Raw genomic sequence first — 57671 nt, forward strand, 5'->3', positions numbered from 1 at the left:
TCGGCAGGTGGACGGGAAAATATGAGCTGAAAGGCAGTTTCAGCAGGTTCGTTAAAGATCCGCAGTGCTGTACTAGAAGATCCCAGTGCCCGGCGCTTTATATCTTTATACACTCGCAGGCTAAATTTACATAGGTCTGCGATACAGCGTAAGCAGCCCTAAGTGTTCAAAGGTCTGCTGTTTCCAGCTCATCATAAAGTCCAATTTCAGCCATATCGGTCAGTACTCAAACATGGAAGCCGCTGTAACAGCCGGGCGGACGTCGGGGTTTTTCCGTTGTGAGCAATTAAGCCGGTACGATTAGTGTCGAACAGATCGATTACATGAAGCAATAACTTGATCTCTCAGCCAGGCCAACGTCAGTCTATCGACGGCGGCGATGATGCCAGCTCCAGTTTATCCATGCATGGGGTAGACTGTTCCAATCCGCAAAGTGCTTGTCGAGTACCGCCGCTGGCGGCTGGCTAACCACCAAGCCATTTTCTATGGCTCAGAACGTTCCATCCCGCAATTCAGTGCGAATCATCTTGTCCACCATTTCCTTGCCAAAAGCTTCGCGCAAGGAATCGATCCACGCTGTCACCCCAGGCATTTTCCCCTGAGGTGGCCAGATGAAGAAGTGCTTGATGGCCGAGTTTCATGAATCGTGTTCATCTAGCCTCCTTTACTGGGACAAGCAGAACGGTGCCAGCTCTGGTTGATCTTCGTTCAACATATTCCTTGGGGAGTTGTTCGTCGACATTCTTGTTGGGAAACGCCTCTTCAATCATGGACTGCAGAATGAAATATTGTCCATCGATCTCTGCCAATGAATGAAGTTTTCCAATTTCAACTGCTCTCTGTACCAATCGCTGAAACACTTCGAACGAAGTCTTTTTTAAACTTTCTTCTGGCAAGCCTGACAGAGCGCCAATCTTAGTTTCAGCTTTATCTCGTTTGCGCACATACATGGCTGCTGTGTCGTTTCCTGTACCAAGCGACTCAGCAAGTGTTCGGGCACCGCGCTTTTTGCCCTTTTCGGGTGTCAATTGCTGGAGGAATTGGGAAGGTTCGGCCGACTGGCGCAGCTGAGCCAGACTGCCGTTGTTCTTTTCTTCCTGCTTTTGCTTTTTATAATTGGAGATCACATCTTTCGGAACATCCTGAATAACAGTGCCGCGGTCATGACTTTCCGGAATTCCCAAGGGTTGTTCGTTGGGCTTTTCCAAGGCAGGCTTTGAGCAATCTTGGACAGCCCCCTCACATACAGCTTCCTCTTCGGCAGGTTCGGGCAACGCACAGGTCAAGTCGGTGATCTGTGCGCCGGTTGCAGGCGCAGCACACGCAACAATCGATGCAATAGTCTTTGGTATAGGCAAAATCGTCTCATCGATATTCAGTCCCTCTTTCACGGCTTCGATGACTGTCTTCCCGAACGCTTGCTCTACCATCTCCATCAGCTTTGACGGTTCAATAATCTCTGCCAGGTGCGCAAAATAGGGTCGCTCGATTTTTGCGACGGTCGCCAGGGCTGGCAGATCTACGAGCGACAGCAGCTCCGTGTGTTTTACCGTAGGACGGATGATGATCGTCTCGCGCCAACCGGCGATGATAGTGTTGTCCTCGCTATGGTAGAAGCGCACGAAAAACAGCGGCTGAAATGTTTTGAAATCGACCCCGTTATGGAGCGTGGAAAGCAGACCTTTCTCGGTCAAAATCGACAAAATCCGATTGAGCAGGATAAAACGACCTCTCCCAGCCTCGATTGAGACTCCCAACTTGCGGCACATTGCTGCAAGCAGCGGCGCTTCCCGCAAGTAGACCAGGTTGGCATGCTTCTGGCCGATCTTGAAGACCTTGTCCGTGTCGCTATCGCCCCTTCCATCGATGCGACCTTTCTCCGTGATGCACGACACAAAAGCTGCATAGATCTCCTCTGCTTCGCTTTCAGTAATGGTGTCTTCATTAACAGACGCGGCACTGATGCCGCTTTCTCGCTGGCCGGTGGTCTTGTCGGCAAGGATGAGGAACCCCATCAGTGCCGTCTTGCGGTCGTCAACGGACAGTCCATTCTTATCGACCGGGAAGTCGCTCGGATGATGGTAGTGGGCAATAACAGTGGTCAGTGCCTCCGTATCTCTGGGCGGTAGCTCCCAGAATTCACTAATGCGGGCTAGTATCCTGGCGCCAAGCGCGTCATGCTTGATGCCGGGGTCATCCTGCATCGCTCCTGTTTCATTGGTCAGCACCGTGCCATCCGCCTGCAGTTTGTAGGCTTCGATCTTGCCTAGGTCATGCGCCAGCGCCAGAACCGGAATGATCGGGTCAAGCGGATCGAACACGTAATTTGCGTTGCGCTTGGCAATGATCAGCTTGGGTGACTTTCCCGGGCGCCTGATGTAGACGCCCTCATAGGACCAGCCTGGAGCAAGTTCAAGCGCCGTATCCGCCACGGCCATGCAGTGCTGGGCAAGCGTTCTCCCGCCATGGCCACCCTTTCGATGGCTTGCCGGGTGGGTCTTGTGCGCCGACAGGGTTTGCCAGATTGCCATGAACAGGGTGACATATTCCGGATGGGCGACCTTGTTCGCCTCAATCCACTGTTTGACCCGCTCGCTTTCAATGGGGAGGCATTCCTTAGCCTTTGCACGCTTGGCCGGCGGCGCCAGAATGGGTACCGGTCCGATCGAGGACGTCACGCCATTGAAGCTGCCGCCTTGTAGTCGCATTTGCGCAAGCGACCGCTCAAGGAGAATCAGCCCGGCCGTAATGACCACCCCCATGACGCAACCCACCACAGTGACGAAAGCCCCGTGGATCATGTTCGGAACGTTTTCCCAGAAAAAGACCGGGTCCGTGAACAGGGTGTAGAGATTCATGGGGATCCATATCGACAAAAACACGATGAAGGTCGCTTTGACGATGGGGTTTCTGGCGTTCATAGAAAGGCTCCTGCTGCTTGCGGCACGGTGGTTGGTTTAGCTTGTTTGGCAACGGGCTTGCCGTCCTTGTCTTCCATGGTGGTCCTGTAGCCGTCGGCATACCCGGTATTGGGCCTTGCTCGGCTCCAGCACCTTCATGGCGAATTGGGTGGGGATGGTGGGTAGGGAAGACAAGTCGCGCCCTGTCGTTGCCGCCTCTGGCGCAAACAGTTCGACCAAGTGGCCCACTGCGCAGGAGACGATGGCGGTGTCGCTCTCCAGCAAGTTCTGCACCTTGGTAAAGCCGCCAAGCGCGGCAGCAATGTCTTTGGCAACTGACGGGTTTTCCGCCACGATCAGCATCTTGCTCATGGTCTGAATACCTCTTCCTGTACATAAAAAACAAGCCAAGACGTTTGCATGATCTTGGCCTCAACTCTGATGCCCCGCGATACCTAGTGCCGGGTGCCAGAATTGGACCGTAGCCGTTCGACGCGGCCATGTTCGTCGGCGCACTGGTTGTCGCAGAAAAGCTTGCCGCTCTCGACATCGGCTTCGCAGCGACTGTTGTGGCAGATTCCCGTGGGGGCTAGGTGCCGGACCGCGAGACTTGCCTGGGCCGCTTTGACGGCACGCTCGATGAAGGCTTTGCTGACGGCGTCGGAATCGTCACAAACGTCGGCCATTGTGTTAGTCCCTCTGGGGTGATGTCGTTCAAAGCATCAGCCAGAATGGCTGCGGCGTCAACGCCGGCCGGAACGTTAGCTTGCGCAGGCGCTTCGCGGCGCGGCGCCTTGCGGGTACCCATTTGCAGCATTTCGGCGACCCAGAAAGGGGCGATCTTGATCAGGCCCGAATCCGGCGTTACGGGACCGGGGAAATCCTTTGCTTCAATGTAGGGCAGCTTGGACACCGGTGCGATGCCGGACTCCGGATCAGGTGCACCGAGCGCCTTTACATCGAGACGATATTCACCCTGGACCTTGATGGGCAGGCCGCGGGTGAGCGTGTTGGCCAGGGGCTCCAGGTTACGGCCGTACCAGTGGATCGGGATGCTCTTGTGGGGATCTTCGGTCTGGCGCAGCAGCGCCACCAGCCGGTCGTTCATCGGTTTGCCTTCGGCATTGACGCGATTGCGCTCGAGCGACTTGGCCTGCACGAAGCCGGCCAGCTGGACGGTGTTGGTCGCATTCTTGTTGAGTTTCAGCACGCGCCAATCGACGCTGTTCATGCGCTCTTCCTTTGCGGGCATATCGCCGGCGACCTTCCCAACGGCCTCGATGGCAGCTGGTAGGCCGGAATCCTTCGCCGCCGCATGCACCTTGACCGACCACTTTCGCATGACATCTTCGGTAAAACGCTTGTCATTGTGCATGAGATTGGGTGACTCGAAGCGAATACTCTTGCCCCGCACGATACGCACGTCGCTTTCGCGGGCGCCGATGAAGTGGCAGTAAGCCATGACCAGATCCCACTCTTTCAGGTCGCGCGGCAGCGGCGCCTCGCGAGGGTCGAACTCGACGGGCAGCATGTGGTTTTCGCTGGCGGTTTGTTGGATGAAGCACTTACCCTCGCCTGGCAGGCGCAGCACGCCCACGATCCATCCTGAATTAAGCATGCCGTTTGGGTAGGAATACGAATCGGCATTGCGCTTGGCGTCCATTGGAAGCACGGGAACTCCTAAAATAAGTCAATGAAACCTTGAACGGGGGCTGTGATGAGACAAGCAGCCCACTGCACAGCTCATATCGAAAGCGTAATGTTGTCCTTTGTAAATGATTATACAGAACACAGATGTGTAATACCAAGAGAAATCAAAATTGATTCTTTGCTCCGGATGGAAAAGATCGCAGGCGCAGCAATACACACTAGACACACTGGAATTCTAGGCAGACTAAGCCTACGCTGTTCCATTCAAGCGCATTTCAGGAAGCCCTTGCGTCTCTGACGCCGGGGCTTTTTGCTATGCCGCGCAAATTCCCACCCCATTCATTTCCTTAAACATGTAAGCCTGTCTGCGCACTGCGATCCTGAACCTTATACAAAGGCGTTCTGTATTCACGGATACCCGATCAATGCGAATTTTCGCTGGTGTTGTCTCTCTCCTAAGGATGCATCATGAAATGAGCGCTTCCCTTCCAACCTGTCCTTGGCGACATCGTATTCTGCAAATTCCCTGAAGCACTTGAAGCAACCTGCCCTCGCCCGAAGATCCGGCCGGCACTGGTGGTGGACGTGTCCAGGGATAGAAAACGCGTGTACGTCGCCTATGGCACGTCACAGAAGACCGAGCAGCTCTATCCTGGTGAATTCCAGGTGGATCATGCAGCGTCGATGGAAATGGCTGGCCTGTGTAAGCCGACCAAGTTTGTCCTGTGCCGCAAGCACTGGCTGGCGCTGAATGCGGAATGGTTTGTTGTTCCTCGCAAGCGTCGGTTTGGTCAATGTCCGAAGTTGGGCAAATTGTCGGAGTCGCTGGCTCCGCACATGGCTCACGCAGTCGAAACCATGAGGCCCATGTCCTATTTCAGCCGTTGCACAGTCTGTTCATGCAAGTCATTGAAAGGCTCGTTTCGTCCCCTATCGCGGAACTCCACCAGCAGTTCGACCACTTTATCGAAATTCTGCCGGTCTAGGGTGTAGAGCAGTTCTGAAATCTGATCAACGCCGGCGGCGCCCTGCTCGCGGTTGTGGTACACGCCGTGCGCGGCCATTGACGCGGGATTGGGCGCGATTTCCAGATGCCGGCAGACGCGCTCGAGCAACTGCACATGGCGGGTCCGAATGGTGCTGACGATATCCTTGTCGCCCTTGCCGTGGCCAGTAACGTGCGCGTCGAAAAAACGCAGGATGTGGTCCGGGGTGACGGTAGACAAGTTGACCTGTTCGCCGGCCATCCATTTGACGAACTTGGCAAACATGGTGATCAGGTTCTTGCGTGTGCAATCTCGCAAGGGACGCTTTTCCTTGTTGACGTCAGTAGGCGGTCGACGGCCATGGTCGACGTAGGCCTCGGATTTGACCAACTCGGCAAAGGCCTCGCTCCGCTCATGGCGCCAGCCATCGGGGTGATCGTATAAACCGAGCGTTTTCATATCCATCTGAGGACTCTTCTGCAAGCAGGGCGGCGCAGCCGCCTTGCATTTATGACTTCTGTCTTGTTCGGTGGGATGCCGACTGGAGGGGAGAATAATTACTGGTCAAGCATACAGTAATTCAGGCTCAGGAGACAAGAACGCAACAATCTATCCATCACCGCGTCAAAGCCTTAACCCCGCCGATCGACCCATCCACTTCGAAATACCTCTCATAAATTTTGACCGTCCGTAAAACTCCCTTTCCCCCATCTCTCCCCGATGCGGCCGCGCCCTAGAGAAAAAAAAGAAAAAAGAAAAAAAGGGATTCATCGGACGGTGGCCACTAAATCGAGCGCAAATACGCAACCAAAGTAAAGCGCCGGTAGGTAAGCGGAGCCGATATCCACGCCTCAGGGATAGGATCGAGACGACCGATCAAAAGGAGAAAGTGAATTCAGAGCGCCGCGGCGTCCGGTCCATGGTCAACGGACAGCTTGCCGACGGCACAGGTCGCAGGGGTGGCGCTTGCGCCAGAAAGAAAAGAAAGAGAAGAAAATAAAGGGGGGTTAGAGGAGACGGAGCGGTCGGTGGAGTCGGCTGGGAGGTAGCCGAAGCCAGAATAGAGAGGCTGGACAGGGATGGATTGATTGTTGCATTTTATGCTGACTGGTCAGGACTTACCTGATCCGTCACTCGTCGACGCGGCTCTGATTGCATTCATGCCGCGCCGAGTAGTGCTTGCAAAATGGGGAAACCATCGATCACGAGGTCGCTTATTTGCCTTTTGCGGGCGGCGGCGGTGACTTTGGTAAGAGATTGCCGCGGCCTCCGTCAGATGGCTTTCCAGTTTTGCTCGGACCGTTCGGCACCGGTCCACCGTCGGCTGAACTGACTCACCACCTGGCACAGGAAGAGCAAGCCAGTAAAAATCATCCCAACGGCACGTTACCCAAAACGGTACTGGCGCCCGGCGGCGAACTACAACTCGATGTGCCGCGCGACCGGCTATCGAGCTTTGAACCCACGCTGGTAGCCAAGTACCAGCGGCGCATGCCTGGCTTTGACGATCATGTCATCAGCATATACGCCCGTGGCATGACGGTACGGGAGATCCAGGGCCACCTGCTGGAGTTGTATGGCTCGGCGGTCTCGCCGGACCTGATTTCCACCATCACCGACGAAGTGATCGAGGAAGTCGCGCAATGGCAAAGCGGCCGCTGGAGCCGATGTATCTGATCGTGTACTTCAATGCATTGCGCCTGAAGATCCGCGATGAAGGAACGGTCAAGAACAAGGCGGTATACCTGGCACTGGGCGTGCGCGCCAATGGGCGCAAGGAAGTACTGGGATTGTGGATTGAACAAACTGAGGGCGCCAAGTTCTGGCTCAAGGTGTTCAACCGACTTGAAGAACCGGGTTTGCACGACATCCACATTGCGGTGGGCGACGGTCTGCGCGGCTTCCCGGAAGCGATCGAGGCAGTCTATCCGCAGGCCCAGATCCAAACCTGCATTGTGCATCTGATCCGCAACTCGACGACGTTGGCCGCATGGAAAGACCGTAAGGAACTGGCAGCGGCGCTCAAGCCGATCTACCAAGTGGCCAATGCGGATATGGCCGCTGCGGCGCTGGACGCATTTGCTGCCGGGTCATGGGAAGCCAATTCCCGACCGTGGCGGTGATGTAGCAACGCCAATGGCAACAAGTCATTCCATTCTTTGTGTATCCGCCTGTGGTTAGAAAGATCATCTATACGACCAATGCCATCGAAAGCTTGCATATGCGCCTGCGCAAGATCGTCAAGAACCAAGGCCACTTCCCCAGCCACGAGGCCGCTACGAAGCTGCTGTTTCTGGCCTTGCGCAACATTGAAAAAGACTGGAAGATGCCACCGTAGACATGGAAGCAAGCGGCCAATCCACTCGCGATGATATTCGGCGAGCGCTTCACCAACGCTGTCAACTAAACCGGCCTCGTACACAAAAAACTGATCGTCTCCCCAGGACGGACAAGAGCCGGGCCGGCCCGCATCTTTATCCCCTCGATTGCCTGTCCTCGCATCCGGAACAAGCAAAGCCGACCCCGAGCCAGCCGCCGCCGCTGCCCTACCCTGGAGCAAGGGCTTATGACACAGGTCAGCTTGTTGAGCGGATGGGGAAACGCAGTTGATTTAGGAGCAAGGAATAAGATGGACAACGGTAGGCCGTCAATAGAAGGAACTGGATCGGAGCCTGGCCAGGTCAAGTCCGGTTCTGACGCTCGACCAGGTCGCAAAGCCATCACCGGCCGGAAGTTCGCCCGCGTGCGCAAGTAGGTAAGGCAGCCAAGTGACCAAGAAGAAAAAGAAGCTCCGAACGCTGGCCAGCACTGGCGCCACATGGACAAGTCAGTCATCTACGCATCCGGCACAAGCAACTTTCCCGACAGGCAGTACTGGGATGCCAACGCCTACTTCCCCAGGCAAAGAAAGACGGGTGATGCAGATCGATTAGCCCAATGAGGCAAGCTCCACTCCGCAGGAGCGGAACAGTCCAGGACCTTCTGACACGGGTCAGGTTGGCCAAGCCCGCCGGGAGCCTAACCAGTCAGTCTCGGGCGCCAGCCAGTCATGACCATTTTGATACAGGTCAGGATGACTGCCAGGTCTATGAGGCAGACCCGGCCGGGAGATTGTGAAAGGGAAAGAGAAAAGAGAGGACTCAGTGGAAGTCAGTCGTCCTCAGGAAGCATTTCGAGCAAGACAGCAGAGGAACGACCGGGCTCGGAGTCGGGACTATCTGTTCGGTTCTCCAAGGCTTGGAGAAGCCCGTCTAGATTCGCGTTCATGGCCACCAGTTCTACCTGATTGGATGTGCTTAGCGCTTCAGTCATCTTGAAGTTCTGAATCTTGCCCAATGCCCTGGCGCGAAGCACGAGGAGTGTTTTGCTCATCCGCATGAGGTCCTTGACCACTGGTGAGTCCGCTCGCCATTCATGTGACGTTTTCACGACCAGGACTAGCGACTCCAACTTGACGCGTTCAGCCCGCCACAAACCGGTCCTTCCATAAATCCATTTCACCACAGAAGGAACAAGTTTTCCGCGTTTTTTCCACCACTGAATGCGCAGTTTTCCGCTCTTCCAAGGCTGTAGTTTACCTAGTGCTTCATCGATTTTGGCGAGTTGGATATCGATCTGGATGACGAGTTCAACGAGGGTGTTTGCGGTGGCCTCGACTTCGAGAACGAGAGCCATGATTTCATCAAGGTTGCGGGGGGGTCGGAACGCCATAGTTTAAGTAAGGGTTAGGAGGGGATCGGAACTATGCAAAGATTCCCGTAGATTATGATTATTTATGTTGTGAATTGTCAATTTTAGTTAGGTATCGTATCATTCGTTCGGTGATGAGGAGGTGCCACACGGCGTGTGACACACGGCGCGAGGCACACGGGACACGGCATGTCGCACACGGGACACGGCACGGAGCCAGTAATTAGTAGTGTGCACTGGCTCTTCTCCAATACCTGCAGTGGAGTCCGAACCCTCACCTCTTATCTCAACTTCTTACATAGGAAATATCAATGCACGGTCAAACCATCATCGGACTCGACGTTGGCCGAAGCGCCGTCAAGGCAAGGGCCTTTGCCAAAGGGCAGGAATTTGAGCTGACCTTCCCATCGCTGGTCTGCCACGCGATCATGTTAAGTGACGAAAATTCGATTCGTACTGCAGAACCCGAGACGATCGTTGTGGAAGGTAGAAGCTACTTCACTGGTGATACTGCACGTCTTCAGGGAGGCGTTACTTCATCCGCAGGACTTTCACACGACTGGACTGAAACCCAAGCCTATCAGGCGCTCGTCCTATCGACCTTGAAGCGCCTTGCTCGCATAGGGGTAACGGGACTCGAATCCCCTTATATCCTGGTAGGCACGCCTGCTGCTCTCTATGGCAAGCAACGTGAGCGGCTTGAGGAACTCACCCGAAAAGCAGCACCTAATGCCGATGTAAAAGCGTTGTCGCAACCAATGGGCGCATTTCTATCGTTTTTTCTGAACAAAAAGGGATACCCGATTTCAGAAAATATGATTGATGAAATCGGTCGTAAGAAGTCCTGGGCCGTCATCGACGTAGGGCATTTCACGACCGATTTCTTGTTGATGAAGGAAGGCGTCCATATCGATCGCAAGTCTGAATCTTGCGAAGGCATATTTCTGGCAGCGGAGCAACTCGGCCGTATTTTGTCGGCCAAAGGTATAGACGCCTCCCCGGTTGCTTGTGAAGACGCGCTGAGAACGAAAAAAATACGGCATTTTGGTGTGAAGTCAATTGCCGACGAGGTAGCTGAAGCAGCCGAAGTTGTGGTCAGCAAGATTATGACCAAGACAAACGATCTGCTTGCGGCTGAGGCGGCAACTGTCGACGGGATTCTGCTTGCCGGAGGCGGTGCCCCAATTATTTACGACAGCCTGCTTAAGCAATGGCCTCACATCATGCTTCTGCCTGAGCCACGAATGGCAGTTGCGGAAGGGTTTTGCAGATATGGGAAAGGTCAACTTCTCAAACGTGCGGCAGCCATCACGGTTAAGGAAAAGGTGGTGGCAAATGGCTAGACCTATCCTGATATCGGATTCAAGTACAACGTTAATGCAGGTGAACGCCTTGACATTATTTCAAATTAGCCGACTGCGTTCAGTTGCAAGCGACGTGCTGTCTGTGCAATGCGCTGTCAGTAATTCAAACAGTTGAGGAGCAGCCAATGGCTCGGTACATCAAACAATACGATCCAAATGAGACACACAGGCGGATCGGAATCGAAGTTCAGGAAGAACGCTGCCCGGGCCTGCTGGAATTCCTGGCAAGCCTACCTATGGGTGTAGAAACCCCCGCCATTAGGGCGGTCTTTTACCAATGGTACTTGGAGCATGTCCAAAATGACACGCTTGGTGAGGCGCTGGAAAAGGCGATCAGTGGACCCGGCGGCGTGGCTCAAAGCCGCCGTCGGACAGAAATGGCGCGCACAGGGCGCGTTCCTGCACGCAAGCGAGTCACTTCTCCGCCCAAATCCACTCGACGCTCAGCGATTCCTGTTGCTACAGTAGACGATAATGAGAACCCAACTGCTACTCCGAAAAATCCACCCCAGGCAGCTTCTCCGCGGAGCGAGTCCAACAACGAAGTACCATCGGAGGTGGCTATCAATCTGCCAGCGGTTGTGGAACAGGATAAACAGGAAGCCCCTCCAGTCGCGTCGACCCTTAAGCCTGCATGGGCGCCATTTACCTCAACCGTACCGGAGCAGGTGCATGAATCGTCGCCCTCCCATATGCAGATGCCAGCGCAAGCAGGCAATATGGTTGCTGCAGTATCCAACGCTCGTCAGGCTGAAAACGATAACGCTCCTGTAGATATTTCCAAACTATCAACAATAGAATTCGATGGGCTGATGAATCTCGATACGATGTTCAACATAGGTTAGTTCACGGAGAAACATCTCCCAGTGCTTGTTGCAACCTCAAGAGACGAATCACGCGACAGGCTTTTTCCTGTGCGGTGGCCTTGTCTCAACCGGCAAGATCAAATAACCAGTACTACTCTGCCATGTGAAGACGTAGAATTTCTGAATATGGCTGCTGTCTGGAAGGATATTCATGGATACCGTGATTCCTGTCGGACGGACTGGCATGAGGATTTTCAGCAATGGCTTAAACCATTCTTAGCGGTTTTTTAGCGTTCCGAGCGACATTGCTGGGCGCCGCTCTATTTGCAGGGACTTTTGGGTCTCGGGGCCCGCAAGAGTGTTGAGCCAATGACCGAACATGCGTGCCCTGGGCAAACGCAGCAACTCCACCACTTTGTGTCGACCTCGCCTTGGTCCACCGCCCCTTTGGAACGGGTGCTGCGTTAGCCGGCTGACGCTCTCTGGTGGGCGGCAAGGACGCCGTGCTGATCGTGGACGACACGGCGCTGCCCAAGCAGGGCAAACACTCGGTCGGGGTCAAGCGCCAGCACTGCGGCGTGCTGGGCAAGCAGGCGAACTGCCACGTATTGGGCTCGCTCACTTTGGCGCAAACGCAGGTGCCAGTACCAAAAAGGAGGTGCCAGTACCAATTGCCTTGCGGCTGTACTTGCCTAAAGACTGGGCGCAGGACAAAGCGCGTCGTGCAGAATCCAAGGTACCCGAGTCGATCTCGTTTGAAACCAAGGACGACATTGCACTGGCGCAGATCGATAGTGCCTTGGCGGACAGTGTGCGCTTTGGCATGGTCCTGGCCGATGCTGGCTATGGCAGTTCCGCAGAATTTCGTGCCGGGCTGACGCAACGAGGGCTACGTTGGGCAGTAGGTGTGCAGCCGACATAGAAGGTCTATCCGGCTGATGTAGAACTTAGTATGCAGGCTACAAATCCTGGAGCTGGGGGGCGTGCCAAATATCCACAACCTTCGACACCAAGCGTGTCGGTGGTGCATATGATTGACATGTTGGATTCCAAGGCGCTACGGCGCTGTTCGTGGCGCTGCGGCACCAAAGACATGCTCAGCGCGCGGTTTGCCTGCGTGCGGGTGTGCGTTGCTGAAGGTACCTTGGTATCACATGGGCAGCATCTTCCTGGGCAAGCTGCATAGTTGGTGTGCGAAGCGCGCTCCAGCGGCAAGTGCAAATATTAATTCACCAATCATCCGCCTAATACGCCGCGCAGGACGCTGGTACGCGCCATCAAGGCCCGGTGGGCATGCGAACAGGCGCATCAGCAACTCAAGGATGAACTAGGCCTGGACCAATACGAGGGCCGATCCTGGCTGGGACTACATCATCACGCGTTATTGACGATGATTGCGTTCACCTATTTGCAGCACAGACGTCTAACCAGTGCATTACAGGCGGGGGAAAAAACCGGCACCAATACACCAGGCCCGCAGCCAGAGGAACGAGAAAATATCTGGTTTGGCAAGAGGAAACGGAAACATATTTCTCGCTTAACTGTTGCAAAATTGAAATATGTTACGAAATGTAATTTACTTTACTGGTAGAAATGTTGAAAATCATTCATCTTTTTAACAATTTCACCTGCCATTACTCCGCCATGAAAATTGCCATCCTCGATTTAGATATTGCCCAAGCAAAGTCTATGTGCGAGATTCTCACGCGGGGGCGTTACCAGTGCCACGCATTTACGAGCCTGCCGGAGTTTTTAAAGCAGTTCTTTATCGATGCCTATCATCTATTGGTCGTGAGCCTGCACAATGCCGAGGACAAACGCAGAATCGTGCAAGAGGTCCGAACAAAGATTGCCGCGCCACTCCCTATCCTCGGTATTACCGGCACTCATGATGAAGACCAGATCCTTGGCATGCTGGCCGCCGGCGCTGACGATTACTTGTTGCGACCTTTGCGGCGCGGGGAACTGGCCACACGAGTATCGGTACTGCTCCGTCAGGCCTATCCAGCTCAGATAGAGGGAGAAAAGCACACCTTCGGCTCGTACGCCTTTGAATCCCGCTTCGACCGCGTCACCATCTCAGGTAAGCCCGTAGAGATGACGAAAAAGGAGTTTGAACTGGCGCTGCTCTTTTTCCGTAGCCTTGGCCAGCCGATTTCGCGCAGCACGATCATTGATTCAGTCTGGAAGGGCATATCGCCAGAACTGTCCCGCACCGTCGACACGCATATATCGCGCGTTCGCGCCAAGCTCAAGCTGAACCCGGAGCACGGTTACCGTCTGTCGCCCGTCTACGGTTTTGGATACCGTTTGGACGAGTTGAAGGGGCGTGATGCGCCCTGAGTTTGCCTGGGCCTGATGTGGCAGAAACACCTGCCGTTCCTATTCGTTTTAGTGATAACGGGTAATACGAACCACAATTGGAAAGGTGCCGTGTCGAGGCCTATATTGGTCTCATCGAAACGTTTTTACCTAAAGGGAAAAACCATGAGCACCGCCGTATTGACCTCCTCCAGCGTCTCCGTTCCTTCGTTCTCCGGTACGAAAGCAGCAGCCAAGCTGGGTCTGTCTCTGCGCGACTGGCTGGGCGTAATCGGCAATGCCCTGGCAATGGCCAAGGCTGTGCCTGCAACTGGCCGCGTCAGTGCCAAGCAAATGGCCCGTGTCCGTGTAATGGCTGAATTCATATAAGTCAACACCGCTGCGCCGGGAGGCGCTTTCAGTGTGAAAATCAGAACGCCAGCTTGTCGCTGGCGTTTTTGTTTTTGGGTCAGCCGATCTCTACATTTGGCTCTAACACGTTAGGTGCGATGGCGTGAACCATCTTGGATTTGACTTGCCAGATATAGCGAAACCATCCATTTTTAGGAAATGAACAGATGCAAAATGCTTTCTTGGACCAGCCGATATTGAGCAGCGCTGAAATTGCCGCCTTCTTGCGTAAAAGCGGGCTGGATTTCGACCTGTGGCCGCAATCGGTCTTGCCCGAGGAAATGCTAAAAGCGCTCGACGCCGGCACGGACGAGGATATAGAAATGCTGACCGCCCACAGCGCCACCACTTCGCCATCGTCTGACGAACACCGTGCCAAGCTTGGCCAGTACCGCGCCGAACTGATTGCGGAAAACCATGCGGCGCGGGCGGTTTTAAGAACGTCGTGGGGCCTGCTGGTGGGCGAAAAGGTTGCTGCAGACATGGCGCCGGACTTGCCGTTTTCCCGGTACAGCGTCGAGGTGCAGTGTGACAAGGGCTGGAACAACCCTAACCTTGGTACTTACTGCGACGCCTGCATGGAAATGCTCGATGACAGTCTGCAGGCATTCCTGAAGCAGAACCGGTCCGTGGATATTGAGATGGGCGACGCGGACGTCGACGGCATACTGGAGTTATCAGTTTTTGTTACCCCGACGGATGACAAAAACGCGGAACAAGTCGCTGTTGATGGGCTGGCACGCTACCTCATTCAGATTCTCGAGGACGGAACGCTGGACCGGATCATTACGGCCGGCGGCCCCGCTACACGCGGCTCAGTGCAATCCTGATGCCCTCGCTGAGATTGCCCTTCCCCAGCTTCACGGCGCGCGCCACGCTGGCGGCATCGAGATAGACATTTTTGCGCCCGCCTCTGTCAAGTTCTGCAGGGCGGCCGACCTGGCCAGTACCAGCCGGCCAGGGTATCTGGTCTAAAGCCTCATGCCAGTTGTTCTCGCCACCCTCTGGCGCGTCGAATTGGTGGATGGCTAGGAAATCACGCTCTAGACGTTTGCTGATGTTTTTCGGTTTATTCGCGACCGCTGGCGCCAGCCAGGCGCTCACCTACACTGCTCAGTTAAGCTGTCCGAATGAAAGCCCGCCGGTGGCATCGCCAGGCACTGGGTTTGCCATTGTCGACTTTGATGCGACCGCCCACACCTCGCGGGTCAATGAAACGTTTTCCGGACTGCTAGGAAATACGACTGCATCGCACATTCACTGTTGTCTAGCAACGCCTTGTACGGGTAACGCCGGTGTTGCGACGCAGGTGCCCACCTTTGTTGGATTTCAGCTAGGTGTAACGGCCGGAGCGCATGACAATACATTCAACACATTAGTACCTGCAACCTGGAATCAGGCATTTATCACGGCCAATGGAGGTACTGCTGCTGGCGCAGAGGCCGCGTTAGCTGCTGGCTTGGGAGCTAGAACAGCTTATATTAATATTCATAAAAATCTATTTCCAGCCGGCGAGATTCGGGGTTTTCTGACCCAGGCGACGAGTGGCCAGGTCCCGGAACCGGGCAGCATGGCGTTGGTGGCGATTGCCTTTGGGGCGCTGGCAACCAGTCGTTGAAAGAAGTATTCCTAAGCCTTCGTAAGTAAATGTGCTACTCACATGCATTGGGTGAGGCCGAACAGGAGAATGGTTCGCGCCACGATGAACCATCTCCAAGTGGAAAGGCCAATGCCATAGATGGCCGCACATGTTTTGCCAAGCCCCATTTAAGGATAGTAACGGTGTGAAGGTCATGGCGATAGATTTGCCCTTGAATTAGGGCTGTTGCCATCCTTGCTGATGCAATATGCTGGATGGCGGGTCAATCCGTTGCCTGTATCTGGCGGCGCGTTAAAAATAACAGGTTGTGGGGAACGCCCTATCTTGTCAGTGCGTCATGGTTGCCTGTGCAATCGGTAGAATCAAGTATCGGTCCTGTTTTACTGGGCGGCCTCGGTCAGGAAGCACAACACTAATCTTGCAAGGTGTTGTACCTCCTACCTGAGGCCGTCCCGGTACATTTGCCTACAAGACCGGCCGACTCTCGGAAAAAACACACAAAGAGAGGTAGGCAAATGACTTTCTTTTGCGGCTATTGCGCCGCCCGTGGCTGCAGCCGGTCGGCTGACGCGACCGGAAAGGGAAATCCGAGAACGGTAGATTCGCTGCGAACCTGATTTTGCGCCTGGCATTTATGCGTGCAGGCGGTTGCAGGCGGAGCGACCTCGGTGGCATCCTGGCCCATTACCTGTCCCATCCGGCCGCCGCTGGCAACCCACCACTGCGACACGCCGCCACAATGCAGCACTTTCGCATAGGTTCCGGTGCGCGTAAGGATATTGTTGGTGCAGAGTGGCTCGGCGACGCGGTCGGCGAATTGCGGGCTGTCCCGTCCGACAAACTTCCGCGAGTAATCGTTACCGAAGTTGATTCGCGGGCCTACCTTGATATAAGTTTCCTTATAAGGAACCAGATCGCCTTCGCGGTCGCGGAAATTGCGGTTGTCAAAGTAGAAGGCGCTTTGCGCTAGCACGTGCGTAAACATGGTCTTCGTTTCATCCGCACGCGCCACTTCCATCTGGAACAAGCCGCCATTGGCGCAATCCTTCGCCTGAATGCGCATGGTGACGCCCGGCCCAGAGCGGGTAAGCACAATGTCGGCCGAGCTGCTGAGCGAAACCGAGACGTCCTCTGTCAGTACGAGCCCACGATGGTCCGGCATCTTACTCTCGAAGACCTGGGTCGCCACGCCGCCGGTGATATCCAGCGCATTAGACGCGCCGGTCAGGATGTAATTGCGTATGCCAAACGTGGGCCCATCGACATCGAACTGCACATACTTGCCCTGCACGCGAAACACAGTGCCAACCAGGTTTGCCGACACCGTCGCACTTTGCGATCCGCTCTTCCCCAATACTTGGAAGCCGCCGCCTTCACACCCGCTGGAGTCCGCAGCAAAACTAGTTTGGGCCAGGGTGGTCATGACCAGCGCGGCTGCGCCTATAAGACTGCCTAATTTCATATTCATCTTTGTTAATCCCGATTGGTTATCATCCGCCGAGCGCCGTGCCTGCTTAGCGACACATTTGCCGGAAAGAACTATATTCAATAGGAAACATAAGTGCCACGGCTGATGGGTGGGACTTTGTTCCGTCTTTAGGCTCGAGTTCTTCAGACTTTAGTCGGATACCCGCGTGAATATTGAGATAGAAGGCTTGCCGGTGGTACCCTGCAGAAACAAAACAGGAGGAACAGTGTTTAGATTCAAACAGGCGAGCCTTTCGCAACAGTTCTTGCTACTGTGCTTTCCCATCCTGCTCGGCGGCATGGTCATCATCGGCTCGCTGATTGGCCAGCAAGTAGAAGAAAGCGTCGTTCACCGGATGGGCGGCGTCACCGGCATGTATGTCGACAGCATGATCGCCCCTCACGTGCAAAGCCTGATCACCTCGTCCACTTTGCCGCCCACCAACCGTAAGGCGCTCGACGAACTGCTCAACAAGACATCGCTGGGCCAACGCATTGTCGCCTTCAAGATTTGGCGCCCGGACGGCACTATCCTCTACAGCGCGGACGCGTCAATGATCGGCAAGCAATTTCCGATTGAGGAAGGGTTGAGCGAGGCGCTGGCTGGCAATGTCCATGCGGAGATCAGCCCCCTTGCCTTTGCGGAAAATGCCAGTGAGGCTGCGCGATTTGCGCGGCTGGTCGAAACCTATACCCCTATCCATGCGCTAGGCAAGGGAACGGTGATCGCTGCCGCCGAGTTTTATCAGCCAGTCGACGAGGTAATGCACGAGTCCTTTATCGCCAAGCGCCAGAGCTGGCTGGTGGTCGCCCCAGTGATCGCAATCATGTACATGCTGCTGTTCCTGCTCGTTCGCCGCGGTAGCCATACAATCGAACAACAGCAGGCTGATTTAAATGACAAGGTAAAGCAGCTAACCGACCTCGCCGCCCAGAACGAGCTGCTGCACAAGCGCGTATGGCGTGCGGCAGCCGGCGCCACCGAACTCAACGAGAGCTACCTTAAGCGCATCTCGGCCGATTTGCATGACGGCCCCGGTCAGGATCTTAGCTTTGCCCTGATGCGGTTTGGGTCGATCGCCGAAGAGCGCAGCCGCTGCAGTTGCGCTGCCACTGGTCAATCGCGTGCCGTGGACACCCAGTCAATCAATGCGGCGATCGACTCGGCGCTGAAGGATTTGCGCGCGATCTGCGCCGGCTTGCGCTTGCCAGAGATCAGCGCGCTGAGCATTATCGACATCGCCAAGCGCGCGATCGGCGATTACGAAGGCAAAACCGGCATCGAGGTCGCGCTTGACGCCGATAATGTACAACGGGCAGCGCCGGTACCCGTACGAATTGCGCTCTTCCGCATCCTGCAGGAGGCGCTCGCCAACGGGTACCGGCATGCCGCAGGCAAAGGGCAACGAGTCAGGATTTCCCAGGAGGCCGAGCGAGTGCTGATCGAGGTCAGTGATGACGGCCCAGGGTTCGATTCTGCTGCCGCAGCATATAAGGGGCGGCTCGGCTTGATCGGCATGCGGGATCGGGTGGAAATGCTTGGTGGGTCGTTCGACCTACAGAGTGGACTCAATCGAGGCACCGCTGTCCGGGTCAGCCTACCCCTTACCGTACCGGAGGTTTAACATGAATGAAAAGTTACGTGTACTGGTGGTTGATGACCATCCCTTGTTCAGGCAGGGCGTTGTGAGCTCCTTAAACGCAGAACCCGACATGGCTGTCATCGGTGAAACGGCATCGGGAGAACAGGCATTGGCCATGGCACAGGACATGCTGCCGGACGTCATGCTGCTCGACATTAGCCTGCCCGGCTGGGATGGCTTGATGACGGCGGAAAAAGTCACCGCCGCTTGCCCGGCGACGGTGGTTCTCATGCTGACGATGTGGGATGACAAGGACAAGCTCCTTGCCGCCCTGAAGGCCGGCGCGCGCGGCTATGTACTCAAGGGCACATCCGCCAGCGAGCTAGCCCAAATCGTTCGCAATGCCGCCAACGGCGAGGTCTATGTCTCTCCATCCCTGGCAGCCGACATGCTGGTGTCCCTGACAAGCGAAAAGCCCAGTGACCCGCTGCAGGAACTAACGGTGCGCGAGCGCCAGATTTTGACTGGCATCAGCGCCGGTCAGACCAACCGCGAAATCGCCGAGACGCTGTTCTTGTCAGAAAAGACGATCAAGCATTATGTCTCGAATATCTTTCAGAAACTTCAAGTGCGAAGCCGGGTGGAAGCAGCCCTGTTTGCTGCGCAACATAAAGGATTGGGCAATCGCTAAATGAAACTCCATAGAGAGGTGGCCCCACTTATTGCCGGGTCAGCGGCAAGGCGTGGCTACGGTCAATCATTTCTTTGCGCTCACCAATCCCGCTTTGGTGAGCGCGCTCCCTAAAAATCGAATTCCAGCGCCTGCTGCCCTATCTTCGCATTCAGCACTTTCACGTCCGGCTCGTTCTCGTTGCTGTTAGCCGTGCTGTCGAATACGTCAGCAGCTCGCTCCAGCAGTCGCCGTTTCCATTCCGTCACCTGGGTCTGATGCACCTGGCAGTGCTCTACAAGTTCGGTGGGCGTCTTATCGCGACGCAGTGCTGCTACTGCCATCTTGGCCTTGAAGCTGCCTGAGTGATTCCGTCTTGTTCTCTTCGTCATGCTCTTGCTCCCGTATTCAGTCCCACGACTGAGATTGTGAAGCAAGGCCTCCACTTATCCAACCGTCCGAATTTCCGGAGTCGCCTCTGCCATCGTACGGCGCCATGCCGCAATAGTCCGCGTGCTCAAGAGTGGATATGTTAAGCAATACCTTTAAAGCGGTGAATTTAACGTGTGCTCATAACAGGGATGTATTGTGCTTGAACGCTTACACGAATAGGCGTTTATGCGTAAATAATGGTAGTGTGACACCTGGCCTCGCCAGACAGGCGTAGCGCCCGCAAAAAACAAAACACAATCGAGGAGATCAGCATGCGCTACAAAAAGACTTTGTTCATTGCCGCTATCGCCATCGCATTCGGCGCTGGACTCGCAGCTTCGCCGCTGCTTCACGAAATAGTTCCAGCTGCGCATGCCCAAGGGAACGGGCTCGCCCCGCAAATGATCGACCTGCTTGCTTTGAAGCACGCCGACTTGCCTGAAACACCCAACCCCGAGATGCATAACCGGATGCTGGTCAACACGGACAATGCCACCGTCGCCCTTCAATCCGGGAATGTCGCCAAGCACCTTCACCCAAAAACTGACGAAATTCAGTATATCGTCGAGGGCAGCGGTGCAATGTGGCTGGGCAATGAAAGAAAGGAGTTCAAGCCTGGCACTTTGATCATCATCCCTAAGGGCACTGCGCATGGAGGCACTATCGTGGCAAACGGCCCGGTAAAGGCAATCGCCATCAAGATTCCGCCGCAGCCCAAAGACGATACGACCTTTCTGCAGTGATTCAGCCGGCCGGTATTGGCTTACTTTCGGGTCGGATCCAAGGATGATTATCGCGGCCGGATGCCGCCTTCGTCCAGCTTGCATGCCAAGCGTTTTCGAAAATTGGCGTAACGCCGACGAATGTGCCAATGGCAAGACCTGCAGCGCTTCGAAGCTCAATCCGCGCTGCAGGCATTCTTAAGAGCGTAATGAAAGCGCTTCCTAGTGTCCTGAATGAGAATTTGTTGAATTATGTTTGGTTTTTGGTGTGAACCGTAAAATACTTCTCAAATAGTCGTTCTGACTGGCGCAGGCCTTCTTCAGTAAGGACAACTGATTTCGCTTTGTTGACAGGGTCATCAATAAGGCCCCGCTCATGGAGCCTGTTCAGGGTGTCCCAATCAAAGCCTTTCCATGCCCGTTTGCGATCATGCAAAGTCAAGTAAAGAAGTGCCAGCACGGCGTCATCAATTGCATCGGTATTGATATTCATGCTCATAATAATTTTCAAGAAATATCTTGAATTCTGATGCAAAATCGTTTGAGGCTTGCGAGAACTTGGTCGGCTGATTTGCACCAAACAAAGAATCGAGGATTGACATTATAACCATCCAGATAGCGACGGATTGCGTCTTCAAGTTGGCGTGTCGGGCGGCCCAAGCCGCTGAAGGGGTCCTTGCGACGTTGGTAGAGATCGATTCCCTAATACTTACACAGACCATCTGGGCCCTTGTGATAGTAGCGGTAGTAATCCTGGTTATTGGCCTGTTTGGACTGGCTGGGCGCCTAGGGGCTCCATAGCATAAGACAGGTTCGTCTAAGCACTGCATCCGCCTTTGATCTTAACAATCTCAATACGCCGCTTGGTTCGGGAACAGCACGCCAAATGACTGGAATCCATGTGACCGACCGGCCGCGCGACAACGCGGCGCTGCCGCTATTGGCCGCTGCTGTCTATACCGAGGAACACCGGCTACCGCAAGGAAGAGGAAGACTGCACTTATCACCTAATGCTCAAGCACAAGCGCGGCTAAAGCGAAGCCTGAGCGGGCAGCACCCGCTAGCGCGGTTCAGCGTAGTTTGCCGGCCGCAGCGCCCTTAAGCTCAAGCGCACAGGCTGCTCGGCACCAGCTGCTCGATCTTGGCAATGTCGATCGCGCTAACCGGCGGGCAGATGGTACTCGCCTGCGGCAAACACTCACCAGCAGCGCCACTTCGACAGCCAGTAGCAATGGCTGCCTGCGATATGGCGATACGCTGCTCGGCCTCGACTAAGGTGAAGTCGGCTTTGGGCGGATAAGGTAGGTTGATCGGGTTGTCTCGGACGGAACGACTCATAGAATACCTGTGCAGTGTAAGGAATAATCAATCGCTAAAACATTATAACGAGTAATTTCCATGATGCAACAACAGCCGGATCGCCAAAGCAATTTTTTAGAGGCTTTCAATGACTTGCGTGTCTTGGCAGATAAATGTGTCAATGCGAGGCTGCGGAAGGTGAATCTGTTACCGCGCGACCCGTCCAGTCTGCGTGGTCGTCAGCCTAGAATGGGCACGTACCAAAGGTCATGCTACCTTCGTGGATTGTTAGCAGTTCAGCGGCTTGCGCGTCATCGCCGTGCGCGCTTTTTGGTCTAGTAGCCGCCATACGCCATAGTGACTGCGAAGGCAGCAGCAAGATGTAGCAGATGCCGCAATTGGCGCACCGGTACAGGGTGTCCAGCAGATACGCGTTGAGACGATATGGCGCCGTGCCGCCACCATAGTAAATGCCATCTCCAGCACCCCGCCGTGTACCGGGCAGCGCCCTATCCTTCGTAAATGCTGAACGATGCCTTGATAACCTCAGTTCGGGATAAGGGCAGGTATCAGAGAGTTGGCGCTGTGGTCGCTACGGGCAAGCGTGGCTTGTTGGGCGCAAGACAGTAAGCAACGACACCGGCTATGAGGTTGACGACGAAATTCAAGCAGGAACGGTGGCGAGTATGCTCAATCTGGCACAGGTTCTTCAGCTCATCGAAGACGGTTTCGATGAGCGAGCGCTGCCGCAATAGGGCTTGATCAAACGGTGTGAGCTCAATCGGCTTCATGTTCTTTCGCACTTTAGCGATGAGGTGCACATCCTGCTCTGCCAGCAGGTCCGATAGCCATCTGGCCAGGTATCCCTTGTCGCCAAACAGCTTGCCGAACAGGCTCTGGCACAGTCCCGCTACTGGCTTGTGGTCGTCGACATTGCCCGGGGTGAGGCGAATTGCCAGGATTTCGCCTCGATGGTTAATGACCACATGCAGCTTGAAGCCGAAGAACCAGCCGGTCGAACTCTTGCCTCGGGCAGCGAGCCCGGCAAAGACCTTGTGGCGCGGAATGCGCAGGTTGTCGCACACGGCAATTGGCGTCGAGTCCACAATGGAAATGCCTGAGCACTGGCCCTTGAGCGTGTCAAACAGGGCTGCCAGAGGAATGGCTCAGCGCGGCATGAGTTCGACGCAGCGGTGATAGCTGGGCAGATCGGGAAACTCCTGACGCAGAAATCGGCATACGTAAGCCAGATAAAACGTCTTGAACTGGCGAAACCGGAGCTGGTGAAACAACACGGCCAAAGTCATCAGCTCGGACAATTGCAGTCTCGTTTGGCGACGTCGATGTTTCTGTCCATCGTCCAGCAAACGCTGGTTCCAGGCCGGTTCAAATTTCACACAGAAGTCGTCGATCAGGCAAAACAATTCCGTTAGACTGTCCATGAGCGCCTCCTGCTTCGTGGCGATTGATCGGTGTGCAAACCCAATCTTACGAAGCGCAAGGGAGGCGCTCAATCATGTCTTGGAAGAAAATCCTTATCCCGAACTGAGGTTTGATAGCAACCAGCCAGGCATGATCTGTAATACCCAACCATGCACTGCCTGTCCTGTGCAGCGTTTCTGGAATTAGCGAAACAAACAAAACGCGCTGCGCGTTGCTAACGCTTTTTACCGCAGTAAAGAATTGCTGCCCTGAAGCCGCGCTGTCTCAGCGTAGCACTGGTAATTCGTTCATCGGGCTGAAGGTGCTAGTCAGCAGGTTGTCTCTGCATGGACACACCCCACAAGAAAAGGTGCTGCACTTCCTATTTGAGGCCGCCCAAGCATCACTTTGGACATAGAACCAGATCTATCCATACGGCCTTCAAATGACGCTTACTGTGCTGGACGCTTACCGTCTGCTGAGACGCTCTGTCGTTTTAAGCTATACGTTCTAAAAGCGTCTTTGTGCCGTGCATCAATTGGACTTGCCGATCGACTATTTTGACATGGCCTTGGAGCCTGCCATCCGCTGCTATCGATCAGAGGTTTGATAAACCGAGGCGATCATCTATCACATTACGAGTAAGGCGGCCCATAGCTGACCGCCATACATGCATTTAAACCTGCTGACCGATTTCAAAGTTTGCCAGTTTCTCTAACGCACATACCATCGCGGAGTGGTCCCACCCTTTGCCGCCGTGGGCGGCGCACGCATTGAACAGTTCCTGTGCATTTGCCGTGTTGGGCAGAGAAACACCAATGGCGCGGGCGCTTGACAGGGCTAAGTTAAGGTCTTTCTGATGCAGTTCAATACGAAAGCCAGGATCGAAAGTGCGGTTAACCATGCGCTCACCATGCACTTCCAGAATGCGCGAAGCGGCAAAGCCGCCCATCAATGCTTGGCGCACCTTGGCCGGATCGGTACCCATCTTGGCTGCAAATAGCAACGCCTCACCGACGGCTTCGATGTTAAGTGCAACGATAATCTGGTTAGCTACCTTACAGGTCTGCCCGGCACCATTTTCGCCAACCAAGGTAATGTTCTTGCCCATCAGTTCGAGCAACGGTTTTACCTTCTCGAATGCGGTTTCGGAGCCGCCTACCATGATCGTCAAGCTGGCAGCCTTTGCCCCGACTTCCCCACCCGACACTGGCGCGTCGACGTAGTCACAACCCAGGGCTTTGATACGTTGGGCGAACTGTTTAGTCTCAACCGGTGAAATTGAACTCATATCGACAACAATCTTGCCAGGGGTGAGTCCCTCGGCGACGCCATTCGGGTCGAACAGAGCGGATGCGACGTGCGGCGTATCCGGTACCATCGTGATGATGATCTCTGCGTTCTGTGCAACTTCCTTGCCAGACGTGCACGCTTTCCCACCGGCTGCTGTAAGCGCCTCTGGCACACTCGGGATGCTAAACAAGTACAGGTCGTGACCTGCCTTGATCAGGTGCTCGGCCATCGGGGTGCCCATAATGCCAAGTCCAATAAATCCAACTTTACTCATCGCTTTCTCCATATCTTGAGGTGGTAGTTAATCTGCCGAGTACTTGTCTCGAAGGCCCTGGGTTGCAGCACGAAACAGGCCTTGATCGCTGCCAACAGCAACCATAGTCACGCCCATTTCCATATAGCGGCGCGCGTCCGCTTCGACCGGGGCAAGGATACCAATTGGTTTGCCGGCCGCCTTCGCCGCAATGATGACACGCTGCATCGCCGCTTGCACTTCTGGATGGGACGGATTCCCCAGATGACCAAAACCAGCGGCTAAGTCTGATGGGCCGATGAATACCGAATCGACGCCATTCACGGCGCAGATTGCATCAATGGCATCGACCGCCTTGCGGCTCTCAATCTGCACCGAGACGACAATATTGTCGCCGACAATATTGTGATAGTCCTTTACCGTCCCGTAACGGTTACTGCGCATCGCAACTGATATGCCGCGCTTACCGTGCGGAGGATAACGGGTGGCCGATACGGCGTACGCCGCCTCGTCCGCCGATTCGACGAATGGCACCAGGAAATTGTAAAAGCCGAGATCGAGGAGACGCTTGATTTGCACCGGGTCATTGGATTGGATGCGGACGAAAGGGGCGCTTGGACTGTCTTTCAGCGCCATCAGCTGCAACATGAACGAATTTATATCGTTGGGCGAGTGTTCACCATCGAGCAGCAACCAGTCAAAACCGGCCAAACCAAGGATTTCGGTAGTAATTGGATTTGCCAGAGAAGACCAGCAGCCGATGAGCTTTTTCCCGGCGAGCAGATCCTGTTTAAATTGATTCGGAAAGGCGTTATAAGGCGTAACGTTCGTCATGATTGTCTCCATTTATCGAACAAGGCTTGGACGTTTGTTATTAAATGTCCAGCCGGGTATCAAAAACTGCATCGCTTCGGCATCATTGCGGGCACCCAATCCCATGTTGTTGTAGGCTTGATGGGCTTTTTCTACCTCAGCCATATCGATTTCAACGCCCAGACCCGGCTTACTCGGCACGTGGACTTGCCCTTGCTCGATCTTCAGGGGCTCTCGGGTCAGGCGCTGCCCGTCCTGCCAGATCCAGTGGGTATCAATTGCGGTGGTTTTACCCGGAGCAGCAGCGGCAACGTGGGTGAACATCGCCAGCGAGATGTCGAAGTGATTGTTGGAATGCGAACCCCAAGTCAGCCCGAACATGTCGCACAGTTGCGCAACTCTTACCGAACCTTGCATGGTCCAAAAATGCGGGTCTGCGAGCGGAATGTCAACGGACTGTAACTGGATTGCGTGTGCCATTTGACGCCAATCCGTGGCAATCATGTTGGTCGCGGTCTGCAAGCCAGTAGCGCGGCGGAATTCGGCCATGACTTCGCGACCAGAATAGCCGTTCTCAGCCCCACAAGGATCTTCGGCATACGCGATGATGCTATGTTTATCGCGGCACAAGCGCACCGCTTCATCCAAAGACCATGCCCCGTTAGGGTCCAACGTGATGCGGGCCTGAGGGAATCGTTCATGCAGCGCAACGATCGCTTCCATTTCACGCTCTCCCGACAATACGCCTCCCTTGAGCTTAAAGTCGTTGAAGCCGTAACGCTCCTGTGCAGCTTCAGCCAGGCGCACAACCTTTTCCGGGGTGAGTGCCTCTTCGTTACGGAGGCGAAACCAGGCATTGTCGGCCTCCCCTTCGCTTCGATAGCCCAGCGTGGTTTTCGTACGGTCACCAATATAAAACAAATAGCCAAGCATCTTGACCGCATCGCGCTGCATGCCTTCGCCCAGCAGCGCAGCAACTGGCAAGTCCATGAACTGGCCGAGCAGGTCCAGCAGCGCGGCTTCGACGGCAGTGACTGCATGAATAGTCACGCGCAAATCGAAGGTTTGAAGGCCACGGCCACCGGCATCGCGGCCGGCAAAGTTTCTGCGCAGCGTCGTGAGCACGTTTTGGTAAGCGCCAATCGATTGCCCAATTACTAGGTCGCTCGCGTCTTGCAAAGTCTGTCGTATGCCTTCGCCACCTGGGACTTCGCCGACGCCGGTATTGCCGGCGCTATCCTTCAGGATCAGTATGTTGCGTGTAAAGTACGGCCCATGCGCACCGCTCAAATTCAACAACATGCTGTCGTGCCCCGCAACCGGAACGACTCGCATTTCTGTTACAACAGGCGCACCGCGCGACATGTGTGCCGGATCTAGAGTTGACATCATTTCCCCCAAAAGAATTTTTCGATCTAATATCAGGCCATATCCAATTGGCCGCTTGCTCCGGTTTAATCAGCCTCGATCTTGCCGACCTCGATTACCTGTTTCCATCGTGTCAATTCCTGTGCTTGGAACTTCAAAAATTCTTCAGGAGAATTTGCCACGATCTCGAAACCCTGTTCTGTCAAACGTGGCTTGACATCGTCACTGTTGAGAGCCTCGACAATCGCGCCATGCAACTTCGTCTTGACGTCGGCAGGCAAGCCCTTGGGTGCGGCAATGGCCTGCCAAGAATAAACATCGACATCCTTTACGCCAGCTTCAGTCAGGGTAGGTACTTGCGGCAGCAGTGGTGAACGCTTCTCTCCAGTGATCGCCAGCGCCTTGAGCTTTCCCGACTTAATATGATTGATCACTGCGTTAATGTTTTGAAAGGATGCATCAGCATGGCCGCCAAGTAAATCGGTAATCGCGGGTGCGCCGCCCTTATAAGGCACATGCAAGCCCTGTGTGCCAGTTTTTTGCCAGAAAAGTGCTGCAGTAAGGTGGTCCGAAGACCCTGAACCCGACGAAGCAAAAGTGACTTTATCTGGGTTCTTCTTCAGATGGGCGATCAGTTCTTGAACCGTGTTAGCCGACATGCTTGACGAGGTAACCAGCACGTTTGGCGCGCGTACCGCCACAGTCAGCAGATCAAAGTCCTTCGATGGATCATAGGTGACCTTTTTTTGCAAAACCGGGTTGACCGCGTAGACGCCGATCGATGCGATCAAAATGGTATAGCCGTCCGGTCGCGCATTTTTAACTGCGCTCGCCCCAATCGCGCCGGTGGCTCCTGGCTTGTTCTCGATAATGAATGGCTGCCCCAGCTTTTGGGTGATCTTGGGCGCGATTGCGCGGGCAATTGTGTCGGTCGACCCGCCTGGCGGAAATGGCACGATCGCAGTAATCGGCTTTTCTGGATACCCGGCAGCATAAACATTTGCCAAGGTTGCGAATGTCATGGCTGCAACGGAAATTATGCGTTTCATTTTAAATCTCCTCATTCCTTAGGGACTGATGTTGTAATAAATTAAGAACATCGCTTCACGCCAGGTTGACGCGGCACTTTACCGCTTTCGCTTATAGACCAGCGAATGCGGTGTGTCTATCGAACGGGCTCGTGGGATTACAGATTATGCTTTCATGTAAAGGCACCCCAGTTGCCAGTAATTTACCGGAGTCATTCATAGAGGACCCTATCTGTAGCAAGAAGCAACAAAGCGAGCCGCTTCGTACCGATATCCCAGATCAAGCCATACCGTCCTTGGATTAAAACACTAAAATATTAGTGCGTCAACGAGCAAGGCTAATTTAATATGAAAACGATTTAGCTTGCTTAAATGAATTAAAAAGACGCAACTATGGATGTTTCCCAATAGAATGGTTTGCAACATCCGGTTTCTCAAGTGTGAGTATATGTGCGCATACAAATTATTTCGCTAGCGTATAAGAGGGAAACTTATCTGATACGCAACAGGTAACTTTTCTACATATTTCTTTTTGAAACCGGGATCGAGATACTTTGTCCGGGGCATGCAACGGCCTGCATCATATAGTTGGTGCTATATGCGGTTGACTGGCAAATCAGGCATTGCTCTGGTTATAGATGGGTAGGCCACGTCAATGCCGCGGCTGCGATTTCTGCGCCATTGGCGAACGAAGTGCCGGTTGTGCTGTTGTCAGACCATGCCCCCCGCATGAACGGGGGGCATAACGAAGATTAGTCAAAACCGGAGGTAATATAAGGCAACACGTTACCTGCGATCGTCACACTTCTCTCCTATGCGTGTTCGCCGTCGATCACGCAGGTTGCAAATTTTCAACTCGCTGTGAGAATTACTTTCGAACTTAAGCAATAAAATGTACTCCCTTGTTGGTACAACGCATCTGCCGCTTCTTCGCGCAACGCAAGTTGACCACTTCATGGAGCGCCGATTCGGCGATGGTGCTACGGATTGCCATGGCGCGCTGACCACGCTATCTGTGGTTAACAAGTATTGGGCATAGATTTCCAAGTACCATTACGTTTTGCACGGATTTCGCCATAATGGTCTGTAGAATGCGTCCTCTGGGCCGAGGTGAACTATGTCGTGGAGGCTTTTCAGTATTCCCACTACTTCGCAACCCTGCCATGCAAGATAAACCATGTCGCGGATGTGATTATGTCCTGCACCGATCGACCGCTCGGTGCTGTCAGATGAGGAAACTTTTGCGCCAATTGGTCGAGCACGCAAAATTTCATCGGGATGTGAAATCAATCGGGAGTGCGGCTCGATAACCTTTGCGCTCCTTCGATAGCCTATTCGAGTGCACTTGAGCCCTTGGGAACAATGGTCATTTCCTGGTTATGCGGCGCATTGCTTTGGAACAAGATTGATTTGCCATTACATGATTTTCATATTGGCTAGTCCTTTTTAAGAACGCTAATAAAATGATGCCACGCCGAGGAGACGACAATTAAAATTTTCAGCATCGTGGCTTGCGCAGCGACCGCGGTATTGCTGACATTGTCCATGGCTATAACGCATCCTGTATCGACCCGAGCCTGCGACGTCCGCGTCGACGAGTTTGAACGGATTACGGCTTTGCTCACAACCCTGGACCGGCAAAGCAATCTTGACGAAGAAAGGCGCATTGCCAAGCGCGCGCTTAAGGCAGTCGAGGAGCTCTCTGGCGAGGCGCGTCAATGCGGCTGTGGAAACGCCGCCGTGAGGCTTGAGGCCGCCGCGCTTCGCCTAAGACAAGGTCGTGAGACGTCCAGCTATCGTCAGCTCTCCACCCATGTTCACGGCGCAATCCGGGAGATCAACGCTGGCATTAGCCCCATGGAAATCTGTGGCGCAAACTGATGCGTTTTGCATAAGCCCTTCCCTAGCTCGAGTGGGCGTTGCTCATGTACGGCGCGCGGTCAGATTTTGTCTTGGTTTACCCTCTCGACAGTCGGCTTAACCTCGCTGCTCAGGATAGGCTCGGAGTGCCATCGCTTGATCGGCAATGCAATTGGCTCGACCTTGTTCGTGCTTTCGCCCTCCAGAAGCTGGAGTTGACTGCCCGGCACTTCGCACTAGGACTTATCAAAGACGCCAGAGCCCTTGCCATCGTCGTGCCGTCAGCGCCCATCGACCAGCATAAGACAGATCGCCGGCAGGTAAGCGCTTCTGACCTACCTGCTGGCCTTGTGACAACGGCACGACGTCGGCCGCTGTCTGTCAGACAAGGAAGTCTTCATTGACCAAGCGCGCTTAGCGTTTCTTTAATTGCAGGGTCGGGTTAACTTCCGTTATACGATAGTTGCACGAACTCTTTCCAACTAGGAACAAAAATGCAGAAAATCATGGTGGTATTGGCGGTATTGCTCGTAACCGGTTGCTCTAGCATGGGCATGGGCGGTAGTTCAAACGCCACGTCCGGCCGCTCGGATATGAATATGACCCGCTCCTCAGGCTATTCGACGGATCGTGAGCCTGTTATCAAAAGCAATGGAAACCTCAGCCTTTATCACGGCGGCTAAAATTAAAGTTGTGCAATAGAAAACCCGCTTCGGCGGGCTTTTTTATTTCAGTAAACGAAAAACGACAATATTTCTAAACGGCATGCTGTTTATGAAAAATCGACTGGTGTGACAACATGGCTATAATCGTTAAGCAAACAGCTTGGCTAACAGCGAAGTTTAGTTTCTTTTGAAAAAATTGTTTTAGCCTCTAATATCCTGCCGACTTTTGTTCATCCGGTAAGGCGATTCAAAACAAAAAGCTCTTTGTTATATGAATACTAATCCGGAACCCACGCAATCGGCCGACTCGGACCAGCATCCGCCATTTGCCAGGTACGAGGCCGATGACTGGAAAATGCTGCACCAGTTGAGTATGGGACTGCTGCAACCCGGCAGGTTGGGACAAAAACTTAATATGGTCCTTGAGACCGTCGCAGCGTTCCATAATACGACGAAGGCTGTCTTATCAGTAATGAATGTTGCCTCGTCTACTCTTACGGTAAAGGCGAGTATGGGCTTCAACGACGCCGCGGTAAGGGACTTGTCGCGGATACGGCCCGGCGAGGGTTGCTGTGGCGTCGCGTTTGCGGAACGGCACCGCGTCATCATTGAAAACTTCGCGTCCTGTGAGCAATTCAAGAGCTTCCGACCATGGGCAGAGCTCAATGGTATCGGCGGTGTTTATTCGACACCGTTTAACGATGCCGAGAACAATACGATTGGCGTGCTGACCCTTTATTTTGATCATCCACATTCGCCAACCATCCGTGAAATGGAATTGACGGATATGTGCGCCAGCAGCCTGGCTCTGATGCTGGACCGTGAGCGCACAGAAGCAGCACGGCGCCGCGAGCGGGACCACCGCGATCAAGTCTTCGGTGGCATGGCGGAAGCGCTATGTATCGTGGACCGTGATTTCACCGTGATAGAAATGAATGCGGCGGCAGTCCAGTTGAACAAGCGACCGCTGCATGAGATGCTAGGCAGGAGTCACTGGGACCTTTGGCCCGAAACCAACGATAGCGAAGTTGGCCGCCTGTACAGAAAGGCAATGGCGGCACGTGTTACGACCTTTCTGGAAAACCGCTGGGTAGATCCGGTTGGTAACGTCGGCTGGTACGAGCTCACGGCACAGCCGATTGCAGAAGGCCTAGCCCTGTACATTCGCGACATCAGCAAAAGAAAAGCCGCTGAAGAAGAGATGCGACAGAGCGAGATGCGCTACCGTATTCTGAGCGAAACGGTTTCAGACCTGGTATGGCGCGCGAACGCTCACGGCAAACCCATCGAAGATACGAGTTCATGGCGGCGTTATACCGGCGACATGACGCCGGACTTGCAATGGATTACTTCGGTGCATCCGGACGACCGGGAACGTGTTAAATCGGCTTGGCAAGGCTATTTGGCCAAGGGGGAGCCGGCAGGCGAGACTTACCGGGTGCGTCGTAAGGACGGAGAGTACCGTTACCTCCATTCTCGTGCTGTCCCGCTGCGCAACAGCCTCGGCGAAGTCGTTGAATGGATCGGTATATGCACCGACGTTACCGACGTCATTATGGAGTCGGAAAGCATGCGTTTAGCCAACGCGCGGAAAGACCAGTTCCTGGCAATTTTGAGCCACGAGCTGCGCAATCCAATCAGTGCAACACGCATGGCTGCGAGCTTGCTTGAAAAGCCAGCGGTGGAAGAGCACAGAGTCGCGCACCTAGCACAGGTCATCGGTCGCCAGGTCGGTCATATGTCCCGGTTGGTAGAAGACCTGCTGGACGTCTCCCGTGTCTCGCTTGGGTATGTGATCCTGGACAAACAGCAATTTGACCTGCGTGCCATTGCGCACGATGCCGTGGAACAGGTGCGCCCGATGTTTACGCTCAAGCACCAAATCCTGATCGAAAACTTGCCCACGCAGGAATGCGCCGTCTTCGTGGACCGCACGCGCATGGTGCAGGTCGTAGCCAATCTGTTGAGTAACGCTGCGCGTTATACGCCGGACAGGGGCAATATCTCGGTAAATATCACCGCCTTGGAAAACGCTTTCGACGTGCGAGTCACAGATAACGGGATTGGCTTTGAACAGGAAAATGTCAAAGGCCTGTTTGATTTCTACGCACAGGCGGAACGCTCGGCCGATCGCAAAAACGGCGGCCTTGGGTTAGGCCTCGCATTGGTAAAAAGTCTTGTCGAACTGCATGGCGGGAGCGTACATGCTTACAGCAATGGTAAAGACCTAGGCAGTACTTTTACGGTTAGGTTGCCAAGGCGGTAGACAACGGGCCTAGTGGAAATGTCATGAAATCCTTCCACCTCCGAGGCGGGCTAAAGTATGAGCAGCTGCAGCATGGCAATCGTCGGAATCGGGCTGGACATTGCAAAGTCGCTGTTTCAAGTCCATGGCATACATGCGCACAGCAAAGTAGTGCTGAAGAAGTCCCTGTCGAGTTTGGAGATGGTGACTTTCTTTTCCAAATTGCGATTGTGCTTGATTAGGTTGGAAGCCTATGCCGGTGCCGACTATTGGCCTAGGGAACTGTGCCGCCAAGGCCATACCGTACGACTAATGACTGCCCAATTTGTAACGCCATACTGCAAGAATGACGCCAATGATACCGAAGCGATCTGCAAGGCCGTCGGGCGGCCCAACATGCGCTTTGTGCCGGTCAAGAGGGCAAAAGCGCAAGCAATATTGACGTTGCACCGAGCACGGGACTTCCTGGTATCGGAGCGCATTGCATTGTCTAATTAAATTCGCGGACTGCTAGCTGAATTCGGTATCGTGATCGCCACTGGCATGGCGAGTTTGCGCCGGCTTATGATGAAAGTGCAAACAAGTGCATTCACCCTGCCCGCACTGGCGAACGAGAAGAGCGCCGAGCTGTACGAGCGTTTGCTAAATCTCGACGGAAAGGCAGCCGAGTATAAACGCTATATTTCTATGCTAGCTAAGCAAGCGAGGCCTCTAAGCGCCTGATGAAAACTGAAGGGGTTGGGCTGATTACAGCCATTGCGCTAGTGGCCAGCGTGAGAGATGGCAAGATGTTTCGCAATGGAAGAGAATTTGCAGCATGGTTAAACTCACGCCAAGGCAGTATTTGAACGACAGCAAAAATCGGCTGGGTGGCATTACCAAGCGTGGCGACGCTAGGTTGCGAACCTTGCTAATTCATCGCACCAGTAGTTCCGTTTGCTCAATGGTGGAAAAATTCGATCGCAAGAGTCAGTGGGTGAGCGCGTTGCAAAAGTGCTCCTGCTCCAAGGTGGCAGCAGTCGCTTTGGCAGCCAGAAATGCCAGCATCATTTGGGCCATGCTGTCTCGTGGAACGGAATACAGATTGGCTGGATAAGCAAGAGCAAAGACGGCTAACGATCACCAGAAAGTATCCCGCCAACGATTGCGAGCAAGACGGGTTGATGGAGAAAAGAATTCGGACTCACGTAGACAAGAACCTGATAACAAACTTGGTCGAAACAAGACCGAACGGTAAAGAGGCAGCCTGCGAGCAGAAGACATCAGGGCCGACATCAACGGGTGCTATAGTAGGCTGGGTAAATTTGTGCAGTCAAAACTTAGTTCAACGTCAAAACAGTGGCTGGCAAAACGGAGGATGTTCAAAAATAGTTTGTCAAAGGCACATATGAAGGTAGTTCGTCCTTCCCGCTAGGGATTTCGCCGGAGTGGCCAGTACGGGAGGCCGGGGCTTAGCGAAGCACGCATGCTAGTCGCGCGTGAGCCAGTGCAGAGGGGTCAACTGTGCTTGCATCGAGCGCAGCAGGCGGGGCCAGCGACATCGCACTGGCAAACGGACAGCTTGGGGGTGTTTTTGCACCGGGGACTGTCCCGATTGTGCAGTCGCGCTTGCTGCGCTTCCTGCCACCAGCAAAAGGCAAAGGCACAGCACACCAGCACCCAATGGCCGCGAATCGCCTGGTTACTGCAGACCATGAAGTCAGCCCAGCCAAGCTGATCTTTCAATTGGCGTACTCACACCATTTCGTCGCGCCGTAGGCAGGATCGCCAAAGGCGCCGTTGTTGCAAGCGATCGCGCCGGTGGCCGACTTGTATGCGAAAGAGCCATTCGCACCGTATCGCACCTGGTGAGTGCCGCTGAAACTGCATGTGCCACCCTCTCCTGCACACCACGTCCACACAGTCGGGGCAATCACAGGTTGTGGCGTCGTAGGCGTTGTTCCGGACGTCGACTCATACTCGCAGGTCTTGGTCAGTCCAAATGCAGGATCGCCAAAGGTACCGTTATTGCAGCCAATCGAACCGATGGCGGTCTGGTAGGCAAACGAATTGTTAGCGCCGTAGCGCACCTGTGCCGTGCCACTGAACGTGCATGTGCCGTTTTCACTTGCGCAAGCCGTCCACACAGGTAGTGCGGGGGCTGTGGTCGTAGGCGGCGTCGGGCTGGAGGTGGTCGTGCTGGATTGCGCATAAGCGCAAGTCTTGGTCAGGCCATAGGCGGGGTCACCAAACACGCCGTTGTTGCACGCCAGATAGCCAGAGCCTGACTTGTAAGCATAAGTGCCGCCCGCGCCGTAGCGTACCTGGCGCGTGCCGCTAAAGGTGCAGGTTCCTCCCTCAGTGGCACATTCAATCCAGTTCACGCTTGGCGAGGGTGACGTGACCGGCGGCGTTGTCGTGGTCGAAGTTGGATCGGGCATCTTGACCGTCGAAGTGACCGGCTCAACCTCGTAAGCGCCGATGTCGATCTGGCCGTTGACAGGCCTTGCCTCATTGCCGGCCACGTGCTTGTACTGGAAAGACGGTTTGAGGGAAAGCCCACCGGCGGAAATACCCGGCACAGAGCCAGCATCAACCATCGGCGATACGGCTGCGGGATGCAAATCGAAGTTGGCACGATCGACAAAAGCAGCCGCCACGCTACGATAGTTTGTTTTGTCGATAGCGCTGGACTGGGTATTGACGTTGCCGGTGCCGGAGAAAACATTGTTCTGCATGAGGACCGGTGTGCCAACCGAGCCGCCCACCATGATGAACGTGCCGCGTGAGCTATCGTCATTCAGGAACGTGTTGTTGACGACATAGAGGTCCTGGCCCGAATTTGTCGCGCCTTCTTCGCCATAGGCTACCAATGCGGGGTTCTGATTGTTGGCCGGCTGGTGGATCACATTGCCGATCAGGTAGGTCGTGCCGCCATTCGGAAAATCCACTTCATAGCTGGGCTGGCCGCTTGTACTGGAGAAGCGGCTGTTGACGACGGTATTGGTGTTGGCTCGGGACTTCAGGTTGTGGCCGATATTGGCATCATGGGAGTAGCTCGCCCTGAAAATCAGGCTGTTAATGTGCCCGATATACAGGTTGTGAGAATAGCCGTCCCCATACCCGTTGTAGGCGAACTCAGTGGTTTCGATGGTGACATTGGAGACCCCGTCGTTGTTGGTGAGGATGCCGTTTTCGTTATGATGCAGGTAGCTGCCACGCAACGTCAGATGCTGCCCGTCCAGCCGCAACGCCGCGCCATTGCGGTCGTTGACGCGGGCGCCGAACATTTCGACATTCTCAATGCTCGTGTTGTTGCCTGAGAGGACCCAGATGCCCTTACCCATTGCATTGCGACCGCCGCCATCGATTTTGGGCCGGCCGTTCACGCCACGAATCGTCAGGTTGCTGGGATAGATGCCGCACACGTCGCCAACGTAGGAGCCAGCTGCGTCGATTTCCACAATATCGCCGTCCCTGGCTGCCCCGAACGCTGCACAGGGAGCGCTATAGTTTTTACCTGGCCCTACTGTAATAGTCGCAGCCGACGCGGTAGCAGCGGCGAAGAGAAAAAGAAGGGCTGCAGTCGATGAGACAGTGTGCCGGTAAAAATTGGTGGTTCCTATTGCAGTCATTATTCGCGTTCCTCGCCAAGTCTTTCGTTTCCTTGAGGAAATGATAGTATGTTGACGACACGAAACGCAAGGAATAATTTCTTTTTGGAAAATTAAATAACTTGAAAATAGCTAAGTTTCGCGAAGGTCTAGGTACCGTGATCATCAGCTGCTTTGATCGCCTACTTCGCTGCTTCGAGCTTAGAGACGTCGTATTCGACCAAAATTGATCGGGTGGATTGCTTTTTCGTCACTGCTTGGAGTAGTTTCAAAGGACGGTTTGTTGCCTTCTTAGTTTTTCTTAAAGACAAGACCGCCCTCAATCTTTGCTACCGCATCATCCGGAATACTGCACAAGTCCCCCGTCAGGATCACTATTCACCATTGACAGAGGCTGCCCCAGTCATGTCTGATTACGCGAAGCAATGCTGCCAATGTTCAGCGATATCAGGCAGCAGCTGACTCAGGCGGCAGTGGATTTTTATAAACCATGCGGCATGTCAATTCCCTAGAACGGGCACGTCGAGACATTTCATGAATGGTTTGATACGCCCTGGTTTCTTTTCTAGCTGAGAGAGAAGAAGGACGAATTACCGCAGAAAACAGATGGCGTCACATGCGCATCACCGCCGCTCTAGCGTAATGCTAGTTGCCGGAAAGTCGCCTTGTAGTCGGGTAGAAGCCGGGCCTTGCAATGAGCCTCATTATTGTTGCGATCCTAGCTACCTGAATGATTGAGTCGGCTACTTGGTACCAGCGTTAAGAGCGCTAGCGTTCGACTTGTTTTTGCATCGGGCGATAGTCAAACCCAGCATTCCAGTCGGATCTGCTAACTGAACCGATTGCTTAAATCGGACATTTTGACTTTGTGACGTACTGGTGACCTAAGCATTGCATTGATACCTCAGGAACGACATCGGAGATAACTCTCCATTCTTGAAATCCGTGAGTGCACAAATCAGCAATCCATTGCCTGATGAAAGAAAAGCAATAACGACTTGACTCAGAACGATAGCGATGTCGCAGCGAATAATGATTACCTGAAACGGGTTTATTATCAATTCTCTGATCAACCGACGTCTTGAACATTTTCAACCTTGGACAGCCAATCAGTGTAACTAGCTGGTACAGCAGTGCTATCTCGTTGCAAACGTTTGGTGCAGAGACTAAGATGAAAGACGATTTGAAAAGCTTGGTACACATCCCAGCCGATTCCATCACAGTCGCGGGGATGCTTGAACTTCCTGCCAATGCTTATGGATTAGTGCTGTTTGCTCATGGAAGTGGAAGCAGTAGGCTGAGCGCACGCAACAATCATGTTGCTGCCGTTCCTAGGCAGGCCGGGCTAGGCACCCTGCTAATCGATCTGTTGACGGTGGAAGAAGACCGCCATTATCAGACAAGGTTTGATATCGATTTGCTGGCACGCCGTCTGGACAGCGCTGTTGCATGGCTGCATATCCAGGACGCAACCGCTGGATTGCCGCTGGGGTTATTTGGCGCTAGTACTGGCGCTGCCGCCGCACTTCGGGTTGCCGCCAAGCGACCAAGCGAGCTTACTGCCTTGGTGTCACGTGGCGGACGGCCAGACCTTGCAGGCAAGGACAGTCTGGCTGCGGTGCGCACGCCGTGCCTACTGATTGTTGGCGGCGACGATCACGGCGTGATCGAATTGAATCAACAGGCCTATGGCTTGCTGCACGGCGAGAAACGGCTTGCGATCGTGCCAGGTGCCACCCATCTTTTTGAAGAACCGGGCAAGCTGGATGAGGTAGCGATGCTTGCTGCTCACTGGTTTGAATACCATTTCAGGGAAGCGGGCCAAAAAGCGGCAGGCCGGGAGGCATGACAGCAATGAATCGCGCAGTACTGGGAACACAACCGAGGCAAAACCCCACGCGAGGCGTGTGCGAGAAAAGCGAGAAAACGCTGCAGCAACATTTGCATTATCCGCGCTGCGTTTTCCACCGCACTCGCAACAGCGCTCACTTTAGGGTGGCAGTGTGAACCAGCGCGCGTCTACCAGGCGAAAGTTTGCTGACCACCCCATTGCTTTGCGCAATACCTGTCCTGCTGGACGGTAAAAGGATTAGCAAATGACAATAACCTCCTGTCCCTGCCATTCAATCAAAGTGCTTGCGCTTGCGTTGCATCGGGTGCAGCCACTGGCGTCACTAGTGGAAGCACCTTCATTCGAATGTCAGCAAAGATAGCCAGACCATCATCAATCGAAAATCGCTGGGCGTGGCGCTCAAAACATTCACGCGCTTTTTGGGATTTCGCATCCTTTGCTCGGTAACCCTGATAAGTCGTGATCAAGCCATCACAGGCATGCACAATCTGATCCGCCGATCCATGGCCAATATAGGCGCCCAGCGCCTGCAAACGGTGCAGCGCGTCGGACAACCACATCAGGTCTTCACGCTGCCTGGGTCGGTCGCCGTTGTCGGACCGCAGCGCGTAAGCGCTGCATACGCCAATTGCGGCCGCTACCTTGCCGGAAAATTCAATCAGGCGCGCCAGTTCAGGCGTCAAGTTTACTGCAATCGGCTCGACCGGCGGTTCGTCACTATCGCGCTTGAAGTTCAACGCACCAGAAGCCAGCCAACCCAGCGCGCCGAGTACCCCGGCTGACAAAAATACTTTTCGTGCGTTGGACATCAGGCTATTTCCTTATCGTGTTAAACCACCTATAGCGATGCACGAGCGCATCGGCAATAGAAGGCAGTTAGGGACCCTGTTGATTTTAACGCTTGCTGCATGAGATGGATGCATTCGTTGCAAGGATTCATCTCCCGATTCTTCAATCAAAATAAGGCGGTCGCTCTTGCCTGCTCTGCCGAGTTGGCGCCTGGTTAGAAATCGACGGCGAGCAGGCCGTTTAGTGTCCCGTTAATAAGTAAAACGGTTTATTCATAATTTCCTTTGAATAACTTATTTGCGTGATACCTGAGCGCACCTTATCATGCCAGCATTGTTGCTAGAATAAAAATTAAACGCGTCGCTTCGATAATTACATCTATAAAAACCAACCGAAACGCATGACTCTAAGAGAACAGGCACAAAAAATAAAAGCTTGTTTCGCGGCTGCCGTACGGTTTTCAGATCCGAGCGAGCGGGAGACCCGTTACTCACTTGGTACAATGCTCTGCGCCCTGGCGATTCTGGTGGTGGTCTCCATTGGCATGCTATGGCTGGGAGACAAGCTCAGCGCTAAGGAGATGGTGCTGACGCGTTTCATGGCCAAGGGACAAGCAACCCTGACCGGCCAAATCCACGACGCGTCGGTAGCGCGCGATCAGATCACGGTGGTGATGTACGACCAGCAGTTTCTCACTGAATCTCCCCATGCCTAAAGGCAGGGCCTATTTTCAGAACGCCGAAAAGGTATGGCCGGACGCGGTGCGTTTCTATGGTGAGACGCAGGGCTGGGATGAAGCGAAGAAGGTTGCGGCGAATTGCAGCAGGAACTTCCGCCGCATGTCGGCGCAGTGTACGCAGGCGGCGAGCAGCCCGGCTGAATGAAATCGCCGAAGCCGAACGCAAGACCAAGCAGAAGGCGGATCAGATCGCGGAAAAGATCATGAAGAAGAAGTGACCGGGAAATGATCAAGTCAGCGCCGGGCCGCCATCTTGCGGCTCAGGCGCGGCCGGCATGCATGGCGGCCGTTACAACACCGCCTTGACCAGCATCATGCTGCCAATAGCCGGCATCCAGATCAGGAAGAAGCGGCGAAACACATCCGGCTGCATGCGATGCCGGATGCGCTGGCCCAGCATCATGCCCGCCATCGCCGGCAAGAGCGCCAGCAGCGCGCTTAAGGTGACCGACATCAGCATACGGCCGCCCATCATCCGGCCCAGCGTTAGGCCGATCGCGCAGGCGCTGAAAGCCAAGCCGAAGGCCTGGATCAGTTCTTCCTTGTCCAGCTTCAGCGAGGCCATGTAAGGGATCAGCGGAATCACTGCCAGTCCGGTGAAACCGTAGAGCAGCCCGGACAACAGGCCCCCTACCGGCGCCAGCGGTGGTGCCAGCCGCGGCGGCACATGGAACTGCGGCGCCAGCAAGCCGAAGAGGCCGTACACCGCCAGCACGGCGCCCAGTATGTCGCCCGCAAAGCTGGCATGGGCCAGCGTGGTCGAACCGAGGAACCCGCCTGCCGCCAGCGTGGCCAGCAAGGGCGCAAAGTGGCGCAGCAGCCGGCCGAAGCCGGGGCCGGCCAGAAGTTGCCAGGTGTTCTTGACCAGGATCGAAAACGTCAGCAGGGCAACCGCTTCCGGCGTGCCCATGAGCAGGCCAAGCACGCTCATTGCCACCGTTGGCAAACCCATGCCGATAATGCGCTTGACATGATGCCAATGCGCAATGGCGGCAGCCGCACCTACGATAACGACTTCTATAATATCGGCGCCTCGCCAATGCCGGAGGACCTGGGCGTGGTCGGTAGCGAACCCGAGGTGCTGCAGAAGCCGGGCCGCCCGCTGTCGGAGAGCAAGCTGTACGCCCTGCTGGGCAGCGGCGCACCCTCCCTGCTGGGCAATGGCTTCGACTTGTCAAAGTATGTACAGCCCAAGATCGACGAAGTCAGCGTGGACGGCGCCTTCAAGACGCCCGGCCTGCGCAATGTCGATTTGATCGGGCCGTACTTTCATAATGGCAGCAAGGCAACGCTGATGCAGGTGGTAGAACACTACAACGCCGGCGGCGGTGCCGTGGGCGCACTGAACGAGGCCGATCTGCATCCCGACATCCAACCGCTGAACCTTGAGGAGGAAGGGAAGAAACCCTTGTCAGCTTCCTGCTTGCGCTGACCGACAACCGGGTGCGCATGGAGAAGGCGCCTTTCGACCATTCATCGCTTTGCATACCGGCCGGGCATGTGGACGAGCCCTTGAGTAGCACCCAGTCCGGCACCATGATGAATGCCACCGATGTCACGCTGTGCATGAAGGAGGTGGGCGCAGCAGGGCGGGCGACACCGATCAGCCCATTCATGAGGCTGTCGCGTCATTTCCGTTAGCAGCCGCCGGTAACGGGCCGTGCAGGCGCAACCATGTGCCTGCACGGCAGCATCACTCAAAGGGTGTACCGCCGCATTCGGCGCAGAGCCTGTCAGCGATGGCTTGGGAAACCGTTACACCGGCTGAATCGAACCGGGCACTTGCCCCGAGGCGCGGCGTATTTCGCCCGCTTGCCTCCGTTGCCGGTTGCCGGGGACCAGTTCCCTGCCATGCCGTTTCCAACTCGCGCGAGCGGGCAGCGCTCCTGCGGATGGACCCTCATGCCGCGCACGTTAATTTTCCTGGCGATGCCTGGCTGCAAACCAGCTTCGCTTTAATACTGTCCAGTACTAAAGGAAAACCGCCAGGATTTATGTGTAATTAATAAAGTGACAGCACCGCTGAAGCCAACTCATCCATAAAACGTCCATCTCCTTACGCTGTCCGCGCATCCTCGGCATCTCGTGAATAAGCTGCCGGCACGATCATTAAAAGCCCTTGAAAAACCAACTCTGCAACCTCATCTTCGATGGAGACGAAAAGCACTGTAGGAAATTTTATTTTTATTTAGAAACAGTGCTTTATGATTTTCTTCCAATGTTTTCCCTTGTGACTTTCTGCTGAAAATTTCAGCAGAAACTACCAGAAAGGTATTGCAATTGGTCGCAGATTTGGTTAACATAGGCACTGTGTTTATATACAGCTCCTTTCACAATCACTGATCGGCAGGCACATGCCGAAATTTCCTTAATTAATTGACATGGCAGCTCTGCCTTAAGGCTGCCTGAATAGTCGTCCGTGGCTGTCGCGTCAACTCTCGCAGGTCAGGCCGTCGTCGTGTCGTTAAGCGCGGTCGGTGGCAGGTTGGCGCGTGGCGCTGCCAGTTGCTGGCGCAGCAGGTCGAGCATCAGCTCGCGCGCGTAGTCGGGTTGGGCGCGGAACAGGGTCAGCGCGGTGTCGAGGAACAGTCTTTCACGTTCATCGGCCGGCGGCGCGGGCCTGTCGTGTTCCCTGTCCATCCAGCCATGCGGCAGGTCCAACGCGGTTTCGATCGCGCGGGCCACGCTGTTGCCGATGTTCTTGCGCTGGCACTTGATGTGGCTGAGGTAGCGGTCGGACAAGCCCAGTTGCTGGGCGAACTGCTTGAGCATGCCGCGTTGCGGCTGATCGGGATGACGGGAGATGTAGTCGTTGAACAGGGCGTGGAAGTTCTTGTGCCTAATCTGGCTGCTGTTCATCGACGTTCTCCCCCGATATGGATTCTTCACGAATGGCGTGCGGCGCCCGGTCCGGGATGGTTGCCACGAATGCCGCCTAGTGTAGCCGAGGAGCCCGGATTTTTCGTTGTTGTATTGCAACCAATTTAGGCGTTTTTTGTGCTGGCACAAGAGCCGCCGAGATTCATCCGATCACTGAGGAAGGTTAAGCCTGGAGTGCCATGAAAAAGCTGAGAGTTCGTTATTCCCAACCGATCAATTCGGACACATTTGAAGTCAGCCCGCCCGCCCAGGCGCCGCAGGGCGTACTGGTGGACGCGATACTGGTGACGTCGGAAATCTGCGGCCAGACGCTGTCGGCGGCTGCCGCCAGGATACTGGCGGGCGACCTGGCGGACTTCGACGAGACTGCTATCCTGGGCGCGCTGTCGCGTTGCCGGATGGAGGTGCAGGGGCGGCTGAAGGTGTCGGACATCGTCGTGCGCATTGCTGACGGCAGGCCAGACGCCGAGGAAGCGTGGGACATGCTGCCCCGTGACGAGACGGCATCCATCGTCTGGACCGAGGAAATGGCACGGGCCTGGGGGCTGGCGCTGCCGCTGCTGGAAGCCGGCGACGTTGGCGCCGCACGCATCGTGTTCGGCGACAACTATGCCCGGGCGGTGCAGCAGTCCCGCATGCGGCGCGAGCCGGTGCGCTGGATGCCCTCTCTGGGCAGCGACGTGAAGGCACGGGAAGCGGCAGTGCTGGAAGCGGTGCGCAAGGGCCGGCTGACGGTCACCCAGGCCAGCGCCCTGCTGCCGCCCGGTGACCTGCTGCCGGTAGCGGCGAACGACGCTCCGGCACGCGCGCGCAAGCTGCATTAAGGCAAGGCTGGCAGGTTTGCCCGATACAGCGCCCGCGCCTATTGCTGAGCTACCTTTTAAGTAGCTCTTTAAGCGGAATGCAGGCGTAATCGGCCGGCACGGGAGGTGACATGGACGAGCAGGACAGTAGAGACGATGGCGGCATGCAGTGGTTCGAGGAAGTCGGCCGTCGGCAACAGATGCAGGAAACCCAAACTGAAAGGAAAAGAGTCATCATGGCTGGATTTGAAATTCATCGTGCTACAAAGCGCCGCGCCAAGCTCCGTCTGGGCATGTCCGGACCGGCCGGCAGCGGCAAGACCTACTCCGCACTGCTGATCGCCGGCGGTTTGGGTGGACGCATCGGGATGATCGACACCGAGCATGGCAGCGGCGACTTGTATGCCGACCTGCTGCCGGAAGGCTACGACGTGCTGCAGCTGACGCCGCCGTACACCCCGGCCCGCTATGTCGAGGCGATTCATGCGCTGGAAGATGCCGGCGTGCAGACCATCATCGTCGACAGCCTGACCCATGCCTGGACCGGCGAAGGCGGTTCGCTCGACCGGCAGGGCAAGATCGCCGACAAGTCGGGCAACAGCTGGCAGGCCTGGCGGCAGGTGACGCCGGAGCACAATGCGCTGGTGGAAGCTCTGCTGCAAAGCAAGTGCCACATCATCGCAACCATGCGCGCCAAGACCGAGTACGTGCAGGAAAAGGATGAGCGGACCGGCCGCCAGACCGTACGCAAGATTGGCCTCGCGCCCATCATGCGCGACGGCATCGAGTACGAGTTCACCACCTTCCTGGAACTGGACCTGCACCACATGGCCTTTGCCGGCAAGGACCGTACCCGTCTGTTCGACGGCTCGATCTTCAAGCCGGACGTGGAAACCGGGCGCAAGCTGCTGTCCTGGCTGGATGCGGGCGTGGATGCGCCGGTCAAGCGCACCGTGTCGGAAGAGCAGAAGGCCGAGATGCGCCAGGCCATTTCCGGCGCCGTTACCTTGGACGACCTGTTCAAGGCGTTTTCCGCGGCCTACCGGGTGGCGACCGCGCTCTCGGACAACGAGACCCTGGCCGACCTGACCGCGCTGAAGAACGAGCGCAAGGCCTGGCTGGAAGCTCAGAACGAAGAACAGCTGGGCATTGCAGCATGAACCCGGTGTTCGAAGCCTTCGAGCTGGCCGCGCAGTATCGGCGGCTGGCCGAGATCCTGGCCGAGCAGCATGACGATCCGAAACTGATCGCCGACACGCTCGACAGCATCTCCGGCCCGCTCGACGAGCGCCTGGAAAACCTGGCCAAGATGGTGCGCAACGTCGAAACCGCAGCCCGCGGCGTGGAGCAGACCATCGCCGCGCTGGAAGCCCGCCACGCCGGCCTGCTGCGCGCGGCCGAGCGCGGCCGACGGCTGGCGCTGGAACTGATGCAGACCGCCGGACGGGACAAGGTAACCACCGCCCTGTTCTCGCTGGCGGTACGCAAGAACCCGCCGCTGGTGGTGATCGACCAGGAGGAGGCATTGCCGCCGCAGTTCCTGGTGCGCCATGAACCGCCGCCGCCGACGCCGGACAAGAAGGCGATCGCGGCATCGCTGAAGGCCGGCATGCCGGTGCCCGGCGCCCACGCGGAACAGCGCGTGCGGCTCGACATTCATTAAGCAGTCAGGCAGTAGTCAAAAAGCAGTGAAGAAGCAGTAATAAAGCAGCCAACAAGCAAGCATTACGTACCCTGAAGGAGAATCGCATGAGTACCTTGAATAAAGTCACCCTGATCGGCTATCTCGGACGCGACCCGGAGACGCGCTCCACCGCCGCCGGGGACAGCGTCGCCCAGTTCACGCTGGCCACCACCGAGACCTGGAAGGACAAGGCCACCGGCGAAAAGCGGGAAGCCACCGAGTGGCATCGCGTGGTGCTCTACCGCAAGCTGGCCGAGATCGCGGGACAGTACCTGAAGAAGGGTTCGCTGGTCTACGTCGAAGGCCGCCTGCAGACCCGCAAGTGGACTGGCAAGGATGATGTCGAGCGCTACGTAGTCGAGATCATCGCCGACGACCTGCGCATGCTGGGTGGCCGCCCACATGGCGACGAGTCGCATGAAGCCGGCAAGCCGGGCGCTGAAACGACGTCCGGCACCACCCGCAAGTCAAGCCAGCCGGCGCTGTCGGAATTCGAACTCGAAGACGACGCGATCCCGTTCTGACCCTGATGCTGTCGTACCGTGCCCCGCACGGCAGCACAGCCCCGCCGCCGCCCAGGTCGTTTGACCGGGCGGCGTTTTCAATGGCTCTGATTGAATTTCTTCCATGGACCAGGTTGCAGGCATTCTCTCATCGCTCGTCGTCTACAACGACAAATGGGGCCGCGGCAGCGTGCGCCTGGATGACGGCAAGCGGCTGACCTGCGTCGGCGAGGCGCTGGCCGGTCTGTCCGCGGGCAACCGCTACCGGCTGGACGGACGCATCGTCAACCATCCCAAATACGGCCCCCAGATATTGGTGGCGGCCGCCGCGGTCGACCTGCCCTGCTCGGCCGATGCGCTGGCCGCCCATCTGAAGGCGAACTTCCGCGGCTGCGGTGCAGCCACCGCCCGCAAGCTGGTTGCGCATTACGAGGATGCGGGCCAGCTGCATGCACTGCGCGACCTGCTGATCGAAAATCCGCATGCGGTGGATTTTTCGCTGGTTACCAGGCGCCGCATCGCGGCAACCGAAGGCCTCGACACCGCCGCGCTGATCTGCCGCGACCTGTCGGGCCGGATCGGCGCCACCGGCATCAGGCCGGCCGTGCTGCGCCGCCTGGCCGACTGGCTGCTGCCGCTGGTGGCCGATGCGGCCGAGCCGGTGCGCCAGGCATGGAGCGTGTTTGGCGCCGATCCGTATGCGCCAATCCGGCAGGTGGAAGGCTATGTGTTTCCGGCGGCCGACCGGATCGCCCTGACCTGCCTGGCCTTTCCGCGCTTTCACCATGCCAGGCTGGCGGCGCTGGCCACCCATGCACTGCGCGACGGCTGCGAACGCAACGGCCACAGCTTTCTCAATGCAGAGGAACTGGCCGAACGCATTGCCGCCTGCGATCCCGATGTGCCGCCCGAGGCGGCGCTAAAAGCGGCGCAAAAGACGGGCGAGCCGCTGGTGGTAAAGGACGGCTGCCATTACCCGGTCCAGCTGTTTCACTGCGAGCAGGCGCTGGCGCTGCACTTGGCGCGGCGGGCGCTGCGCATGGCTGCGCCCATGGTGGCGCTGGATGCCGCTGCGCTGGAAGCGGACATCGGCGCGGCCGAGCAGGCCATGGGCCAGCACTTCGCGCTCGACGCCGGACAGCGCAGTGCATTGCAGCGCATGCTGGCGTCATCCCACTTGGTGCATACCGTGACCGCCGGCCCCGGCTGCGGCAAGACCGCGATGATGGAAGTCCTGGCGCATGTGGCGCGCGATCGCAACATCCTGTTCTGCGCACCGACCGGCAAGGCAGCCAAGGTGCTGTCCGGCCGGGTGCGGCGCTACGGCCGCAGCGCGGTGACGGTGCACAGCCTGCTGGGTGTCAGGGACGAGGGCTATCTCCATGACGAGCAGCAGCCGCTGGAAGCCGACATCGTGGTGGTGGATGAATCGTCGATGCTGGACCTGGTGCTGGCCCGCGCACTGTTCGATGCGCTGCCGGCCGACTGCCATCTGATCCTGCTGGGCGACACCGGCCAGCTGGCATCGGTCGGCCCCGGCAATGTGCTGGCCAACATCCTGCTGCTGCCCGGCGACCATCACCGACTGCACCAGGGGCACCGCAACGACGGCGGCATCCATGAACTGGTGCAGCAGTGCCGCCTCGGCGCGGTCGACTGCCATGACCGTCCCGGCGTGCGCTTTTCGCGTTCGCTGCCGCCGCCGGACGATGTCGGCCTTTCGCGCGTGGTGCATGCCTACCTGGATGCGGTGCGGCGCTGCGGCCTGGAGCGGGTCGCGCTGCTGATGCCGCGCCGCAGGGGCGATATCCACCTGCCGGGCTGGAACACCACCTACATCAACGAAGCCCTGCGCCAAGTGCTCAACCCTTCCGGCAAGCGCATTCCCGGCAGCGCGCTGCGCCTGGGCGACCGCATCATCATCCGCCGTAACCTGGCGCTGGATGACGAGGGACTGGCGCTGGTGGTCAATGGCGACACTGGCACCCTGGTCGCCTGCGAGGTCGATGACGCCGGCACCAGTGTGCTGCACCTGACGCTGGCGCTGGACGATGGCCGCGAGATCCTTTATCCGGGCGGCGCGCTCGACAGCCTAGTGTTGGCCTATGCGCTGACGGTCCATGCGGCGCAAGGCTCGGAATACCAGGAAGTGATCGTAGTCTGCACCGTTGGCTCACCCGCCTTCGTGCATCGGGGCATGCTCTACACTGCGTTTTCCCGCGCCCGCGAACGCCTGACCGTAATTGGCGACCCGGTGGCGATCCGGGCCATCTGCGCGCGACCGGCGCCGCGGCGCAATGCGCGGCTGGTGGAATGCACGCGGCACGCGATGCGGCGCATGCATCATGCGGGGCATCGCTGATCAGCCCTGCCTGACCAGCAGGCGCGGGCAGGCGAGCCGGCGCAAAGCGCGGCATTGCGCGCCGGGTTAGCATAGGCAACGTTTTTCCACCTCAGCCGGAGACAATGCCTTGAACCAGGTCCGAACCCCATACTCATCCGACGCCTCGCTGCAGGGCGGCGCGCAATGGCTGGTGGCCTTCGCCGCCGGCTTCATCGCGGTGCTAGCGCTGCATCAGCCCGTACTTGGCTTGCTGGCATCGGCCGGCATCACCCAGGTCACGCCGTATGCCACCAAAGCGGTCGGCCCGCTGGGCGTGCCGCAGTTCATTTCGGCCGCCTTCTGGGGCGGCGTCTGGGGCATCGTGCTGCATGCGCTGAGCCGGCGCTGGCCGCTTACGCCGGGCTTCGTCGTCAAATGCCTGCTGTTTGGCATGGTGTTCCCGACACTGGTGGCCTGGTTCGTAGTCGCGCCGATCAAGGGATTGCCAATGGCGGGCGGCTTCAAGCCCAATAATATGCTGACCGGGCTGTGCGTGAATGCCGCCTGGGGGCTAGGCACAGGACTACTGCTGGCGCTGTACCGGCGCTTCAGGCGGTAAGACTGCACGCGGAATAAAACTGCTTTCGGCGCCTTCGACGCTTTCGTGAGGTGCAGTTTGCATTGAGCATTGCACCATTCGTCGCAAACCGGGATGGTCTTGCAGCAGGACCTCCTTGACTGACCAACGGTGGAATGCCCCTTCGAAGTATTCCATCCTGCGGCGGCGCGTCGCAAAAACGGCTGGCGGTGAGCGCCGCGCCGGCCCGGAAGCCGGCTGCGATGCCGTCACGCCAACGCTCAGTCGACCTTCACATTAGCCGCCTTCACTACCTTGGCCCACTTGGCGATCTCGGCGGCCTGGAAGTCTGCCAGCTGCTGCGGCGCCATGCCCGACGGCTCCACGCCCAGCTTGGCTAGGCGCTCCTGCACATCCGGCTGCTTGAGGATGGCCGCGACTTCGGTCTGCAGCCGCTGCACGATAGCCGGCGGCGTGCCGGCCGGCGCAAACATCGCCTGCCACGACACCACTTCATAGCCGGGCACGCCGGCTTCGGCCATGGTCGGCACATCCGGCATGCTGGCCACCCGTTTGGCCGAGGTCACCGCCAGCGGTCTCACCTTGCCGCTCTGGATGAAGGGGCCGGCAACCACGGTGGTGTCGAACATCAGCGGCACCTGCCCGCCGATCACGTCCTGGATCGCCGGCGCGCTGCCCTTGTAGGGGATATGCACCATGTCGATGCCCGTCATGGTCTTGAACAGCTCGGCCGACAGATGCTGCGAGGTGCCGTTGCCGGCGGACGCGAAGGACAGGCTGGCCGGCTTGGCCTTGGCGGCAGCGATCAGTTCCTTGACCGACTTGAACGGACTGGCCGGATTGACCACCAGCACATTGGCATTGGTGCCGATCAGCGTGATCGGCGCAAACGACTTCAACGGGTCATAGGAGAGCTTGTACAGGCTGGCATTGATCGAATGCGAGCTGATGGTGCCACCCATGATGGTGTAGCCATCGGGCGCTGCGCGCGCCACAAGTTCCGAGCCGATATTGCCGCCGGCGCCGGGACGGTTGTCGATGATGACGTTGGTGCCCAGCGCGGGGCCCAGCTTCTGGCCGATCAGGCGGGCCAGGATATCGGTGGTGCCGCCGGCCGGGAACGGCACGACGTAGGTAATGGGCTTGCTGGGCCATTTGTCCTGGGCCTGCGCCGGCAGGACGATGGCGGAAAGCGCGAGTGCCGAGAGGGAAGCGGCGATCAGGGTGCGGCGTGCGACTTGCATAGAGTGTCCTTCATTGATCTTGTCGTGAGGTGATGCGAGGGGGTAGTGCGACCGGGATGGCGTGTCAGGTCACCGGCGCCGGGTTGAACAGCGTCAGCGCATTATGGAGTTTCCAGTGTTCTGCCCAGGTCTTCCTGCCGCTGGCCACGTCGAGCAGCAGGCGAAACAGTTCCCAGCCCACGTCTTCGATGGTGGCCTCGCCGGTGGCGATGCGGCCGGCGTCCACATCCATTAGGTCATGCCAGCGGCGCGCCAGGTCGGAACGGGTGGCAACCTTCACTACCGGCACCGCGGCCAGCCCATAAGGCGTGCCACGGCCGGTGGTAAAGACATGCAGGTTCATGCCGGCAGCCAGCTGCAGCGTGCCGCAAATGAAGTCCGAAGCCGGCGTGGCCGCATACAACAGGCCTTTCTGCTTGGCCTTCTCGCCGGGCGCGAGCACGCCGGAAATCGGGCTGGTACCGGATTTGATGATGGAACCCATCGCCTTTTCCACGATGTTGGCCAGGCCGCCCTTCTTGTTGCCCGGGGTGGTGTTGGCGCTGCGGTCGACACCGCCCTTCTTCAGGTAGTCGTCATACCAGGCCATCTCGCGGATCATCGCGTCGGCCACCTCGGCATTAACCGCGCGCGAGGTCAGTTGGTCGATGCCGTCGCGCACCTCGGTTACCTCGGAAAACATCACGGTGGCGCCGGCCCGCACCAGTAGGTCGGTGGCGTAGCCCAGCGCCGGGTTGGCGGTCACTCCGGAAAACGCGTCGCTGCCGCCGCACTGCATGCCAACCACCAGGTCGGATGCCGAGCAGGTCTCGCGGCGGCGCTGGTTCAGTTCAGCCAGCCTGCGCTCGGCCATCGTCATGATGGAATCGATCATCGACTGGAAGCCGATGTGTGCATCATCCTGCAGGCAGACAGTGTTGGACGGCTCGTCGCCGCGGATAGGGATGCTGCCGGCCGGAAACAGCCGCGCCGGCTGCAGCTTCTCGCAGCCTAAGCTGACCACCATAGGCTGGCCGCCGAAATTCGGATTGCGGCTGATGTTCTGCAGGGTGCGGATCGGCACCACGGCGTCGGGCGCGTCGATGGCCACACCGCAGCCGTAGCTGTGTTCCAGCCCAACCACATCGTCCACGTTGGGATAGCGCGGCAGCAGCTCGGCCTTGATGCGCTGCACCGCATGCTCGACCACGCCGGCCACGCATTGCACGGTGGTGGTAATGGCCAGGATGTTGCGGGTGCCGACGCTGCCGTCGGCATTGCGGTAGCCCTCGAAGGTATAGCCTTCCAGGGGCTCAACCTTCTGCGGCGCCCGGTTGGCGATCGGCAGGTTGGTCAGTTCGCGTGCCGGCGGCATGCGCACCACCGATTCCTCGATCCAACTGCCCTGTGCTATGTCGCGCATCGCGTAGCCGATGATGACGTCATAGCGGCGGATAGCGTCGCCTTCGGCAAGATCGACCAGCGCGATCTTGTGGCCTTGCGGCACCCTGGTTTTTAGCACGAATTCGCCAAGAAATTCGGTGCCGGCGGGCAAGCCGCCATCATTGGCGACAATGGCCACGTTGTCGTTCGCATGCATTTTGATATACAGCGGCTTGACCGCCGCTACGCCCTGCTCTGATTCGGTGTGCCTGATTTCCATGGGATTCCTGAAAGATTGCCGCTGTACCGAACGCCGCACCGATAAACCGCCATTGCGCCGCGCCTGCTAAAGTCGGTTGCCGTGATTTGATACGGATATAGTTATCAGTCATCAGACAACATATGACGGAGTATAATTAGCCGATCCGAAATTGGCAACTGTTAAGCGATTTAACTTCCGTCCAGGCCGACAGCATGAATACCGTCCCTCTTCCCGTTCCCCCAGCCCTATCCCGCAAACCGCGCAACCTCGCCCAGGGCGTGGTTGCCTATATTGCCGACGGCATCCGCAATGGCACGGTCAAGCCGGGTGACAAGCTGCCCACCGAATCGGAAATCATGCGGCTGATGGGCGTAAGCCGTACCGTGGTGCGGGAAGCGATTTCCCATATGCAGGCAGCCGGCATGGTGGAGACGCGGCATGGCATCGGCACCTTCGTGCTGCAGCCAGCGCCGACACCGAGCCAGACACTGGGCATTGACCCCAGCACCGTGGTCACGATGCGCGACGTGCTGGCGATCCTAGAGTTGCGCATCAGCCTGGAAACCGAAGCGGCCGGGCTGGCGGCCCACCGCCGCACCGCGGCGCAATTGCAGGCGCTGCGAGACGCGCTTGATCGTTTCCAGCAAGAGGCACGCACCGGCGGCGACACCGTAGCGGCCGACATGGAATTTCACTTGGCCATTGCCCAGTCTTCGGATAACCGTTACTTCCATGACATCCTGGGCCAGCTCGGCACCAACATCATTCCGCGCTCGCGGCTTAATTCGGCCAAGCTGGCGCAGGACGATCCGATGGCCTACATGGAGCGGGTAATACGGGAGCATGAGGATATCTTCAACGCCATTGGCCGCCAGGACCCGGAGTCGGCGCGGGCGGCCATGCGCACCCATCTTTCCAACAGCCGGGAACGGCTGCGCCAGGCGCAGGAACGGGCGGTCTCGAACTGATCAGGGTTTGAACAGACGTCTGAATTCATCCAGGTGTTCTGCAGCGGCTGCCGGCAGGAGACAGTCGTTACAAGAGTGGACAATGCGGCGTCTTTCTGTGCCTGCTTGCAGCCAAGAACGGACATTCATCTTTCACTGGGACGGTCTGCGGGTCCTTGAGCAAACGTTGGCTGGCTGGTCGCATTGAGCCGGTTGGCTTCTATCCTTGCGCAACGGATTTCACCGGTCAGGCAGACAGCAGGAAATCAGAAACAAGCAATTCATCTCTCTGCTGCTAGGCACTCAACGTTGCATAAGATTCGAATTCAGCGCGAATAGAGGCTGCCAACGCAGAGAGTGCTTCAGGCCGTAACCGGCCCTTTTTCGTGATCTCGTAGAAGCTCAAGGACACTGACGGTTCCGTCAGAAGCGACATCTGCACCTGGTAACGCTGGCACGCTGGCGCAATAAAGGAAGGCAGAACCGTTACGCCAAATCCGGCTTCCACCATTGCAAGCAGGGTCTGAAAGTTTTCGTACACCGGCCTGTCCTCGTCGCCCCGACCGATGATGCGCAACTGCTCTTCTATCAGTTCTTGAACCGGGTTGTCGGACGGCAGTCCGAGCAATGGCTTGTCATGCAGCGTCGCCCATCTGGTCTTTCCTGACGCTGTACCGTGCCTGTGGGCTTTTGCCTTCCTTTCCAGGGGTGAAACGTAGGCCAGCATGAACGCAGCCAGCGGCGTGCGCTCGATACCCGACTGTGCCTTGAAAAAAGCCCCGAACCCGGCGTCGAGCTCGCCGTTGGCCACGCCATTCTGTATTGCTTCGCGGTTGATATCCCTGATGTGCACGTTGATATCCGGGTATTTTCGTTTGAAAGCGGTAATGGCGGCAGGCATGACAAAAGCGGCAATGATGGGAGTCACCCCTACTCTCAGTGTCCGCTGCGCGCGGCTTGATATCTGATTGATCGTGTCCGTGATCGACTCCAGTTCAGCCACGATGCGACTCGCCACAGGAACCAGCTGCAGACCTTCCGTGGTGAGGGCAACGGAGCGTGTGGTGCGGTCGAACAAGCGGCATTTCAATTGCTCTTCAAGGTCGCGCATCATCGCGCTCAATCCCGACTGGGTGATATGCAGACGCTCCGCGGCACGCGTGAAACTGGTCAGCCGCGCGATAGCGAGAAATGCCTGCATTTGCCGCTGCGTCACATTCATGAGCTTTACTTCTTAATTAAGAAAATAATAGCGATTATATTCTTGATCAGGATGGGGTTAAATGCAGCACGATCATTCAAACCGAACCATACGGAGACCCCATGAAGTTCTCACAGTACCTAGGCATCGGTGCCCTCGCAGTGTCGATATTTAACGGCGGCGCCCACGCGGCCGGCTATCCCGAGCGCCCAGTAACGATTGTTGTGCCTTTTGCGCCAGGCGGTGCTACGGATGCAAGCGCTCGACTGCTGGCCCAAGCGTTCCAGAAGCAGTCAGGCGCCACCTTTGTTGTCGAAAACGTTGCAGGCGCCGGAACGACGATTGGAGCAGCGAAAGTGGCACGCGCTGCCGCAGATGGCTATACGCTGCTGTGGGGCGGGCTGACCTCCAATGCAATGGCGCCACACCTCTACGCTAAGCTGTCCTATGACGGCATCACGTCCTTCTCGCCAATTTCCCTAATCGCCACACAGCCGTATGTGCTGCTTGTGAATGCCAAATCACCCTTTGCCAAGATTGGGGATCTGACGACGAAAGCGCAGGCCGAGCCGGGCAAGCTCAATTTTGCCAGTCCCGGTGAAGGCAGCTCGCCGCACCTGACCACGGAACTCTTTCTCAACGCAACACGCCTCTCAATGCAGCATGTTCCCTACAAAGGTGCGGCGCCAGCGATGAGCGGCCTGCTGGCCGGCGACGTCGACATGATGGTCGATACGCCGACCGCGCCGCTGCCCATGATCAAGGCGGGACGCTTGCGTGCGCTTGCCGTGACGAGCAAGCAGCGCCTGCCGGAACTACCGGAAGTCCCCACTGTGCAGGAAAGCGGTTTGGCGGATTTCGAGGCGGCGACCTGGTTCGGCCTGTTCGCACCGCGCGGCACGCCGCCGGAGGTGATTGCCACGCTCAACCGCATGGCTACCACGGCGCTGAAGGAACCCGCTGTCTTGGAGCAGATGAAGCAGGCCATGTTTACGCCGGCACCTTCAACACCGGAACAATTGGCCGAGAAGGTCAAGTCGGAAAGTGCAAAGTGGAGCCGCATCATCAAGGAAAAGAACATCCGTCTCGAGTAGGCGCGAGTGCTGCCACGCAACGCGGCCTGCCATGCGTGGGCCACCGATCATGTTATGAGGATTGAGGTCAGGAATGAAAAAGACACAACGTATTCTTATTGCTGGCGCTGGCATTGGCGGGCTGACAGCGGCCTTGTCTTTGCTCAGGCGTGGATATGACGTAAAGGTCTATGAACAAGCCGTCGAACTGCGTGAGGTTGGTGCAGGCCTACAATTAAGCCCCAATGGCTTGCGTGCCTTGTACCAGCTCGGGCTGGGCGACGCACTTGGAGCGCTTGCGAGCGAACCGGAAGGCAAGGAGATACGCCTGTGGAGCACTGGCCAGACGTGGAAACTGTTCGACCTGGGCCAAACCTCCGTGGCGGATTACGGCTACCCCTACTTCACGATTTACCGCCCGGATCTGCTCAAAGTGCTCACCGATGCCGTTCGTGCAATCAAGGCCGATGCCATTACGTTGAACGCGAAGTGCAGCGGGTTTAAGCAGACGGCAGAAGGCGTGGCCCTGAAGCTGGGTGACGGACGAGAGGTGCTGGGCGACATGCTGATCGGTGCCGACGGCGTTCACTCCCCCATTCGCGGCCAGCTGTTCGGTGCCGACAACCCATCCTTCTCCGGCTGCCTCGCATGGCGTGGCGTCATTCCGATGGAGCGCCTGCCGCAACATATGCGCCGCACTGTCGGCACCAACTGGATTGGCCCCGGCGCTCATGTCATTCATTATCCACTGCATGGCGGTACGCTGATGAACTTTGTCGGCATTGTCGAACGTAATGATTGGCAGGTTGAATCTTGGACGCAGAAGGGCTCGCATGATGAGTGTCATGCGGACTTCAATGGATGGCATCAAGACGTGCATGAAATGATCAACCACATTGACGTCCCCTACAAATGGGCACTGATGGCGCGTCCACCGCTGACAAGGTGGTCTGTGGGCCGGGTCACCCTCATGGGCGACGCCTGCCATCCAACGCTGCCGTTTCTCGCACAGGGCGCGGTGATGGCGATTGAGGATGGCTATCTTCTTGGGCGCTGCATCGGGCAGCACGAGGACAATCCGGCGCTTGCCCTGGCAAGGTACGAGCAAGCCCGTATCGAGCGCACCACCAGAATCGTCTTGCGCTCAACGGAGAACGGCAAGCGCTTTCACAATCCCGCCCTGGCCTCGCCCGAGGGAGCGGCCGCTTATGTGGATCGCGAATGGGCGGAAGACAAGGTAAGGGAACGGTACGACTGGCTATTCCGTTACAACGTCGACGAGGTCGCGGTGTGACTAGTAGGAACCGGTAAGAGCGACACCTGCTTCGTTTTATCTTGTGGGAATCATCGCCTGCTAACAATCAGCGAATCAAAGCTGTTCTCCGCGCAAAGGTCATTCAGAAAAGACAGGCGACCAACGGGTGTCAGGTCAATAGCTGCCGGTCGCCAATTTAAATTGAATGACTGCAACGCGTGGCCTTGTTGAAACTTCCCTTAATTAGCTCGTCACGATGTGACGTCGCTGCAACTTGCAGGGAATTGCGCTTAACCTCATTTCCTGCTCGATTGAAACCCAGAACAGCGCGCCAGGGTGCTGATCAGGGATGGCGCCATGGTCAAGTCCAGTCATCCCAAATAGACGAAAACACCTGCCGACCCTTCAAATTGACCTTTCTTGGATTCCTGACAAGGTAGCCTTTATCCCTGCTCCTATCATCAAGAGACTATTCACCCAGGAGACTGAAATGAAGAAGGCAATGTTTCTACTAGTATTGTTTGTCGCAGGAGCTTCTTTCAGCAATACCAGTTTTGCCCGTGAAAATGAGGAAAAAAATGTGGTGGGGCGGACATCCGATCGGGTTACGCCACCCCATCGTCACGCGCGTAAGGGCACCGTAGCCAACAAAGTGAAACGTGCCCATCCAATTCGCAGGTTGGAAGGCAAGTGACAGTTTTCCTATCGGTTACACGGGTTTCATTCTGTCGTGTGGCCTGGTAGAGCGGACATGCACATTCATCGCCAATTTGGATGCCCGCTTTTTCTAGCGAACAGGCATTTGCAGGATGGCATAAAAGACGGCCCTGAATTGATCACCTGAAGCCGGCCAGCCGCCGCCCGAGTGCTGCATGGATCTACAGCCCGGAAAGTCCGACATGCCCTTTAGCGCTGATTAAGGACTTCCCGTTCGGCACGCCTCTCAACGCGGATAGGTGAAGCCGGTGCGGATATCCATCGGCGCCAGACGGCTGCCTTCGCGCACCATTAGCCGTTGCGGCGGTTCATCGCCTGCCAGCGCGCGCGACGCAATGGGCAGTCCTTCGCCCTTGCGCAACATGGGATCGCATCGCTCGTAGACGTTGGGACACCCTGTGGCTTTCAGGAGCGCCTGCACGACGGGCACCTTCCATAGGTCGACGCCACCGGCATTGAATTGGCATATCAGATAGCCTGCGGTGCCGCCATAGCTGTGCACCAGGAGACCCGGCAACCCATCCTTTTCGCCATCGACCAACTGCACCAGTGCCTTCGGGTCGGCGCTGCGCAGCGCATCGGCACGCAGAGACACGGCAGCCTGCACGCGCCGCTTGATCATCGCGTGGTCAACCGGCTCGTCCTCGCGCAAGGTCCAGACGCGGGCGGCGATTTGTGATTTGGCGTTATAGGCTGCGCGGGCAAGGAACTGCCGGGACGACGACTGCACAATCGCCGTGGCGCCCGGCCTGTTGCGCTCTTGCGGCTTGCCTTCGACCTTTTCGACGGCGGAGACGTAAATCCACGGGTCGCCGGAAAGCAGGCCTTTTCCTTACCCTGTTTGATGGTGATGATGAGCATGTGCAGCTTTCGTTTTACGGAACGGGATGATACAGCAAGGTGCCCGCCTTGCTTTCGCTGCCTGCCGGGCATGCATTGATGAGCACTGCGGTAGCTTCCAACTTGCGTCATTGTCGAGCATGTTGTACGATGACTGATAACATTTCGTTAGTTATCG

48 protein-coding genes and 5 pseudogenes are annotated in these 57671 nt (G+C 56.6%); 29 read left to right on the top strand and 24 right to left on the bottom strand.

All coding sequences use genetic code 11. From position 1 onward, the window contains the following. Positions 1 to 650 precede the first annotated feature (650 nt). The 4 genes from KTQ42_RS23020 to KTQ42_RS23035 form a co-directional block, all read right to left on the bottom strand. On the bottom strand, positions 651 to 2921 hold the full coding sequence (locus KTQ42_RS23020; protein WP_217347947.1) for a CRISPR-associated endonuclease Cas3'': 2271 nt from the start codon (positions 2919 to 2921) through the stop codon (positions 651 to 653). 36 nt (positions 2922 to 2957) lie between these two features. Beyond that, positions 2958 to 3272 carry a hypothetical protein gene (locus tag KTQ42_RS23025; RefSeq protein ID WP_217347948.1) on the bottom strand — a complete coding sequence of 105 codons (315 nt, stop codon included), beginning with the start codon at positions 3270 to 3272 and terminating at the stop codon, positions 2958 to 2960. A 217-nt stretch (positions 3273 to 3489) separates the two neighbouring features. Next, positions 3490 to 4563, bottom strand: coding sequence for a hypothetical protein (locus tag KTQ42_RS23030; RefSeq protein ID WP_217347949.1), 1074 nt, complete (start codon positions 4561 to 4563; stop codon positions 3490 to 3492). A gap of 859 nt (positions 4564 to 5422) precedes the next feature. Further along, the gene (locus tag KTQ42_RS23035; protein ID WP_217347950.1) at positions 5423 to 6001 is read right to left on the bottom strand and encodes a hypothetical protein; all 579 of its coding nucleotides are present in this window, start codon (positions 5999 to 6001) and stop codon (positions 5423 to 5425) included. Between the two features lie 858 nt (positions 6002 to 6859). Between KTQ42_RS23035 and KTQ42_RS23040 the strand changes: the two are divergent. Continuing rightward, positions 6860 to 7943, top strand: a pseudogene (locus tag KTQ42_RS23040) (IS256 family transposase); the annotation flags it as partial. A gap of 743 nt (positions 7944 to 8686) precedes the next feature. Here the strand turns inward: KTQ42_RS23040 and KTQ42_RS23045 are convergent. Next, positions 8687 to 9211, bottom strand: a complete 525-nt coding sequence (locus KTQ42_RS23045) for a hypothetical protein (protein WP_217347951.1) — start codon at positions 9209 to 9211, stop codon at positions 8687 to 8689. A gap of 326 nt (positions 9212 to 9537) precedes the next feature. On the opposite strand from KTQ42_RS23045, the gene KTQ42_RS23050 reads away from it, so the two are divergent. The 6 genes and pseudogenes from KTQ42_RS23050 (at position 9538) to KTQ42_RS23075 (ending at position 14938) form a co-directional block, all read left to right on the top strand. Then, the gene (locus tag KTQ42_RS23050) at positions 9538 to 10569 is read left to right on the top strand and encodes a ParM/StbA family protein (protein ID WP_217347952.1); all 1032 of its coding nucleotides are present in this window, start codon (positions 9538 to 9540) and stop codon (positions 10567 to 10569) included. A 146-nt stretch (positions 10570 to 10715) separates the two neighbouring features. Continuing rightward, the gene (locus KTQ42_RS23055; protein WP_217347953.1) at positions 10716 to 11435 is read left to right on the top strand and encodes a hypothetical protein; all 720 of its coding nucleotides are present in this window, start codon (positions 10716 to 10718) and stop codon (positions 11433 to 11435) included. Between the two features lie 147 nt (positions 11436 to 11582). Then, a pseudogene (locus tag KTQ42_RS23060) lies at positions 11583 to 12987 on the top strand (IS701 family transposase). A gap of 2 nt (positions 12988 to 12989) precedes the next feature. Continuing rightward, on the top strand, positions 12990 to 13739 hold the full coding sequence (locus KTQ42_RS23065; protein WP_217347954.1) for a response regulator transcription factor: 750 nt from the start codon (positions 12990 to 12992) through the stop codon (positions 13737 to 13739). Positions 13740 to 13883: 144 nt separating this feature from the next. Continuing rightward, on the top strand, positions 13884 to 14087 hold the full coding sequence (locus KTQ42_RS23070) for a hypothetical protein (protein WP_217347955.1): 204 nt from the start codon (positions 13884 to 13886) through the stop codon (positions 14085 to 14087). 188 nt (positions 14088 to 14275) lie between these two features. Then, positions 14276 to 14938: a hypothetical protein gene (locus KTQ42_RS23075; protein ID WP_217347956.1), complete on the top strand. Its 663-nt coding sequence runs from the start codon at positions 14276 to 14278 to the stop codon at positions 14936 to 14938. Here the strand turns inward: KTQ42_RS23075 and KTQ42_RS23080 are convergent. Continuing rightward, entirely contained in the window at positions 14913 to 15212 is a 300-nt protein-coding gene (locus tag KTQ42_RS23080) for a hypothetical protein (protein WP_217348115.1), read from the bottom strand. The genes KTQ42_RS23075 and KTQ42_RS23080 overlap by 26 nt on opposite strands. Between KTQ42_RS23080 and KTQ42_RS23085 the strand changes: the two genes are divergently transcribed. Beyond that, entirely contained in the window at positions 15166 to 15726 is a 561-nt protein-coding gene (locus KTQ42_RS23085) for a CHRD domain-containing protein (RefSeq protein ID WP_217347957.1), read from the top strand. The genes KTQ42_RS23080 and KTQ42_RS23085 overlap by 47 nt on opposite strands. 514 nt (positions 15727 to 16240) lie before the next feature. On the opposite strand, the gene KTQ42_RS23090 is transcribed toward KTQ42_RS23085, so the two are convergent. After that, positions 16241 to 17176 (bottom strand): hypothetical protein, encoded by a 936-nt coding sequence (locus KTQ42_RS23090; RefSeq protein ID WP_249223072.1) that lies wholly within the window; start codon positions 17174 to 17176, stop codon positions 16241 to 16243. Between the two features lie 166 nt (positions 17177 to 17342). On the opposite strand from KTQ42_RS23090, the gene KTQ42_RS24390 reads away from it, so the two are divergent. Together KTQ42_RS24390 and KTQ42_RS23100 are read left to right on the top strand one after the other, a co-directional pair. Continuing rightward, on the top strand, positions 17343 to 18800 hold the full coding sequence (locus KTQ42_RS24390) for a sensor histidine kinase (RefSeq protein ID WP_217347958.1): 1458 nt from the start codon (positions 17343 to 17345) through the stop codon (positions 18798 to 18800). Between the two features lies 1 nt (position 18801). Further along, complete coding sequence (locus tag KTQ42_RS23100; RefSeq protein ID WP_217347959.1) at positions 18802 to 19449, top strand: response regulator transcription factor; 648 nt, start codon at positions 18802 to 18804, stop codon at positions 19447 to 19449. Between the two features lie 110 nt (positions 19450 to 19559). Here the strand turns inward: KTQ42_RS23100 and KTQ42_RS23105 are convergent, their stop codons facing one another. Then, on the bottom strand, positions 19560 to 19820 hold the full coding sequence (locus KTQ42_RS23105; protein WP_217347960.1) for a hypothetical protein: 261 nt from the start codon (positions 19818 to 19820) through the stop codon (positions 19560 to 19562). A 312-nt stretch (positions 19821 to 20132) separates the two neighbouring features. On the opposite strand from KTQ42_RS23105, the gene KTQ42_RS23110 reads away from it, so the two are divergent. Then, entirely contained in the window at positions 20133 to 20603 is a 471-nt protein-coding gene (locus KTQ42_RS23110; RefSeq protein WP_217347961.1) for a cupin domain-containing protein, read from the top strand. Positions 20604 to 20832: 229 nt separating this feature from the next. Here KTQ42_RS23110 and KTQ42_RS23115 read toward each other — a convergent pair whose 3' ends face one another. The 8 genes and pseudogenes from KTQ42_RS23115 to KTQ42_RS23145 form a co-directional block, all read right to left on the bottom strand. After that, the gene (locus KTQ42_RS23115) at positions 20833 to 21075 is read right to left on the bottom strand and encodes a DUF6429 family protein (protein WP_217347962.1); all 243 of its coding nucleotides are present in this window, start codon (positions 21073 to 21075) and stop codon (positions 20833 to 20835) included. Positions 21076 to 21089: 14 nt separating this feature from the next. Beyond that, a pseudogene (locus tag KTQ42_RS24170) lies at positions 21090 to 21221 on the bottom strand (IS630 family transposase); the annotation flags it as partial. Positions 21222 to 21686: 465 nt separating this feature from the next. After that, the gene (locus KTQ42_RS23120) at positions 21687 to 21920 is read right to left on the bottom strand and encodes a hypothetical protein (RefSeq protein ID WP_217347963.1); all 234 of its coding nucleotides are present in this window, start codon (positions 21918 to 21920) and stop codon (positions 21687 to 21689) included. 530 nt (positions 21921 to 22450) lie between these two features. Then, positions 22451 to 23323 (bottom strand): annotated as a pseudogene (locus KTQ42_RS23125) (IS982 family transposase). A 656-nt stretch (positions 23324 to 23979) separates the two neighbouring features. Next, positions 23980 to 24870, bottom strand: a complete 891-nt coding sequence (locus KTQ42_RS23130; protein WP_217347964.1) for a 2-hydroxy-3-oxopropionate reductase — start codon at positions 24868 to 24870, stop codon at positions 23980 to 23982. 27 nt (positions 24871 to 24897) lie between these two features. Next, on the bottom strand, positions 24898 to 25683 hold the full coding sequence (gene garL / locus KTQ42_RS23135; RefSeq protein WP_217347965.1) for a 2-dehydro-3-deoxyglucarate aldolase: 786 nt from the start codon (positions 25681 to 25683) through the stop codon (positions 24898 to 24900). Between the two features lie 12 nt (positions 25684 to 25695). Then, positions 25696 to 27051, bottom strand: a complete 1356-nt coding sequence (gene gudD, locus KTQ42_RS23140) for a glucarate dehydratase (protein WP_217348100.1) — start codon at positions 27049 to 27051, stop codon at positions 25696 to 25698. 65 nt (positions 27052 to 27116) lie between these two features. Continuing rightward, on the bottom strand, positions 27117 to 28079 hold the full coding sequence (locus KTQ42_RS23145; protein ID WP_217347966.1) for a tripartite tricarboxylate transporter substrate binding protein: 963 nt from the start codon (positions 28077 to 28079) through the stop codon (positions 27117 to 27119). A 1524-nt stretch (positions 28080 to 29603) separates the two neighbouring features. On the opposite strand from KTQ42_RS23145, the gene KTQ42_RS23150 reads away from it, so the two are divergent. From KTQ42_RS23150 to KTQ42_RS23165, 4 genes are all read left to right on the top strand, one after another. Next, positions 29604 to 29939, top strand: a complete 336-nt coding sequence (locus tag KTQ42_RS23150; protein ID WP_217347967.1) for a hypothetical protein — start codon at positions 29604 to 29606, stop codon at positions 29937 to 29939. A gap of 473 nt (positions 29940 to 30412) precedes the next feature. Beyond that, on the top strand, positions 30413 to 30601 hold the full coding sequence (locus KTQ42_RS23155; RefSeq protein WP_217347968.1) for a hypothetical protein: 189 nt from the start codon (positions 30413 to 30415) through the stop codon (positions 30599 to 30601). 253 nt (positions 30602 to 30854) lie between these two features. Then, a complete protein-coding gene (locus tag KTQ42_RS23160; protein ID WP_217347969.1) occupies positions 30855 to 32849 on the top strand; it encodes a PAS domain-containing protein in 1995 nt (664 codons plus the stop codon). A gap of 72 nt (positions 32850 to 32921) precedes the next feature. Next, positions 32922 to 33326 (top strand): hypothetical protein, encoded by a 405-nt coding sequence (locus KTQ42_RS23165; protein ID WP_217347970.1) that lies wholly within the window; start codon positions 32922 to 32924, stop codon positions 33324 to 33326. A gap of 1223 nt (positions 33327 to 34549) precedes the next feature. Here KTQ42_RS23165 and KTQ42_RS23180 read toward each other — a convergent pair. Beyond that, a complete protein-coding gene (locus KTQ42_RS23180; RefSeq protein WP_217347973.1) occupies positions 34550 to 36271 on the bottom strand; it encodes a hypothetical protein in 1722 nt (573 codons plus the stop codon). A gap of 1321 nt (positions 36272 to 37592) precedes the next feature. Here KTQ42_RS23180 and KTQ42_RS23185 point away from each other — a divergent pair. Then, positions 37593 to 38270, top strand: coding sequence for an alpha/beta hydrolase (locus tag KTQ42_RS23185; RefSeq protein WP_217348101.1), 678 nt, complete (start codon positions 37593 to 37595; stop codon positions 38268 to 38270). 278 nt (positions 38271 to 38548) lie between these two features. Here KTQ42_RS23185 and KTQ42_RS23190 read toward each other — a convergent pair whose 3' ends face one another. Beyond that, complete coding sequence (locus KTQ42_RS23190; protein ID WP_217347974.1) at positions 38549 to 39082, bottom strand: hypothetical protein; 534 nt, start codon at positions 39080 to 39082, stop codon at positions 38549 to 38551. Positions 39083 to 39462: 380 nt separating this feature from the next. On the opposite strand from KTQ42_RS23190, the gene KTQ42_RS23195 reads away from it, so the two are divergent. After that, positions 39463 to 39777 carry a hypothetical protein gene (locus KTQ42_RS23195; protein ID WP_217347975.1) on the top strand — a complete coding sequence of 105 codons (315 nt, stop codon included), beginning with the start codon at positions 39463 to 39465 and terminating at the stop codon, positions 39775 to 39777. Between the two features lie 313 nt (positions 39778 to 40090). On the opposite strand, the gene KTQ42_RS23200 is transcribed toward KTQ42_RS23195, so the two are convergent. Then, a complete protein-coding gene (locus KTQ42_RS23200; RefSeq protein ID WP_283093334.1) occupies positions 40091 to 40888 on the bottom strand; it encodes a TSUP family transporter in 798 nt (265 codons plus the stop codon). Here KTQ42_RS23200 and KTQ42_RS23205 point away from each other — a divergent pair. Continuing rightward, positions 40772 to 41233: a hypothetical protein gene (locus KTQ42_RS23205; RefSeq protein WP_217347977.1), complete on the top strand. Its 462-nt coding sequence runs from the start codon at positions 40772 to 40774 to the stop codon at positions 41231 to 41233. The two genes, KTQ42_RS23200 and KTQ42_RS23205, sit on opposite strands and share 117 nt — an antisense overlap. Before the next feature lie 80 nt (positions 41234 to 41313). After that, the gene (locus KTQ42_RS24325; protein WP_283093325.1) at positions 41314 to 41442 is read left to right on the top strand and encodes a hypothetical protein; all 129 of its coding nucleotides are present in this window, start codon (positions 41314 to 41316) and stop codon (positions 41440 to 41442) included. 804 nt (positions 41443 to 42246) lie between these two features. On the opposite strand, the gene KTQ42_RS23210 is transcribed toward KTQ42_RS24325, so the two are convergent. Continuing rightward, positions 42247 to 42660, bottom strand: coding sequence for a hypothetical protein (locus tag KTQ42_RS23210; RefSeq protein ID WP_217347978.1), 414 nt, complete (start codon positions 42658 to 42660; stop codon positions 42247 to 42249). Between the two features lie 200 nt (positions 42661 to 42860). Here KTQ42_RS23210 and KTQ42_RS23215 point away from each other — a divergent pair, with 200 nt between their 5' ends. The 6 genes from KTQ42_RS23215 (at position 42861) to KTQ42_RS23240 (ending at position 48613) form a co-directional block, all read left to right on the top strand. Further along, positions 42861 to 43505 (top strand): hypothetical protein, encoded by a 645-nt coding sequence (locus KTQ42_RS23215; protein WP_217347979.1) that lies wholly within the window; start codon positions 42861 to 42863, stop codon positions 43503 to 43505. A 110-nt stretch (positions 43506 to 43615) separates the two neighbouring features. Then, positions 43616 to 44644, top strand: a complete 1029-nt coding sequence (locus tag KTQ42_RS23220) for an ATP-binding protein (protein WP_217347980.1) — start codon at positions 43616 to 43618, stop codon at positions 44642 to 44644. Next, complete coding sequence (locus KTQ42_RS23225) at positions 44641 to 45147, top strand: siphovirus Gp157 family protein (protein WP_217347981.1); 507 nt, start codon at positions 44641 to 44643, stop codon at positions 45145 to 45147. The genes KTQ42_RS23220 and KTQ42_RS23225 overlap by 4 nt, the downstream gene beginning before the upstream one ends. An 86-nt stretch (positions 45148 to 45233) precedes the next feature. Beyond that, the gene (ssb, locus tag KTQ42_RS23230; RefSeq protein WP_217347982.1) at positions 45234 to 45692 is read left to right on the top strand and encodes a single-stranded DNA-binding protein; all 459 of its coding nucleotides are present in this window, start codon (positions 45234 to 45236) and stop codon (positions 45690 to 45692) included. Positions 45693 to 45795: 103 nt separating this feature from the next. Next, a complete protein-coding gene (locus KTQ42_RS23235) occupies positions 45796 to 48033 on the top strand; it encodes an AAA family ATPase (protein ID WP_217347983.1) in 2238 nt (745 codons plus the stop codon). A 109-nt stretch (positions 48034 to 48142) separates the two neighbouring features. Further along, positions 48143 to 48613: a hypothetical protein gene (locus KTQ42_RS23240; protein WP_217347984.1), complete on the top strand. Its 471-nt coding sequence runs from the start codon at positions 48143 to 48145 to the stop codon at positions 48611 to 48613. Positions 48614 to 48852: 239 nt separating this feature from the next. Here the strand turns inward: KTQ42_RS23240 and KTQ42_RS23245 are convergent, their stop codons facing one another. Both KTQ42_RS23245 and garD read right to left on the bottom strand, forming a co-directional pair. Continuing rightward, a complete protein-coding gene (locus KTQ42_RS23245; RefSeq protein WP_217347985.1) occupies positions 48853 to 49836 on the bottom strand; it encodes a tripartite tricarboxylate transporter substrate binding protein in 984 nt (327 codons plus the stop codon). 64 nt (positions 49837 to 49900) lie between these two features. Further along, entirely contained in the window at positions 49901 to 51478 is a 1578-nt protein-coding gene (gene garD / locus KTQ42_RS23250) for a galactarate dehydratase (protein WP_217347986.1), read from the bottom strand. 194 nt (positions 51479 to 51672) lie between these two features. On the opposite strand from garD, the gene KTQ42_RS23255 reads away from it, so the two are divergent. Then, positions 51673 to 52428 (top strand): FadR/GntR family transcriptional regulator, encoded by a 756-nt coding sequence (locus KTQ42_RS23255; RefSeq protein WP_217347987.1) that lies wholly within the window; start codon positions 51673 to 51675, stop codon positions 52426 to 52428. A 274-nt stretch (positions 52429 to 52702) separates the two neighbouring features. Here the strand turns inward: KTQ42_RS23255 and KTQ42_RS23260 are convergent, their stop codons facing one another. Then, the gene (locus tag KTQ42_RS23260; protein ID WP_217347988.1) at positions 52703 to 53629 is read right to left on the bottom strand and encodes a LysR family transcriptional regulator; all 927 of its coding nucleotides are present in this window, start codon (positions 53627 to 53629) and stop codon (positions 52703 to 52705) included. A 101-nt stretch (positions 53630 to 53730) separates the two neighbouring features. On the opposite strand from KTQ42_RS23260, the gene KTQ42_RS23265 reads away from it, so the two are divergent. From KTQ42_RS23265 to KTQ42_RS23275, 3 genes are all read left to right on the top strand, one after another. Next, positions 53731 to 54702: a tripartite tricarboxylate transporter substrate binding protein gene (locus tag KTQ42_RS23265; RefSeq protein WP_217347989.1), complete on the top strand. Its 972-nt coding sequence runs from the start codon at positions 53731 to 53733 to the stop codon at positions 54700 to 54702. A 73-nt stretch (positions 54703 to 54775) separates the two neighbouring features. Then, a complete protein-coding gene (locus KTQ42_RS23270; protein WP_217347990.1) occupies positions 54776 to 55975 on the top strand; it encodes an FAD-dependent monooxygenase in 1200 nt (399 codons plus the stop codon). Between the two features lie 451 nt (positions 55976 to 56426). Next, complete coding sequence (locus KTQ42_RS23275) at positions 56427 to 56630, top strand: hypothetical protein (RefSeq protein ID WP_217347991.1); 204 nt, start codon at positions 56427 to 56429, stop codon at positions 56628 to 56630. 249 nt (positions 56631 to 56879) lie between these two features. On the opposite strand, the pseudogene KTQ42_RS23280 reads toward KTQ42_RS23275, so the two are convergent. After that, positions 56880 to 57514: pseudogene (locus tag KTQ42_RS23280) on the bottom strand (SAM-dependent methyltransferase). Between the last annotated feature and the right edge of the window lie 157 nt (positions 57515 to 57671).

The sequence above is a fragment of the Noviherbaspirillum sp. L7-7A genome, assembly GCF_019052805.1.
Lineage (GTDB): Bacteria > Pseudomonadota > Gammaproteobacteria > Burkholderiales > Burkholderiaceae_D > Noviherbaspirillum_A.

Coding starts and splice junctions, on each gene's coding strand:
- KTQ42_RS23020 (WP_217347947.1), bottom strand. CDS start 2,921: ATGAACGCCAGAAACCCCATCGTCAAAGCGACCTTCATCGTGTTTTTG.
- KTQ42_RS23025 (WP_217347948.1), bottom strand. CDS start 3,272: ATGAGCAAGATGCTGATCGTGGCGGAAAACCCGTCAGTTGCCAAAGAC.
- KTQ42_RS23030 (WP_217347949.1), bottom strand. CDS start 4,563: ATGGACGCCAAGCGCAATGCCGATTCGTATTCCTACCCAAACGGCATG.
- KTQ42_RS23035 (WP_217347950.1), bottom strand. CDS start 6,001: ATGGATATGAAAACGCTCGGTTTATACGATCACCCCGATGGCTGGCGC.
- KTQ42_RS23045 (WP_217347951.1), bottom strand. CDS start 9,211: ATGGCTCTCGTTCTCGAAGTCGAGGCCACCGCAAACACCCTCGTTGAA.
- KTQ42_RS23050 (WP_217347952.1), top strand. CDS start 9,538: ATGCACGGTCAAACCATCATCGGACTCGACGTTGGCCGAAGCGCCGTC.
- KTQ42_RS23055 (WP_217347953.1), top strand. CDS start 10,716: ATGGCTCGGTACATCAAACAATACGATCCAAATGAGACACACAGGCGG.
- KTQ42_RS23065 (WP_217347954.1), top strand. CDS start 12,990: ATGTTGAAAATCATTCATCTTTTTAACAATTTCACCTGCCATTACTCC.
- KTQ42_RS23070 (WP_217347955.1), top strand. CDS start 13,884: ATGAGCACCGCCGTATTGACCTCCTCCAGCGTCTCCGTTCCTTCGTTC.
- KTQ42_RS23075 (WP_217347956.1), top strand. CDS start 14,276: ATGCAAAATGCTTTCTTGGACCAGCCGATATTGAGCAGCGCTGAAATT.
- KTQ42_RS23085 (WP_217347957.1), top strand. CDS start 15,166: ATGTTTTTCGGTTTATTCGCGACCGCTGGCGCCAGCCAGGCGCTCACC.
- KTQ42_RS23090 (WP_249223072.1), bottom strand. CDS start 17,176: ATGAATATGAAATTAGGCAGTCTTATAGGCGCAGCCGCGCTGGTCATG.
- KTQ42_RS23100 (WP_217347959.1), top strand. CDS start 18,802: ATGAATGAAAAGTTACGTGTACTGGTGGTTGATGACCATCCCTTGTTC.
- KTQ42_RS23105 (WP_217347960.1), bottom strand. CDS start 19,820: ATGACGAAGAGAACAAGACGGAATCACTCAGGCAGCTTCAAGGCCAAG.
- KTQ42_RS23110 (WP_217347961.1), top strand. CDS start 20,133: ATGCGCTACAAAAAGACTTTGTTCATTGCCGCTATCGCCATCGCATTC.
- KTQ42_RS23115 (WP_217347962.1), bottom strand. CDS start 21,075: ATGAATATCAATACCGATGCAATTGATGACGCCGTGCTGGCACTTCTT.
- KTQ42_RS23120 (WP_217347963.1), bottom strand. CDS start 21,920: ATGAGTCGTTCCGTCCGAGACAACCCGATCAACCTACCTTATCCGCCC.
- KTQ42_RS23130 (WP_217347964.1), bottom strand. CDS start 24,870: ATGAGTAAAGTTGGATTTATTGGACTTGGCATTATGGGCACCCCGATG.
- garL (WP_217347965.1), bottom strand. CDS start 25,683: ATGACGAACGTTACGCCTTATAACGCCTTTCCGAATCAATTTAAACAG.
- gudD (WP_217348100.1), bottom strand. CDS start 27,051: ATGTCAACTCTAGATCCGGCACACATGTCGCGCGGTGCGCCTGTTGTA.
- KTQ42_RS23145 (WP_217347966.1), bottom strand. CDS start 28,079: ATGAAACGCATAATTTCCGTTGCAGCCATGACATTCGCAACCTTGGCA.
- KTQ42_RS23150 (WP_217347967.1), top strand. CDS start 29,604: ATGGCTATAACGCATCCTGTATCGACCCGAGCCTGCGACGTCCGCGTC.
- KTQ42_RS23155 (WP_217347968.1), top strand. CDS start 30,413: ATGCAGAAAATCATGGTGGTATTGGCGGTATTGCTCGTAACCGGTTGC.
- KTQ42_RS23160 (WP_217347969.1), top strand. CDS start 30,855: ATGAATACTAATCCGGAACCCACGCAATCGGCCGACTCGGACCAGCAT.
- KTQ42_RS23165 (WP_217347970.1), top strand. CDS start 32,922: ATGGCAATCGTCGGAATCGGGCTGGACATTGCAAAGTCGCTGTTTCAA.
- KTQ42_RS23185 (WP_217348101.1), top strand. CDS start 37,593: ATGAAAGACGATTTGAAAAGCTTGGTACACATCCCAGCCGATTCCATC.
- KTQ42_RS23190 (WP_217347974.1), bottom strand. CDS start 39,082: ATGTCCAACGCACGAAAAGTATTTTTGTCAGCCGGGGTACTCGGCGCG.
- KTQ42_RS23195 (WP_217347975.1), top strand. CDS start 39,463: ATGACTCTAAGAGAACAGGCACAAAAAATAAAAGCTTGTTTCGCGGCT.
- KTQ42_RS23205 (WP_217347977.1), top strand. CDS start 40,772: ATGATGCCAATGCGCAATGGCGGCAGCCGCACCTACGATAACGACTTC.
- KTQ42_RS23210 (WP_217347978.1), bottom strand. CDS start 42,660: ATGAACAGCAGCCAGATTAGGCACAAGAACTTCCACGCCCTGTTCAAC.
- KTQ42_RS23215 (WP_217347979.1), top strand. CDS start 42,861: ATGAAAAAGCTGAGAGTTCGTTATTCCCAACCGATCAATTCGGACACA.
- KTQ42_RS23220 (WP_217347980.1), top strand. CDS start 43,616: ATGGACGAGCAGGACAGTAGAGACGATGGCGGCATGCAGTGGTTCGAG.
- KTQ42_RS23225 (WP_217347981.1), top strand. CDS start 44,641: ATGAACCCGGTGTTCGAAGCCTTCGAGCTGGCCGCGCAGTATCGGCGG.
- ssb (WP_217347982.1), top strand. CDS start 45,234: ATGAGTACCTTGAATAAAGTCACCCTGATCGGCTATCTCGGACGCGAC.
- KTQ42_RS23235 (WP_217347983.1), top strand. CDS start 45,796: ATGGACCAGGTTGCAGGCATTCTCTCATCGCTCGTCGTCTACAACGAC.
- KTQ42_RS23245 (WP_217347985.1), bottom strand. CDS start 49,836: ATGCAAGTCGCACGCCGCACCCTGATCGCCGCTTCCCTCTCGGCACTC.
- garD (WP_217347986.1), bottom strand. CDS start 51,478: ATGGAAATCAGGCACACCGAATCAGAGCAGGGCGTAGCGGCGGTCAAG.
- KTQ42_RS23255 (WP_217347987.1), top strand. CDS start 51,673: ATGAATACCGTCCCTCTTCCCGTTCCCCCAGCCCTATCCCGCAAACCG.
- KTQ42_RS23260 (WP_217347988.1), bottom strand. CDS start 53,629: ATGAATGTGACGCAGCGGCAAATGCAGGCATTTCTCGCTATCGCGCGG.
- KTQ42_RS23265 (WP_217347989.1), top strand. CDS start 53,731: ATGAAGTTCTCACAGTACCTAGGCATCGGTGCCCTCGCAGTGTCGATA.
- KTQ42_RS23270 (WP_217347990.1), top strand. CDS start 54,776: ATGAAAAAGACACAACGTATTCTTATTGCTGGCGCTGGCATTGGCGGG.
- KTQ42_RS23275 (WP_217347991.1), top strand. CDS start 56,427: ATGAAGAAGGCAATGTTTCTACTAGTATTGTTTGTCGCAGGAGCTTCT.